Annotated in this window: 44 protein-coding genes, 4 tRNA genes, 3 rRNA genes and 5 pseudogenes; 34 read left to right on the forward strand and 22 right to left on the reverse strand. The window is 58.6% G+C overall.

Translation table 11 applies throughout. The features are described from left to right. The first annotated feature begins 26 nt into the window (after positions 1 to 26). Positions 27 to 350 carry a 2Fe-2S iron-sulfur cluster-binding protein gene (locus tag MK6180000_RS18235; protein ID WP_138936042.1) on the forward strand — a complete coding sequence of 108 codons (324 nt, stop codon included), beginning with the start codon at positions 27 to 29 and terminating at the stop codon, positions 348 to 350. A 26-nt stretch (positions 351 to 376) separates the two neighbouring features. Then, entirely contained in the window at positions 377 to 1150 is a 774-nt protein-coding gene (locus MK6180000_RS18240) for an FG-GAP repeat domain-containing protein (protein WP_246040571.1), read from the forward strand. Between the two features lie 7 nt (positions 1151 to 1157). Here the strand turns inward: MK6180000_RS18240 and MK6180000_RS18245 are convergent, their stop codons facing one another. Next, complete coding sequence (locus MK6180000_RS18245) at positions 1158 to 2039, reverse strand: bestrophin family protein (RefSeq protein WP_138936043.1); 882 nt, start codon at positions 2037 to 2039, stop codon at positions 1158 to 1160. Next, entirely contained in the window at positions 2036 to 3298 is a 1263-nt protein-coding gene (gene purD, locus MK6180000_RS18250) for a phosphoribosylamine--glycine ligase (protein WP_138936044.1), read from the reverse strand. Before purD ends, MK6180000_RS18245 begins: the two co-directional genes overlap by 4 nt. Positions 3299 to 3433: 135 nt before the next feature. On the opposite strand from purD, the gene MK6180000_RS18255 reads away from it, so the two are divergent. The 4 genes from MK6180000_RS18255 (at position 3434) to MK6180000_RS18270 (ending at position 7382) form a co-directional block, all read left to right on the forward strand. Next, positions 3434 to 3994 (forward strand): type 1 glutamine amidotransferase domain-containing protein, encoded by a 561-nt coding sequence (locus MK6180000_RS18255; RefSeq protein WP_138936045.1) that lies wholly within the window; start codon positions 3434 to 3436, stop codon positions 3992 to 3994. 51 nt (positions 3995 to 4045) lie between these two features. Next, positions 4046 to 5599, forward strand: coding sequence for an exodeoxyribonuclease VII large subunit (gene xseA / locus MK6180000_RS18260; RefSeq protein WP_138936046.1), 1554 nt, complete (start codon positions 4046 to 4048; stop codon positions 5597 to 5599). A gap of 157 nt (positions 5600 to 5756) precedes the next feature. Next, positions 5757 to 6662 (forward strand): LysR family transcriptional regulator, encoded by a 906-nt coding sequence (locus MK6180000_RS18265; RefSeq protein WP_138936047.1) that lies wholly within the window; start codon positions 5757 to 5759, stop codon positions 6660 to 6662. Between the two features lie 183 nt (positions 6663 to 6845). Continuing rightward, entirely contained in the window at positions 6846 to 7382 is a 537-nt protein-coding gene (locus MK6180000_RS18270; RefSeq protein WP_138936048.1) for an NADPH-dependent FMN reductase, read from the forward strand. 34 nt (positions 7383 to 7416) lie between these two features. Here the strand turns inward: MK6180000_RS18270 and MK6180000_RS18275 are convergent, their stop codons facing one another. The 3 genes from MK6180000_RS18275 to MK6180000_RS18285 all read right to left on the reverse strand — a co-directional run bounded on the left by MK6180000_RS18275 (position 7417) and on the right by MK6180000_RS18285 (position 9074). Then, positions 7417 to 8655, reverse strand: coding sequence for an NAD(P)/FAD-dependent oxidoreductase (locus tag MK6180000_RS18275; RefSeq protein ID WP_138936049.1), 1239 nt, complete (start codon positions 8653 to 8655; stop codon positions 7417 to 7419). A 142-nt stretch (positions 8656 to 8797) separates the two neighbouring features. After that, positions 8798 to 8923, reverse strand: coding sequence for a type B 50S ribosomal protein L36 (ykgO, locus tag MK6180000_RS18280; protein WP_005850168.1), 126 nt, complete (start codon positions 8921 to 8923; stop codon positions 8798 to 8800). A gap of 76 nt (positions 8924 to 8999) precedes the next feature. Next, positions 9000 to 9074 (reverse strand) — tRNA-Val (locus MK6180000_RS18285). 153 nt (positions 9075 to 9227) lie between these two features. On the opposite strand from MK6180000_RS18285, the gene MK6180000_RS18290 reads away from it, so the two are divergent. After that, entirely contained in the window at positions 9228 to 10091 is an 864-nt protein-coding gene (locus tag MK6180000_RS18290) for an N-formylglutamate amidohydrolase (RefSeq protein WP_138936050.1), read from the forward strand. Between the two features lie 4 nt (positions 10092 to 10095). Here the strand turns inward: MK6180000_RS18290 and MK6180000_RS18295 are convergent, their stop codons facing one another. The 3 genes from MK6180000_RS18295 to MK6180000_RS18305 all read right to left on the reverse strand — a co-directional run bounded on the left by MK6180000_RS18295 (position 10096) and on the right by MK6180000_RS18305 (position 12535). Beyond that, entirely contained in the window at positions 10096 to 11352 is a 1257-nt protein-coding gene (locus MK6180000_RS18295; RefSeq protein ID WP_138936051.1) for a DNA polymerase IV, read from the reverse strand. Between the two features lie 106 nt (positions 11353 to 11458). Continuing rightward, positions 11459 to 12157: an orotidine-5'-phosphate decarboxylase gene (pyrF, locus tag MK6180000_RS18300; RefSeq protein ID WP_138936052.1), complete on the reverse strand. Its 699-nt coding sequence runs from the start codon at positions 12155 to 12157 to the stop codon at positions 11459 to 11461. Between the two features lie 78 nt (positions 12158 to 12235). After that, entirely contained in the window at positions 12236 to 12535 is a 300-nt protein-coding gene (locus MK6180000_RS18305) for a hypothetical protein (RefSeq protein WP_138936053.1), read from the reverse strand. A gap of 256 nt (positions 12536 to 12791) precedes the next feature. Between MK6180000_RS18305 and clpB the strand changes: the two genes are divergently transcribed. Continuing rightward, positions 12792 to 15410 carry an ATP-dependent chaperone ClpB gene (clpB, locus tag MK6180000_RS18310; RefSeq protein ID WP_138936054.1) on the forward strand — a complete coding sequence of 873 codons (2619 nt, stop codon included), beginning with the start codon at positions 12792 to 12794 and terminating at the stop codon, positions 15408 to 15410. Between the two features lie 58 nt (positions 15411 to 15468). Here clpB and MK6180000_RS18315 read toward each other — a convergent pair whose 3' ends face one another. Then, a complete protein-coding gene (locus tag MK6180000_RS18315) occupies positions 15469 to 16140 on the reverse strand; it encodes a DUF1028 domain-containing protein (RefSeq protein WP_138936055.1) in 672 nt (223 codons plus the stop codon). Next, positions 16137 to 17072: an N-carbamoyl-D-amino-acid hydrolase gene (locus MK6180000_RS18320; RefSeq protein ID WP_212751925.1), complete on the reverse strand. Its 936-nt coding sequence runs from the start codon at positions 17070 to 17072 to the stop codon at positions 16137 to 16139. Before MK6180000_RS18320 ends, MK6180000_RS18315 begins: the two co-directional genes overlap by 4 nt. Positions 17073 to 17174: 102 nt before the next feature. Between MK6180000_RS18320 and MK6180000_RS18325 the strand changes: the two genes are divergently transcribed. The 10 genes from MK6180000_RS18325 to MK6180000_RS18370 all read left to right on the forward strand — a co-directional run bounded on the left by MK6180000_RS18325 (position 17175) and on the right by MK6180000_RS18370 (position 27772). After that, entirely contained in the window at positions 17175 to 18092 is a 918-nt protein-coding gene (locus MK6180000_RS18325; protein ID WP_138936056.1) for a LysR family transcriptional regulator, read from the forward strand. 123 nt (positions 18093 to 18215) lie between these two features. Further along, positions 18216 to 19289 carry an ABC transporter ATP-binding protein gene (locus MK6180000_RS18330; RefSeq protein WP_138936057.1) on the forward strand — a complete coding sequence of 358 codons (1074 nt, stop codon included), beginning with the start codon at positions 18216 to 18218 and terminating at the stop codon, positions 19287 to 19289. 70 nt (positions 19290 to 19359) lie between these two features. Continuing rightward, entirely contained in the window at positions 19360 to 20502 is a 1143-nt protein-coding gene (locus MK6180000_RS18335) for an extracellular solute-binding protein (protein WP_138936058.1), read from the forward strand. Positions 20503 to 20575: 73 nt separating this feature from the next. Beyond that, positions 20576 to 21421: an ABC transporter permease gene (locus MK6180000_RS18340; RefSeq protein WP_138936059.1), complete on the forward strand. Its 846-nt coding sequence runs from the start codon at positions 20576 to 20578 to the stop codon at positions 21419 to 21421. Further along, a complete protein-coding gene (locus MK6180000_RS18345) occupies positions 21418 to 22200 on the forward strand; it encodes an ABC transporter permease (RefSeq protein WP_138936060.1) in 783 nt (260 codons plus the stop codon). The genes MK6180000_RS18340 and MK6180000_RS18345 overlap by 4 nt, the downstream gene beginning before the upstream one ends. Before the next feature lies 1 nt (position 22201). Beyond that, the gene (locus tag MK6180000_RS18350) at positions 22202 to 23572 is read left to right on the forward strand and encodes an amidohydrolase family protein (RefSeq protein WP_246040627.1); all 1371 of its coding nucleotides are present in this window, start codon (positions 22202 to 22204) and stop codon (positions 23570 to 23572) included. A gap of 19 nt (positions 23573 to 23591) precedes the next feature. Beyond that, positions 23592 to 24350, forward strand: coding sequence for a DUF1028 domain-containing protein (locus tag MK6180000_RS18355; protein ID WP_171054687.1), 759 nt, complete (start codon positions 23592 to 23594; stop codon positions 24348 to 24350). A gap of 23 nt (positions 24351 to 24373) precedes the next feature. Further along, positions 24374 to 25669 (forward strand): NAD(P)/FAD-dependent oxidoreductase, encoded by a 1296-nt coding sequence (locus tag MK6180000_RS18360; protein WP_138936063.1) that lies wholly within the window; start codon positions 24374 to 24376, stop codon positions 25667 to 25669. Positions 25670 to 25673: 4 nt separating this feature from the next. Then, entirely contained in the window at positions 25674 to 27125 is a 1452-nt protein-coding gene (gene hydA / locus MK6180000_RS18365) for a dihydropyrimidinase (protein ID WP_138936064.1), read from the forward strand. Further along, complete coding sequence (locus MK6180000_RS18370; protein WP_138936065.1) at positions 27122 to 27772, forward strand: aspartate/glutamate racemase family protein; 651 nt, start codon at positions 27122 to 27124, stop codon at positions 27770 to 27772. Before hydA ends, MK6180000_RS18370 begins: the two co-directional genes overlap by 4 nt. 46 nt (positions 27773 to 27818) lie before the next feature. Here MK6180000_RS18370 and MK6180000_RS18375 read toward each other — a convergent pair whose 3' ends face one another. Beyond that, on the reverse strand, positions 27819 to 29468 hold the full coding sequence (locus MK6180000_RS18375) for an FMN-binding glutamate synthase family protein (RefSeq protein WP_138936066.1): 1650 nt from the start codon (positions 29466 to 29468) through the stop codon (positions 27819 to 27821). A 1275-nt stretch (positions 29469 to 30743) separates the two neighbouring features. Between MK6180000_RS18375 and MK6180000_RS18380 the strand changes: the two genes are divergently transcribed. From MK6180000_RS18380 to MK6180000_RS18405, 6 genes are all read left to right on the forward strand, one after another. Beyond that, positions 30744 to 32211, forward strand: a 16S ribosomal RNA gene (locus tag MK6180000_RS18380). Positions 32212 to 32371: 160 nt separating this feature from the next. Continuing rightward, positions 32372 to 32448 (forward strand) — tRNA-Ile (locus MK6180000_RS18385). 30 nt (positions 32449 to 32478) lie between these two features. After that, positions 32479 to 32554, forward strand: a tRNA-Ala gene (locus MK6180000_RS18390). Between the two features lie 432 nt (positions 32555 to 32986). Further along, positions 32987 to 36426: ribosomal RNA gene (locus MK6180000_RS18395) — 23S ribosomal RNA — on the forward strand. A gap of 88 nt (positions 36427 to 36514) precedes the next feature. Continuing rightward, positions 36515 to 36629 (forward strand): 5S ribosomal RNA (rrf, locus tag MK6180000_RS18400). The 16S, 23S and 5S rRNA genes sit together here with 3 tRNA genes alongside, the layout of an rRNA operon. An 82-nt stretch (positions 36630 to 36711) precedes the next feature. After that, positions 36712 to 36788: transfer RNA gene (locus tag MK6180000_RS18405), tRNA-Met, on the forward strand. Here the strand turns inward: MK6180000_RS18405 and MK6180000_RS21050 are convergent. From MK6180000_RS21050 to MK6180000_RS18430, 5 genes are all read right to left on the reverse strand, one after another. Next, entirely contained in the window at positions 36745 to 37545 is an 801-nt protein-coding gene (locus tag MK6180000_RS21050; protein WP_138936580.1) for a recombinase zinc ribbon domain-containing protein, read from the reverse strand. The genes MK6180000_RS18405 and MK6180000_RS21050 overlap by 44 nt on opposite strands. Before the next feature lie 479 nt (positions 37546 to 38024). Next, positions 38025 to 39521, reverse strand: coding sequence for a tripartite tricarboxylate transporter permease (locus MK6180000_RS18415; RefSeq protein ID WP_138936067.1), 1497 nt, complete (start codon positions 39519 to 39521; stop codon positions 38025 to 38027). Positions 39522 to 39530: 9 nt separating this feature from the next. Continuing rightward, on the reverse strand, positions 39531 to 39965 hold the full coding sequence (locus tag MK6180000_RS18420; protein WP_171054688.1) for a tripartite tricarboxylate transporter TctB family protein: 435 nt from the start codon (positions 39963 to 39965) through the stop codon (positions 39531 to 39533). After that, complete coding sequence (locus tag MK6180000_RS18425; protein WP_138936069.1) at positions 39965 to 40915, reverse strand: tripartite tricarboxylate transporter substrate binding protein; 951 nt, start codon at positions 40913 to 40915, stop codon at positions 39965 to 39967. The genes MK6180000_RS18420 and MK6180000_RS18425 overlap by 1 nt, the downstream gene beginning before the upstream one ends. A 25-nt stretch (positions 40916 to 40940) precedes the next feature. Then, positions 40941 to 41669 (reverse strand): GntR family transcriptional regulator, encoded by a 729-nt coding sequence (locus tag MK6180000_RS18430; protein ID WP_138936070.1) that lies wholly within the window; start codon positions 41667 to 41669, stop codon positions 40941 to 40943. A gap of 91 nt (positions 41670 to 41760) precedes the next feature. On the opposite strand from MK6180000_RS18430, the gene MK6180000_RS18435 reads away from it, so the two are divergent. Continuing rightward, positions 41761 to 42534, forward strand: coding sequence for an amidohydrolase family protein (locus tag MK6180000_RS18435; protein ID WP_138936071.1), 774 nt, complete (start codon positions 41761 to 41763; stop codon positions 42532 to 42534). An 82-nt stretch (positions 42535 to 42616) separates the two neighbouring features. Here the strand turns inward: MK6180000_RS18435 and MK6180000_RS18440 are convergent. Continuing rightward, positions 42617 to 42838 (reverse strand): annotated as a pseudogene (locus MK6180000_RS18440) (IS5/IS1182 family transposase); the annotation flags it as partial. Positions 42839 to 43159: 321 nt separating this feature from the next. Here MK6180000_RS18440 and MK6180000_RS20765 point away from each other — a divergent pair. Further along, positions 43160 to 43435: pseudogene (locus MK6180000_RS20765) on the forward strand (IS6 family transposase); the annotation flags it as partial. Here the strand turns inward: MK6180000_RS20765 and MK6180000_RS18450 are convergent. From MK6180000_RS18450 to MK6180000_RS20430, 4 genes and pseudogenes are all read right to left on the reverse strand, one after another. Then, positions 43433 to 44050 (reverse strand): annotated as a pseudogene (locus MK6180000_RS18450) (IS110 family transposase); the annotation flags it as partial. The pseudogenes MK6180000_RS20765 and MK6180000_RS18450 sit on opposite strands and share 3 nt — an antisense overlap. A 102-nt stretch (positions 44051 to 44152) precedes the next feature. Next, positions 44153 to 44903: pseudogene (locus MK6180000_RS18455) on the reverse strand (IS5 family transposase). Positions 44904 to 44976: 73 nt separating this feature from the next. Continuing rightward, entirely contained in the window at positions 44977 to 46116 is a 1140-nt protein-coding gene (locus MK6180000_RS18460; protein ID WP_246040572.1) for a M23 family metallopeptidase, read from the reverse strand. Positions 46117 to 46620: 504 nt separating this feature from the next. After that, positions 46621 to 46758 carry a hypothetical protein gene (locus MK6180000_RS20430; protein ID WP_171054689.1) on the reverse strand — a complete coding sequence of 46 codons (138 nt, stop codon included), beginning with the start codon at positions 46756 to 46758 and terminating at the stop codon, positions 46621 to 46623. 233 nt (positions 46759 to 46991) lie between these two features. Here MK6180000_RS20430 and MK6180000_RS18465 point away from each other — a divergent pair. Beyond that, positions 46992 to 47078 (forward strand): annotated as a pseudogene (locus tag MK6180000_RS18465) (transposase); the annotation flags it as partial. Positions 47079 to 47159: 81 nt separating this feature from the next. Here MK6180000_RS18465 and MK6180000_RS18470 read toward each other — a convergent pair. Further along, on the reverse strand, positions 47160 to 48047 hold the full coding sequence (locus tag MK6180000_RS18470; RefSeq protein ID WP_138936073.1) for a LysR family transcriptional regulator: 888 nt from the start codon (positions 48045 to 48047) through the stop codon (positions 47160 to 47162). Positions 48048 to 48374: 327 nt separating this feature from the next. Between MK6180000_RS18470 and MK6180000_RS18475 the strand changes: the two genes are divergently transcribed. The 7 genes from MK6180000_RS18475 (at position 48375) to MK6180000_RS18505 (ending at position 57170) form a co-directional block, all read left to right on the forward strand. Continuing rightward, positions 48375 to 49904 (forward strand): ABC transporter substrate-binding protein, encoded by a 1530-nt coding sequence (locus tag MK6180000_RS18475; protein ID WP_212751926.1) that lies wholly within the window; start codon positions 48375 to 48377, stop codon positions 49902 to 49904. 79 nt (positions 49905 to 49983) lie between these two features. Then, positions 49984 to 50901: an ABC transporter permease gene (locus MK6180000_RS18480; protein ID WP_138936074.1), complete on the forward strand. Its 918-nt coding sequence runs from the start codon at positions 49984 to 49986 to the stop codon at positions 50899 to 50901. A gap of 79 nt (positions 50902 to 50980) precedes the next feature. Further along, positions 50981 to 51826: an ABC transporter permease gene (locus MK6180000_RS18485; RefSeq protein WP_246040629.1), complete on the forward strand. Its 846-nt coding sequence runs from the start codon at positions 50981 to 50983 to the stop codon at positions 51824 to 51826. Positions 51827 to 51875: 49 nt separating this feature from the next. Continuing rightward, entirely contained in the window at positions 51876 to 53552 is a 1677-nt protein-coding gene (locus tag MK6180000_RS18490) for an ABC transporter ATP-binding protein (RefSeq protein WP_212751953.1), read from the forward strand. Next, positions 53549 to 55153 carry a GMC family oxidoreductase gene (locus tag MK6180000_RS18495; protein ID WP_138936077.1) on the forward strand — a complete coding sequence of 535 codons (1605 nt, stop codon included), beginning with the start codon at positions 53549 to 53551 and terminating at the stop codon, positions 55151 to 55153. Before MK6180000_RS18490 ends, MK6180000_RS18495 begins: the two co-directional genes overlap by 4 nt. A gap of 15 nt (positions 55154 to 55168) precedes the next feature. Continuing rightward, positions 55169 to 56359: a mandelate racemase/muconate lactonizing enzyme family protein gene (locus MK6180000_RS18500; RefSeq protein WP_138936078.1), complete on the forward strand. Its 1191-nt coding sequence runs from the start codon at positions 55169 to 55171 to the stop codon at positions 56357 to 56359. A gap of 40 nt (positions 56360 to 56399) precedes the next feature. Further along, positions 56400 to 57170: an SDR family NAD(P)-dependent oxidoreductase gene (locus MK6180000_RS18505; protein WP_138936079.1), complete on the forward strand. Its 771-nt coding sequence runs from the start codon at positions 56400 to 56402 to the stop codon at positions 57168 to 57170. The last annotated feature ends 93 nt before the right edge of the window (positions 57171 to 57263 follow it).

Consider the following 57263-nt stretch of genomic DNA (forward strand, 5'->3'; position numbering starts at 1 on the left):
AACACTAGATACGGGAGACTGCACGCATGGCCAAGATTACCTATGTCGAGCATAACGGGACCAAGCATGAGATCGAGGTGGCCAATGGCCTGACGGTCATGGAGGGCGCGCGCGATAACAACGTGCCGGGCATTGAGGCCGATTGCGGCGGCGCCTGCGCCTGCTCGACCTGCCACGTCTATATTGATGCGGCGTGGGTCGAAAAGGTGCCCGCCAAGGACGATATGGAAGAGGACATGCTGGATTTCGCGTATGAGCCCGATCCAGTCCGGTCGCGTCTGACGTGCCAGATCAAGGTGACGGACGAGCTGGATGGTCTCATCGTTCAAATGCCCGAAAAGCAGATCTGAAAGTGAACGGGGCGCGGCGTCATCTATTGCGCCTCCTGAGACCTTATGTGCGCCGCGCGCGGTTGGCGCTGTGCCTGTGGCTGGTGTCGCTGGCGCCCGCGTCAGCCGATAATGCTGCCCGGTCCTGCGTCGCTGATTGGAATAGCATCGGTGAGGTTTGTCTGATCCACAGCCCCGATGGGGCGCAATATGGCCATGATGTGTTGGGCGCGACGCCCGAATGGCATATTCTAAGCGTCATGTCCTCTGATCCGCTGCACACGGTTACCGCCATACGCCAGCCCGGCCACATATTCGAGGATATCGCGCCGCGCCTTGCCGATGTCACAGGCGACGGAATTCCCGAAATTATCGTTGTGCAATCCAGCATGGATCGCGGCGCGCGTCTGGCTGTGTTCAGATCGGCGGGCGGCACACTGTCGCTGCTGGCCGCGACGCCATATATTGGACAGCGCAACCGCTGGCTTGCCCCCGTCGCCGTCGGTGATCTGGACGGTGATGGCGCGGTTGAGCTGGCGTATATCGACCGTCCACATCTGACCAAGCGGCTGCGCGTGTGGCGCTATGCAAATGGCGCTCTGGGGCATGTGGCTGATCTGGGCAACCTTACGAATCACCGCATCGGGTGGAATTTCATCGCTGGCGGCTGGCGGCCTTGCGCGTCCGAGATGATCTTGGCCAGTGGCGACTGGAGCCGCGTCATGGCGGTACGGCTGGAGGGCGGCAGTCTGACCGCCCGCGACGTGGGCACATACAGGGCGCCCGGTAGCCTGACCGCGGCAATGGCTTGCCCGCCCTAAGCCGCGCTCAACTTAGATAAAATCGGTCCGCCTTTAGCGGCTTGGGCACAGGAATATCCAGATGCGGGGCCAGGCTGATTTCAACTGTGCGGCACATCGCATCCAGTGGCAGGCCATTTACCGTCTCGCCGAACGGGTGCGCGAGCTCCTCCGTCACCTCTGCCAGACCGATAAAGATGTAGGCCATGATCGCCACGAACATCGGCGACATCCATCCTGCCGTCTCGATCAGGCCAAAGGGGATGAGGCCGCAATAAAGATAGGTCGTGCGAAAAATCAGGAGCGAATAAACGTAGGGCAGAGGCGTCGTCGCGATCCGTTCACAGCCACTTTGCGACTGCACGATTGACTCGAGCCTGTCGGCAAACGCGCGTTTAGCATGGCCATCGGGTGCGGCGGCGGCGATCACTTGGGTCATCTGGTTTAGCTTGGTGCAGGGTGGATGGGGCGTGGCCATATCCGCGGCGCTCAGCCATTTCAGGGGCGCTGAAGCGGGTGGCAGCTGCCTTAGGTTCAGCCGGTGCGCGTGGATGAACCCCAACGCCAATATCAGGATGCGGTGGCGATCTGCGCGCTCGGGTACAAAAATCTCGACCTCGCGCGAGAGGGAGCGCATGTCGGCGATCAAGCGGCCCCACAGTTTGCGCCCCTCCCACCAGCGGTCATGCGCGGCGTTGTTGCGAAAGCCCAAAAACAGCGACAGCGCGATGCCAAAGACGGCGAAAGGCGCGGCATTGGTGTGAGGCAGGGTGACATAATTCTGGTCCAGCCAGACCAGCCCGGTGGCAAAGGCCGTGGCGATCAGAACGCGCGGCAGGATCTTGGGCAGGACCGACCCGCGCACCGAGAAAAGCAGCTGAAGCAGCCCCGGCTTGTCACGGATGATCACAGTGCGCGCCAGCCTATGTCGCGCCGGCAGAAGCCCTCTGGCCAGTCGATATCGTCCACCATCCCATAGGCGCGGTCTGCCGCCTCGCGCAGTGTTGCGCCGCGCGCGGTGATGTTCAGGACGCGCCCGCCTGCAGCGGTGATATGGCCGTCCGTGAATGCGGTTCCGGCGTGGAATACCATATGAAAGCTGTCTGCGGGGCAAGTATCCAAACCGCCAATGACGCTGCCTTTGGCGTAGTCGCCGGGGTATCCGTCTGCGGCCATGACCACGCATAGCGCGTGATCCTCGGCCCAGGTGACGTCACACTCCGCCAGCCGCCCCTCGGCGGCGGCGTGCATTAAGTCGAACGCCTGCGCGCCAAGGCGCATCATCAGCACTTGGCATTCCGGATCGCCAAAGCGGACGTTATATTCGACAAGGCGCGGCTGGCCGTCCTCGATCATCAGACCAACATATAGAACGCCCTGAAAGGGCATGCCCCGCCGGGCCATTTCGTCAATGGTGGGACGCACGATCTGGTCCATCGCGCGCGCCTCGATTTCGGGCGTCAGAACGGGGGCGGGCGAATAGGCGCCCATGCCGCCGGTATTGGGGCCAGTGTCGCCCTCGCCCACGCGTTTGTGATCCTGCGCACTACCGATGGACAGCACGCTGGTGCCATCGCACAGCACAAACAGGGATGCCTCCTCGCCGGTCATGAATTCTTCGATCACCACCTCGGCACCCGCGCCGCCGAAGGCACCACCAAACATGTCGTCGATGGCGGCGTGCGCCTCCTCGACCGTCTCGGCGATGATGACGCCCTTACCGGCGGCCAGCCCGTCGGCCTTGACCACGATGGGCGCGCCTTGGGCGGCGGCGTAGTCGCGGGCGGCGGTGGCATCCGTAAAGTGGCCATAGGCGGCGGTGGGCGCGTTTGAGGCGTCGCAGATTTCCTTGGTAAAGCTTTTGGATGCCTCTAGCTGGGCTGCTGCCGCCGACGGGCCAAAGGTAAGCACACCCGCCTCGCGCAGGCGGTCGGCTACTCCAGCAGCCAATGGCGCTTCTGGCCCGATGATGACGAAATCAATCGCCTCTTCTTCGGCGAAGCGCACCACTGCGCCGGGGTCCATGATGTCGAGCGACGCACATTCAGCTATGGCGCGAATACCCGCATTACCGGGCGCCACGATTAGACGGTCGCATTTGGGGTTTTGCAGCACTGCCCAAGCCAGCGAATGTTCGCGCCCGCCGCTGCCGAGGATCAAGATGTTCATGCTGCTCTCCCATGTCTGCGCCTGAGCGCACTGAATAGGCGCAAGGTGCCGCGCAGGCAAGCGGGCGGCGATGGAACGCTGGGTGCAACTGCGCGTTGTTAGGGCAGAATGCAACAACGCATGAAAGGAAACACTATGGCTGATATTTCAAACCGCAAAGTCGCAATTCTATCCACCCATGGTTTTGAGCAGTCGGAGCTTGAGAAGCCGTTGGAGGAGCTGAAAAAAGCGGGCGCTACCGTCCACGTCATCGCACCCGATAGCGGCGAGATCCGCGGTTGGGACGGCGGAGATTGGGGACAGTCGGTGAAGGTAGACAAAACGCTAGAGTCGGTAGATGCCGCCGATTATGACGCGCTGATGCTACCCGGTGGTCAGATGAACCCCGACACGCTGCGCGCGAACAAGGACGCTGTCGCATTCGTTCGCGCCTTCTGGGATGCCAAAAAGCCAATTGGCGCGATTTGCCATGCACCATGGCTGCTGATTGAAGCGGATATCATTGAGGGCCGCGCTGTCACCTCATACAGTTCGATCCGCAAAGACGTCGAAAATGCAGGCGGCAAGTGGCAGGACAGCGAAGTTGTCTGCGACAAAGCGCTAGTGAACAGCCGCAATCCTGACGATTTGCCCGCGTTTTGCGCTAAGCTGATCGAAGAGATCGCCGAGGGCAAGCATACGTCACGCGCGGCTTAATCGCTGTTGAGCGATCTTTTCAACTGCGCCGGGATCGGGCATTGATGGATCATGTCAGATCTTATTGATGATCCCGATCCCGGCGAAAATGCGCCAGAATTCTCAGTCTCGGACCTTTCGGGCGCGATCAAGCGCCTGATTGAGGGCGAGTTTTCGCATGTGCGGGTCAAGGGCGAAATCGGGCGCGTGTCCCGACCTAAATCGGGACACATCTATCTGGACCTCAAGGATGATCGCGCTGTCATCAACGGCATAATCTGGAAAGGGGTTGCAGGCCGCTTGCCCGTCCAGCCCGAAGAGGGGATGGAGGTGGTCGCAACCGGGCGCCTGACCACGTTCCCCGGACAATCGCGCTATCAAATCGTCATTGAGGATATAAAGCCAGCAGGCGCCGGCGCGCTGATGGCGATGCTGGAGAAGCGCAAGACGGCGCTGGCTTCCGAAGGTCTGTTTGATGCAGACCGCAAGCGACCATTACCCTATCTGCCCGAAATTATCGGCGTCGTCACTTCGCCTTCGGGCGCCGTGATCCGCGATATCCTGCACCGCCTGCGCGACCGCTTCCCGCGCAAGGTGCTGATTTGGCCCGTTGCCGTTCAGGGCGAGCGGTGCGCAGGCGAGGTCACCCGCGCGATTGAGGGGTTCAACGCCATGACGCCCGGCGGCTCGCTGCCCCGGCCTGACCTGATTATCGTCGCGCGTGGTGGCGGCTCGATTGAGGATCTCTGGGGCTTTAACGAGGAATCGGTCGTGCGTGCGGCGGCGGCAAGTGAGATTCCCCTTATCTCTGCCGTTGGACACGAGACGGACACCACCCTCATCGACTTTGCGTCCGACAAGCGCGCACCGACGCCAACCGCTGCTGCCGAGCTGGCCGTGCCTGTGCGGCTAGAGTTGCTGGCGTGGCTGGATGGGCAAGAGGGGCGGCTGATCCAAGCGCTCAGTGGCGGTGTGGCGCAGCGTGGCCAGCGCCTGCGGGATCTGTCCCGTGCGCTGCCGCGAATTGAGGTGCTGCTGGATAGCCCCCGCCAACGGCTGGACGTCTGGGGTGACCGTCTGCCTGCGGCGCTGATCCGCGGCGTTCAGATGCGGCGCGTTGCGCTGTCCGAGGCGGGCGGCGCGCTGCGGCTCGGCGTCCTGCGCCGCATGATCGAGGGCGACAAACGGCGGCTGGCAGCTGCGTCCGAGCGGATGGGCGGCGCATTGCAGCGCCGCACCCGCGATGATCGTCGCCGTTTGGATACCATCGCCGCGCGATTCGCGGCCCGCGTGCCCAGCGACAGCATTGCAGCCAAGCGTGCCGAGCTGGACCGCGTGTCGCAGCGCCTGCCTGTAGCCGGGCAGCGCCAGATCGACGGCTGGAGGACGCGCATCGCTGCGCTGGACCGCCTGCGCGAGACATTGGGGTACAAGGCAACGCTGGAGCGTGGATATGCCGTGATTCGCAGCGCTGGCGACTTAATCACAACGCGCAAGGCGGCTAAGAAGGCTGGCCCGCTGGAAATCGAGTTTGCCGATGGCAGGCTGGCGCTGGACGAAGCGGCACCAAAGGCAAAGCCGAAGCAGACTAAATCGCAGGCGCCCGATCAGGGTAACCTGTTTTAGAAAACTCTACGTATTACCCTGAAAAACAACTGTTTCCATGTTGCCACGCCGCGAACGATCCGCGACAAAACCCCGATATTGTCCGTTAGCCGCCGCTATTGCGCCTGAATTGGCCAGCATACCGACCGTCGAAGTAATAGACGGAAGGATGCGCGAAATGGATCGCCTGACAGAGATGGAAGCCTTCGCCACCGTGGTGGATCAGGGCGGATTCACCGACGCGGCGCGCAAGATGGGCATTTCCAAATCAGCCGTGTCCAAACATGTCTCGTCCCTTGAGGCGCGGCTGGGCGCACGGCTGCTGAATCGCACGACGCGTCGCGTCAGCCCGACCGAAATCGGCCTTGCCTATTACGACCGCGCGCTGCGCGTCCTGAACGATGCAGGAGAGGCAGATGCGCTGGTCAGCTCGATGCAATCCGACCCGTCGGGCTTGCTGCGAATTTCTGTCGCGACGGATTTTGGGGTAAATCACCTCAGTCCCGTGCTGGGCACATTCCTAGATGAATTTCCGGAAATCACCGTCAATATGGTCCTCAACAATCGCTATGTTGAGCTGATTTCCGAAGGCTTTGATATGGCCATCCGTATTGGCGAGTTGGAGGACAGCACCCTTCGGGCCCGCAAGCTGACCGAGACGACCAAGCGCATGATCGCATCACCAGGCTATATTGAAAAATACGGCCGCCCGACCAAGATTGACGATCTGAATGAGCACAAGCTGCTACATTATTCTAGCCAAGCTGGCGGATCGGTATGGAAGCTGACAGCGCCTTCGGGGGAGAAGCGCCAGGTGCGTACAGCCGGGGGCCTGTCGGTCAATGATGGCCAATCGCTGCTGAACGCTGCCATTTCTGGCCTTGGAATCGCGTATTTGCCCAGCTTTCTCTATGCCGGGGCGATGGACAAGGGGCTGGTCGAGGATGTCATTCCTGATCTGCCGGTCGAGACGCAAGGCATCTACGCAGTCTACCCGCCGGGCAGGTTTACCCAGCCTAAGGTGCGCGCGTTCATCGACTTTCTTGTCCACGCCTTTGCGGACAAGGGCCCTGCCGAATGGTAGATCGCCCGAGATATTAAGTTCCTTCCCCGCCAGAAATGGCCGCCTGCCCCGGACGCCTTTCCCCGCGACCGGGGCTTTTTCTTGCGTGCCGCACTGCACAGCTGCTGTGCGCGGCCGTCGCTTGCCTTTGAGCGTTGCGGATGCAGATAAGGGGTCAGATCAAACGTCAAAAGGAAGCCTCACATGAGCAAACCTACCCTTCTAACCCTTTGCGGGTCGCTGCGCGCCGGATCCTACAACCGTATGCTGATCGGCGCGGCGGTGCGTGCCTTTGGTGATGCCGAAATCGTTGAAGGTGATTTGCACCTGCCGCTCTACGATGGTGATGTTGAGGCTAAGGGAATACCCGCAGCCGTCCAAACGCTAATGGATCAGACAGGGCGTGCGGACGCGCTGATCATTGGCGCGCCAGAGTATAACAAAGGCATTTCGGGCGTTTTGAAAAACGCGATCGATTGGCTCAGCCGCGCCAAGCCGAACGTGCTGGCAGACAAGACCGCAGTGATTTTATCCGCCGCCGGCGGGCGCACAGGGGGCGAGACGGCGCATTTTATGACCAATTCCATCCTGACGCAGTTGCAGGTGAACGTGGTCCATGGCCCGTTGATCTTGGTCGCGGCGGCGAACGAAGCATTCGATGAGGATGGCCGTTTGAAGAGCGATTTTCTTCGTGAGCAGATCGATAAACGCATGAAGCGTTTGCGCGGGCTAATCGGCTAAGTGTTCATCTTTCTGCGCCAGCTCGGATCGCTCCTCATTCAAACCGATTGGCGCTAAACGCCTCCAGTTCGGCATTGCCACGCCCACCTATCATATCGGCCACCCAGCGCCCAGTCTTTGGCCCGCCGGTCAGGCCGATATGCTGGTGGCCGAACGCCGCGAATACGCCGCTGGCTCCCATCGGGCCGATCATTGGCAGGCTATCGGGGGTTGAGGGACGGTAGCCCATCCATTCCTCAACGCTCGTGTATTCCAGATCTGGAAACATCTGCGACACGTTGCGGCGCAACAGGTCTAGCGGGCGGCGCGATACCTTGGGGGACGTGCCGCCCAACTCGACCATGCCAGCGCAGCGCAACCCTTGGGCCATCGGATTTATTGCAAATTTGCACGCTGTCATCATCATCGGCATGCGTGGTACCTGCGTGGGGTCTTTGAACTCCAGATGAAAACCGCGCTCGGCGACCAGCGGCACCCGCACCCCCAGCTTGCGCGCCAATTGCTCTGACCAGATACCGGCGGCCAGCACGGCCGCGTCGCAAGGCAGGGTCCCGCCGTCAGTTATAATCTCGGCAATACGTCCGTCCCGCATGGTCACGTCCCGCATTTCAGCGCAGCGATAGATGCCGCCCTCATCGGTCAGCACTGTTGCCAGATCGGCCATGTAGGCACCCGGATTGGTGATATGCCCGCTACCCTTCAGTTGCACCAAGCAGCGCGTGGCGGGGCCTAGCATCGGCTCGGCCTCCTGCACGGCTGGGCCTTCAATGACCTCCGGTACCAATCCAGCCTCGCGCCGCAGCGCCCATGTGTAGGCATCTTTGTCGAACGCGGCGCGGTCTGCATAAGCCCAGCCAAAATCGCTGGAGGCAATCCATTTCGCGGCCCGCGTGCCACGCGTCAATGCGCGGTGCTGGTCAGTGCTGTCATGCAGGAGCTGCGACAGAGCCGTAGATATCTCTCGCGTGCGCGTGTCGGTCGAATTGCGCAAAAATTGCACTAGCCAAGGAGCGAGGCGGGGCAGCTCGCCCCATTGGATCGACAAAGGCGCGTCTCGCGACATGAGGTATTTCAGGCCCGTCCACCCGATGCCCGGCCCACTGATGGGCACGATCCCCCAATCGGCCAGTAGTCCCGCATTGCCGTAGGAGGCGCCTGCGCCCGGCCCATCCTTGTCGATCAGGGTCACGTCATGGCCCGCCCGGCGTAGCCAGATCGCGGCGGACAGCCCACAGATACCTGCGCCGACAACGACGATCTTTTGCGTGCTCATGGACAGCTCCTTGGATGACTTGCGCCAGCTAAACGGCTTTGCGCTGTGCAGGCAAGAGCGGTGCGCGCATCATGAAAAAACCCCGCCTCGGGGTCCGAGACGGGGTTTCAATTTTCAACCACATACGTGGCCAATGCTCGGCTTAGCCCTGGCGGGCCTTAAAGCGGCGCTGGGTCTTGTTGATCACGTAAACGCGGCCTTTGCGGCGCACGACGCGGCAATCCCGGTGCCGGTTCTTCAGCGAGCGGAGCGAGTTGCGAACTTTCATCGTTCATCTCCTGTCTGTCGTGGCGCGGGCCAGCGCCTGAGGTTGCGGGCGGCCCGCCTGAGGGCCAGTGAATTCATGGTGGGCGATACAAGGTTCGAACTTGTGACCCCTTCGATGTCAACGAAGTGCTCTACCACTGAGCTAATCACCCATGAATACCGCCACTTACACAGCACCTTGAATAACATCAAGGCGCGAGTGCACGCGTCGGTCTGGAGGTCTATAAAAGGAGTCGGTCAAAGGATCAAGGGCTTTTGATCGCCGGAAACTTTGCGCTATCATAGGGTTCCTGTCCGGAGCAACCATGCCCAAAGCTGCCTATCACCTGCACACCCCGATTCAACGCGACACCAGCGTCGTGTTTGCGTCGCCGCACAGTTCGCGCGACTACCCGGCGTGGTTTCTGGATCGCGTGCTTCCGGATGCGTTGGCGATGCGCAGCTCCGAGGATGCATTCGTCGATCAGCTCTTTGGCACGGCGCCGCACCATGGCGCATCTTTTCTGCTGGGCGGGGCGCCGCGCGCCTTCGTCGATTTGAACCGCAGCGCGGATGAACTGGACCCGGCCCTGATCGAGGGCGTGCGCCATGCGGGGCATAACCCGCGTGTCGCCTCTGGCCTTGGGGTCATTCCGCGCGTCGTGTCTGGCGGACGAGCAATCTACGGCGGCAAAATTGGGATGCCGGAGGCGCGCCAACGTATTGATCTGTATTGGCGCCCTTATCATGCGGCGCTGACGGCCGAGCTGAACCGCGCGTTTGAGGCGTTCGGCACCGCGATCTTGATCGACTGTCACTCGATGCCGCACGAGGCGCTAGACGGATGCTTGCGCAGCGGTGCTCGCAGGCCCGATGTGGTGCTGGGCGACCGGTTCGGCGCGTCTGCCAGCCGCGAGATTACCGAGAGGATTGAGGCCGCATTTACCCGCGCGGGTCTATGCGTTCTGCGCAACACGCCCTTTGCGGGCGCGTATGTAACGCAGGCCTATGGCCGCCCTCCGCAGGGCCGACACGCAGTTCAAATTGAGATCGACCGCGCGCTATACATGGACGAAAAAACGATCACGCCCAGTGCCAATTTCGAAGCGTTCAGCGCCCTTATGGCCGGTATCGTCGCTGACTTGGCCGATATTGGGCGCCCCATTAGTATGCCGCTGGCCGCCGAATAGCGCGCTAGCGTAGGGCACGGCCCTTGCGAATCGCATCATCGCCAAACTTGGCGCGGATCTGATCGCGCGCCCGCTCGGCCCCACTACGCTGGACTGCGCCGGGATCCAGCAGATCCCCCGACAGGTCCGCGGCGCCTTCATTCACCAGATCTGACAGTCCCACGCCAATCAGGCGAAAGGGCGCCTGATCCGCCGCGCCATCCATCAGCGTGCGCGCGGTTCGATAAATCGTATCGGCCATCTGGCTAGCATCGCGCAAGGATTGGCGGCGCGTCAAGCTGCTGTGATTAGCGCGCTTTAGCTTGAGCGTTACAACACGTCCCGCCAACTGTCGCGCCTTGGCCCGGTCTGACACCTTCTCGGCAAGCCGCCAGATGTGACCGTCGAGGATGTCCAGATCGCCGGTATCGTCGTTAAATGTCGTCTCGTTCGAGATCGACTTGACCGGCGTGCGCGCGTCCACCCGGCGATGATCCTGACCGCGCGCGAGGTGCCACAGACGGTCGCCCATAGCGCCGAACCGGGCATGCAAATCTGTCCGCTCCCATCGCAGGAGATCCGAGAACGTGCGGATTCCTGCCGCCTCCAGGGACGCCTGCGCGGCTTGTCCGACGCCCCAGATCAGTCGCACAGGCTTGCCATGCAGAAACTCTGCCGTCTCAGCCTCGCCGATCACCGAAAATCCGCGCGGTTTGTCCAGATCAGATGCGATTTTCGCCAGAAACTTGTTATGGCTAAGGCCGATTGAGCCTGTCACGCCGATCTCGTCGCGCATCCGGCTTACCAGCCTCGCCAGCATTATGGCGGGCGGTGCACCGTGCAGGCGAGCGGTGCCGCGCAGATCCATAAATGCCTCATCCAGCGACAGTGGCTCAATAGCTGGCGTCAGATCCTCCATCATGGCGCGAATCTGGCGGGAGACGGCGGCATAAACTTCCATTCGCGGTTTAATGACTACAGCGTCGGGGCACAATTTCAGCGCTTGGAACATCGGCATGGCAGACCGCACGCCGCGTATGCGCGCGACATAGCAAGCGGTCGATACCACCCCTCGGCGGCCTCCGCCGATCACGACAGGTTTGCCTTCTAGGGAAGGATCATCGCGCTTCTCAACACTCGCATAAAATGCATCGCAATCCATGTGCGCGATACCCAGATCATATAGCTCGGGATGCGACACGACACGCGGGCGACCGCAGGCCATGCAGCGACGCTGCGCGGGATCATTTTCGGTCAGACAATCGCGGCAAAATGCGGGCATTGGCTATACTAGCATGTCATCTGGCGGGTGCTAATCCCGCCCATTCTTCTTGCGGAAAATATCCTCGCCGAAGGCATAAAACCTCTTTTGACGCCACATTTGTAGGTCAGGGCAGGCTCGCCAAGATATCCGCCGCGGCTGCTGCAGGATCATCCGCCGCCCAAATTGGCCGACCGACGACGATGTGATCAGCGCCGTCTGTGATAGCTTGCGCCGGTGTTGCCACACGTTTTTGATCGCCAAGCGCGCTGCCCGTCGGCCGTACTCCTGGCGTCACGATCAGACGGCCGTTTGCTTCGGGCAGGGCGCGGATCATTGCGGCCTCCTGCGGTGAGGCGATGACACCGTCAGCCCCTGCATCAAACGCGCGTCCCGCGCGTGTCGCAACCAGATCGGGGATGTCGCCGGGCGCTATCAATCCAGCATCCAGATCGGCGCGGTCCAGCGAGGTCAGGATTGTTACTGCGAGGATTTTCATTGTGCTGCCAGCTGCACCCTCAGCGGCAGCGCGCACGACATGCGGATCACCATGAACGGTTAGAAAATCCAAATTGAACTGAGCGAGCCCGCGAACTGCCGCCTCAATGGTGGCACCTATGTCAAATAGCTTAAGGTCAAGGAATATGCGTTTACCATGCTCGTCCTTCAACTCATTGGCGAGGGCAAGGCCTCCGCCCGTCAGCATGCCGAGACCGATCTTGTAAAAGCCCACTTGTGGACCCAGTCGCTCGGCCAGCGCCAGCCCCGATAGGGCGTTTGGTACGTCAAGCGCGACGATAAGGCGGGTGTCGGGGGCGGGATCCATCGGCGCAGCTCCGGTTAAATAGCTCGCCCCCTTCATACGGCGCGGCGGCACCGCGTCAACAGTGCCGCTCGCTGGAAGTTACGCAGCGGCGTTGCCCAAGAGGCGCGTCAGCAGGCTTTGCTGGCTTGCATCAACGGTCGCTGCCCTGAGAGGCGCGGCGTGATGCAACCGCGTGTTGCCGGTCGCTTTCTTGTGAGTGTTCCGCGCGGCCTGCATCAGACCTCGGACAATTATACCGTACTCGGCGTGCAGAGGTGCGGCCACTTGTGCGGGATATGAAAATGTCTCGCCATGATCGTGGATTTTTACCAAGCTCTCGAATGCGCCGAATTCGGGGTTGTAACGCACGTTTTCGAACTGAATTTTGTCGATCTTCATCGGACTGCTCCTACGTTGCACCGGCCTCTCCGGTTGGTGAAGGGCCTGTGGATAACTACGCCCTTCTTAATGTTAACTTAGGAACACCTGTTACGGTTTCATCACAGGTTACGAAAAGTTTACCAAATCGCAGTTTTGGCGGTTGGAGGCCTTGAAGCAATCTCTCCTGTTGCCCAAATACAACTCAAGGTTTCCATCGGCTCATGCCTCCATGAGGGTGCGCCACCGGAATTTCGCTTTAGCAAGGAGACAACACATGGACTTGAACAAGTTCACCGAACGCTCGCGCGGCTTTATTCAGGCTGCCCAGACCATCGCAATGCGCGAAAGCCATCAGCGCCTCACCCCCGAGCATCTGTTAAAAGCGCTAATGGACGACGGCGAGGGCCTTGCCGCCAATCTTATCCGGCGTTCGGGCGGTGATCCTGCACAGGTCGTGCAGGCTAATGAGGCTGCCGTCGCCAAGATCCCCCGCGTCGAGGGCGATGCTGGCCAGACCTATATGGACCAGCAGACCGGCAAGGTTTTGGCCGAGGCCGAGAAGCTGGCAACAAAGGCTAAGGACAGCTTTGTTCCCGTCGAGCGGCTGCTTCAGGCGCTGGCGCTGACGAAGTCTGCGGCGAAGGATGCGCTGGAGGCGGGCGGCGTATCTGCCCAGACGCTGAATGAGGCAATCAACGACATTCGCAAGGGGCGCACAGCCGATAGTGCGAGTGCCGAGGATTCCTACGAGGCGCTGGAAAAATACGCGACCGACCTGACCGCCGCCGCCGAGGAGGGCAAGATTGACCCCATTATCGGCCGCGATGACGAAATTCGCCGCGCGATGCAGGTGCTGTCCCGCCGGACCAAGAATAACCCCGTTCTGATCGGGGAGCCGGGCGTGGGCAAAACCGCGATTGCCGAGGGTTTAGCCCTGCGCATCGTCAACGGTGACGTGCCGGAAAGCCTTGCGCACAAGCGGCTGCTGAGCCTCGACATGGGCGCGCTGATCGCTGGTGCGAAATATCGCGGAGAGTTTGAAGAGCGTTTGAAAGCCGTCCTGAACGAGGTGACGTCCGCTGCGGGCGAGATCATCCTCTTTATCGACGAAATGCACACGCTGATCGGCGCGGGCAAGGGCGATGGTGCAATGGACGCCGCCAACCTGATCAAGCCTGCGCTGGCGCGGGGCGAATTGCACTGCATCGGCGCCACCACGCTGGACGAGTATCGCAAGCATGTGGAAAAAGATGCGGCGCTTGCGCGGCGGTTCCAACCAATCGTGATTGCCGAGCCAACCGTTGAGGACACAATCAGTATCCTGCGCGGGATCAAGGAGAAGTATGAACTTCACCATGGTGTGCGTATCAGCGACGCGGCCCTAGTGGCGGCTGCGACGCTTAGCAATCGCTATATCACCGACCGTTTCCTGCCCGACAAGGCGATTGACCTGATGGACGAGGCCGCCAGCCGTCTACGGATGGAAGTGGACAGCAAGCCCGAAGAGCTGGACGCGCTGGACCGCGAAATCCTGCAAAAGCAGATTGAGGCAGAGGCGCTAAAGAAAGAGGACGATACTGCGTCCAAGGATCGGTTGGATAAGTTGGAGAAAGAGCTGGCCGAGCTTCAGGAACGCAGCGCCGAGATGACCGCAAAGTGGCAGGCTGAGCGTGACAAGCTCGCAGGCGCGCGCGACATCAAGGAGCAGCTGGACCGTGCGCGGATTGATCTGGATCACGCCAAGCGGACGGGCGATCTGGCCAAAGCGGGCGAGCTTTCCTACGGCGTTATTCCTGAACTGGAGAAACAGCTGGCCGCAGCCGAGCAATCCGAATCTGACGGCGTCATGGTCGAAGAGGCCGTGCGCCCTGAGCAGATTGCGCAGGTCGTCGAGCGTTGGACCGGGATACCCGTCGCCAAAATGCTGGAAGGCGAGCGCGAGAAGCTGCTGGGCATGGAGGCCGGGCTGCATAAGCGTGTGATCGGTCAGGATACTGCCGTGCAGGCCGTCGCAAATGCCGTGCGCCGTGCACGTGCGGGGTTAAACGATGAGAATCGCCCGCTTGGTAGTTTCCTATTTCTCGGGCCGACAGGTGTGGGCAAGACCGAGCTGACCAAGGCGGTGGCGGAGTTCCTCTTTGACGACGACAACGCAATGGTGCGTATCGACATGTCTGAGTTCATGGAGAAGCATTCGGTCTCGCGTTTGATCGGCGCCCCTCCGGGTTATGTCGGCTATGACGAGGGCGGCGTTCTGACCGAGGCTGTGCGCCGCCGCCCCTATCAGGTTGTCTTGTTCGACGAGGTCGAAAAGGCGCATCCCGATGTGTTCAACGTGTTGCTGCAAGTGCTGGATGACGGCGTTCTGACTGATGGTCAGGGGCACCGCGTCGACTTTAAGCAGACGTTGATTATTCTGACGTCGAACCTTGGATCGCAGGCGCTGAGCCAGCTTCCCGAAGGGGCGGATGCCGCCGAGGCCAAGCGCAGCGTCAATGAGGCGGTGCGCGCCCACTTCCGGCCCGAGTTCCTGAACCGGCTGGACGAGATCGTTATTTTTGACCGGCTCAGCCGCGATAATATGACGGGCATCGTAGATGTTCAGCTGGAGCGCCTGAAAAAGCGTCTGGCAAGCCGCAAGATCACTCTGGATCTGGACGCGGAGGCCAAGAAATGGCTGGCAGACGAGGGTTACGATCCGGTGTTTGGTGCGCGCCCGCTCAAGAGGGTACTGCAACGGGCTATTCAGGATCCGCTGGCCGAGATGCTGCTATCTGGCGATGTGATGGACGGCGCGGTTGTGACGGTAAGCGTCGGCCCTGACGGCCTGATCATCGGCGACCGCCTCAGTAGCACCAAGCGGCAGCCGCCCGAAGATGCAGTGGTCCACTAATGTAGCTAGGCCGCGCATGGCAACATGCGCGGCCTTATTTATGGCCTTCCCGCAGGTGTTAGCGGCTTTCGACAGACGCCGATGACGGTGCATTGTCTGGGTCAATCGCACGTGTGCGATAGGCTGCTGCCTTGGGCAGCCAGTCGTCCAATAGGTGGCCCATCCTGGCAAGCGGATCGGTGTCGTAATCCACGCGCAGATCCACCTCTCTCAAATCGTCCGCGCCCATGACGACAAGCGATGCTGACTGCAATGGCTCGCGCTCGCTGCCTGCTGTCTCGCCTGCGCGGATTGCGGTCAGCAGGCGTAGGGCCAACGGGCCCTTGCTGCCCTCAAAGGTGTCAACCATGGCAGGCATAACGCGGTCCGTGCCGAGGAAATTACCCAGCGCCATCGAATGTGCGCCAACCAACCCCCCGTAGTGTTCGAGGCACGATGCGCCGGTGTGATGCGCCGCACTCCCGTGCATCGGAAAGACGCCGAGTTGGCGCCAATGGAGAGCGACGGCATGTGCCTTCATTGCGTCCAACGCGCCGGCCGCATCACCGGGCATCTTTCGCCATGCCTCAAGGCCGACCGCATGAAGACGCGGATCGGTGCGGGCCTGCGAGAAGACCACGACGCCGGCCGCGACCGCGCCGACCCGCGCGCCCACGCAGACCGAGGATGTCGCGACGACATAGCCGATCTGCCCGGTTTCGACGCAGCGACCTGCTAGGGAAAACGTCATTCGGGTATCTCCACACCGGTTTGCTGGGTAATCGGGCCGTAATGCTCGATACGGCGATGCCGGGCAAAGTCAAAGACCGAACGGCGGATATATGCGCCCATGTCCAGATCACAGCTATGCGTGATGACCTCGTCATCCTCGCTGGCGGCGCGCGCGACCACCTCGCCGGTAGGTGCGACGATCATTGAGCCACCGATCATCGCGAAGCCGTCCTCTGACCCGCATTTGGCGGCCGCCATAACCCATGCGCCGTTCTGGTAGGCCGCCGATTCCATGCTGAGGCGGTGGTGGAATTCACGCAAATACGCAGGCTCGTGATGGTGAATGTTGCGGGTGGGGGTGTTGTAGCCCAGCATGAACACTTCGGCCCCGCGCAGGGCCATCACGCGAAACGTCTCGGGCCAGCGGCGGTCATTGCAGATGCACATGCCGAACCGGCCAGAGGGCGTGGCGAAGGTGGGAAAACCCATGTCGCCCACCTCGAAATAGCGTTTTTCCAAGTGCTCAAATTCCAAATCGCCAATTGGGTCGACCGTGCCGGGCAGGTGGATTTTGCGGTACTTTCCCAAGATATCACCGTTGGGGCCGACAAGAATGGAGGTGTTGAAACGGCGGGTGCGCCCGCCTTCGTGCACCTTTTCAGCATAGCCGAGGTAAAACCCAACGCCCAGATCCTTGGCCGCATCGAACAGCGGAATCATTGCGGGGGAGGGCAGCCCTTCTTCGTAGAATACGTCGTATTCTTCGGGTGTTTCATAGACATAGCGCGGGAAGAACGTAGTTAGCGCCAGTTCGGGAAAGGTTACCCAAGTCGCGCCGCGCCCATGCGCCTCGCGCAGCATATCGATGAGCCGGGTAACGACCGCAGCCTTGGTGTCGGCCAGATGAACTGGCCCCATCTGGGCGACGGCAAAGACCTCGCTGCGCGACATACGGCTCTCCTGAAAACTGTGGCAGTTGCAAGTTTGCTAGACATGGAGGACATCAGTGTGAAATAAAAATTTAGCTAGGGACCATAAGTTGAGGTTATCGCCGTGATCAATGCCCGCCAGTTGGAGGTGCTCTGCGCCGTGATCGAGTTGGGGACCACAGCCAAAGCGGCCGAGGTGCTGGCCGTCAGTCAGCCGGCTGTTAGCAACATGATCCGACATGTCGAAACACTCGCCGGTTTCGCCCTGTTCGAGCGCGAGAGGGGCCGCCTGACCCCGACGCCCGAGGCGCGCCATATCGCGCAGGAGGCGCAGCACCTTTTTATGCAGCAGCGCCGGGTCTCATCGATTATCGAAGAGTTGCGCGGCGGTATGACTGGGCGGTTGAGCATCGTTGCGACCCCATCAATCGGGCAGCGTATCCTGCCGCAGGTGCTAGCCAAATTTCTCGAATCGCGGCCCAAGCTGAATGTAACGCTGGATCTGGGCCATACCGACCAGATCGCCAATCGACTGGTTAGCGGGCAGGCCGAACTGGGGCTGTCGATTAGCCAGCCACGTCATTCCGCGTTGACGGTGCGGCCGATTGCCGACGCGCAACTGCTATGCGTCTGCCTCGAGGGGCATGAGTTGGCGCTATCGCGGGTGGTACGGATTGAGGCGCTGAACCATGCGCGTCACATTTCGTATTCGTCCGAAACACCTCTCGGCCAGATGATCGACGCCGCGTTTTCCCAGCGCGGACTGGAGCGGCGCTATTTCTTTGAGGTGCGCCATACGATGGCCGCGCTTGAGTTGGTTGCGAACGGTGTGGGCGTGGCTCTGGTCGACAGCTTTGCTCTGGCGGGGCGCGATCTGGCGGGTATGGCACTGCGCCCAATCAATCCGGTGATGGACTTAAAGGCATATTCGGCAACGTCAAAGCTCTTTCCAACCTCAAATGTCGCGCTCCAATTTCAGAGCTTTTTCAGTCAGTATGTGGCCGAGCATCTCCAGATGATCCCGTCACCATCTGATGAGTAAATATAATTTGGTATTATAGATGCGCCCATTTTTTTAATTTCAAAGTTGTTGATGGCTGTGCTTTGCATGAGTTAACTTAGGTTGGCAGCTGCCGGCGGACAAAGTGGGAAGTGCATTCAGACCATGCCAGACACGATCCTCACCATCGCGGACGCAACCAAGCGGTATGGCCCAGTGAATGCCCTCGATAATGTTAACTTAAAAGTTGAAGAGGGCGAATTTCTCACCCTTCTGGGGCCGTCGGGATCGGGTAAAACGACGCTGCTATCAGCTATCGCAGGCTTTGCCCCGCTGACCGAGGGGCGCATAGATCTGCGCGGCCGCGACATTACCGGCGAGCCGCCCGAGCACCGCGATTTCGGCATGGTGTTTCAGGGCTACGCCTTGTTTCCGACGATGACCGTGCGCGATAATATCGCCTTTCCGCTCAAGGTGCGTAAGCGCCCCGCTGCCGAGATCAAGAAGCGTGTCGAATACTGCCTGGGTCTGGTGCAAATGGAAGAGTTTGCCGATCGAATGCCGACGCAGATGTCGGGCGGGCAGCAGCAACGCATTGCACTGGCGCGCGCGCTGTCTTTCGAGCCGCAGGTTTTGCTGCTGGACGAGCCATTGTCGGCGCTAGACAAGAAGCTGCGGGCAGACCTGCAATGGGAGTTGAAGTCCCTGCATGACAAGCTTGGCGTTACATTTATTTACGTCACCCACGATCAGGATGAGGCATTATCGATGTCCGACCGTGTCGTGATTCTCAAGGATGGTCGCATCCAGCAAGAGGGTGTGCCGGATACGCTGTATAATCATCCGCGCAACAGCTTTGTGGCTGATTTTCTGGGCAAGTCCAACTTTCTAGAATTACCAGTCAGCGCACGCGAGGGCGATGCGCTGACATGCACCATTGGTGACACAGAATTCCCGGTGATGGCACCGGGGGCCGCTGCCACTGACGATGTATTGAACGTAGCGCTGCGCCCTGAGCGGATTCGTCTGGATCAACCGGGCCAAGAGATGCTGGACGGCACCATTCGGCAGGTTAGCTATCTGGGCGAGCGGTGCCTCGTGATGGTTGACCATGAGGCGACCGGCACGCTGATGATATCGCAACCTACATGGAAGGCAGGTGTGACGCCGCGCGCTGGCCTGCCCGTCAGCTTTGGCTGGGACGCGGACGCCTGCGTCGTGCTGGAGCCGGGTGGCTGAAAGACCATGATTTCCAACGCGGGGCGGCGCACGGTCGCCCTGGCCACTAAAAACAACGGGGAGTTAAGATATGACCGATTTCAATGATACCACTGACCACGAGGCGAAGGCCGACCTGATCGAGATCGCCGCCTACAGGTACAAAGAAGGCCTGCTGACGCGCCGTGGCTTTGTCGCGGCAATGATGGCGCTGGGCGCGCTGCCCGCGCTCAGCGGCAAGGCGATGGCGCAAGCCAAGGAGATCGTGGTCGTCAACTGGGGCGGAGAAGCCTCGGAGGTGCTGCAGAAGGTGATGGCTGATACCTACACCGCCGAGACCGGCATCCCGGTGATTGTCGACGGCTCCGGCCCCTCGGGCGGCAAGATCCGCGCCATGGTAGAAAGCGGCGCAGTAGTCTGGGATCTGTGCGACAGCGGCATGGGCACCGCGATCATTCTTGAGCAGCAGGGCGTGATCCAGCCAATCAACTACGACATCGTCAAACGCTCCGACGTGCTGGAGCAGGCCGCTTACAAAAGCGCGGTGGGCAATTACGTCTATTCCTATGTGCTGGCTACCAACCCCAAGATGCTGGGTGGCAACGTGCCACAGACATGGGAAGACGTGTGGAACGTCAAGGATTTCCCAGGGATGCGTACCTTCCGCAAGTCGGTCCGCGGGATGCTGGAATCGGCCACCATGGCGCAGGGTGTGCCCATGGAAGAAGTTTACCAAGTGTTGGATACCGAAGACGGCATTGATGCCGCGATCGACAAGTTCCGCCAGATCCGCGACCACATCATCGTCTGGGGATCCGGCAGCGATAGCCAGAACCTGTTTCTTCAGGAGGAGGTCTCGATCGGCAATATCTGGTCGACCCGCGCGCATCTTCTCAAGGACCAAATGGACGAGGAGAGTTTCTCCGCCAGCTTCGATGGAGGCGTTTTGGCCCCAGGTATGTGGGTTGTGCCGAATAACAATCCCGCCGGTAGCGACGAGGTAATGAAATTCATTGCCCACACCCAGAAGCCTGAATTGCAGGTGCAATGGCTGGAATTGATCGGATCGGGCCCGGCTAACCCCGCAGCAGCGCCATTGGTGCCCGAGCATCTGCAAAAGTGGAACCCGACCAGCCCGGAAAACATGGCCAAGCAGATATTCTATAACGATGAATGGTACGGCAAAAACCAAGTCGCAGCCGAAGAGAAATACATCGACGCGCTGATCAACTGATCGCGCTTTGACGCCAGGGTGGGCGCGAACATGCGCCCACCCTGAACCTGCCCTGAATAGCCCCGAGGATGTCATGCCGCGTCTGCCCGACCGCTTAAGATACTGGTTTCTGGTGCTCCCGGCGCTGGCGATCATGATCGTGTTCTACATCTGGCCGCTTTTGGGGATCTGGCAGATCTCATTTACCGAGCCGGAGGCCGGCGTTGCGAATTATACCCGCATGTTCGACTCTAGCGCGGTCACGACCAGCTTTATCATCACATTCCGCATTGCCATCCAGACCACAATAGGATGCCTGATTCTGGGCTATATCGTGGCCTATGTGATCAGCAATTTCGCCCGCCGGGCAAAGCCGCTGATGATCGCGCTGGTATTGCTGCCCTTCTGGGTGTCAGTGCTGATCCGCTCGTTTTCGTGGATTGTCCTCTTGGGCAGGTCGGGCATCGTTAACGACAGTTTGATCGGCGCGGGGCTGATTGATAGCCCCCTGCGCCTGATGCACAATGAATTCGGCGTCGTTCTGGCGATGATCCACGTGATGCTGCCTTTTGCCGTGCTGCCAATGATGGCTAACATGCGCGGCATATCGGGCGCCTATGTCGATGCTGCGCGCGGCCTCGGCGCCAGCGAATTCACCGCCTTTCGCAAAGTCTATTTCCCGCAAACGATGCCGGGCGTTATGTCAGGCGCGCTGTTGGTTTTCGTGCTGTCGCTGGGTTTTTACATCACGCCGGCGCTGCTGGGTGGCGGGCGCGTCCTAATGATCTCGGAATATATCACCTACCAGATTCAGGAATTCCTGAACTGGGGCCTCGGCTCGGCACTGTCGGTGGCGCTGCTGGTGGCAACGGCAATCGTAATCCTCATCGCCGCGCGCTTTGTCAATCTTCGTAGTGCGTTGTTGGAGCGTGGCTCATGAAGACGTCGGGTTTCCGCATCTTCTTTATGACTGGCGCGTGGATGGTTCTGGCGTTCCTTTTGCTGCCGATCCTCGTGGTGATACCGGTATCATTGACCGACACCAGCTATATTGGCCTGCCAAAAGAGGGTCTGTCGCTACAGCATTATGCCGCCTATTTCCAAGATCCCCGCTGGATGGCCGCAACTTGGACAAGTATCTGGATCGGCGTTGTTGTCGCCGTCTGCGCTACGGTGCTGGGCACAGCCTTTGCCATCGGGTGCTGGTTCTTGTCAGACCGCGCGTCGACTGTCGCGCGGTGGATTCTGATCACACCCATTTTGGTGCCGCCAGTGGTCCAGTCGCTAGGCTTCTACCGCTTTTGGGTGACGCTGGGGCTGATCGATACGAATACTGGCGTGATACTGGCGCATACTTTGCTGGCGCTGCCGTATGTGTCGATCTCGGTTTTTGCGGCGCTGGCCAATCTTGATCGCCGTATCCCGCAGGCGGCGCGTAGCCTTGGCGCGTCGGTTTGGCAGACGGTGCGCGCTGTGGTCCTGCCCGCTGCTATGCCGGGTATGGTGACGGGCGGTATATTTGCCTTCATCGTCAGCTTTGACGAGATTGTCGGCGTGCTGTTCATCACCGTGCGCAACGTCTCGACCCTGCCCAAGAAGATATGGGAGGGTATTCAAGAGGACATTGATCCCACCATCGCGTCAGTGGCGACCATGCTGGTGATACTGACGCTGATTGTCACCGCGATTACGATCTGGCGGGGCCGGGCCAGTGCCTGAAATGGCAGGGCGATACCTGCTGAAAAACGCGCTTCATGTCGCGCATGAGGGGCGTGTGCCTGTTCTGCGCACCGGCGCGATCGCGATTGAGGGCGGCCGTATCGCCGCCATCACGGACGATCTGAGCGGGACAAATTTCGACGCATTCGAGCCGATTGATATGACCGGGCGGCTGATCAGCCCCGGCTTTATCAACAGCCACACCCATGCGGTGCTGCTGGCCCTGCGCGGCACGGTCGAGGATATCGAGGGCAACCTCGTCTACCAGTATATGGTGCCCGCATCCTACCTGTTGCAGCCGGACGAACGCGCGGCTATCGCGCGGCTTGCTTGCGCCGAGGCGATCCGCTGCGGCACCACCACAATGGTCGATCCGCTGCGACATGTTGCCGATTATGCGCCTGCGATGATCGCAACGGGGATGCGCCTGTGGCTGGCCGAAAGCTGCGCAGACGCGGTCACCACCGAGGTGGGCAGTGGCACGTACCGATTTGACCGCGAATTCGGCGAGACATTTTTGACGCGCACCCAGCAGCTGATCGAGCGGTTTCACGGGTCCGAGGATGACCGCGTGCGCGTCATCATGGCCGCCCATGCACCCGACAATTGCAGCCCTTGGATGCTGGGGCAGGTGACGGAGCTGGCGCGCAAACATGGCCTGCGCCGTACCATCCATCTGAGCCAGATCATCAGCGAAAAGAGCCAAGTCGAGAAGCTGCACGGCTGCACATCTACAGAGTACCTCGCGCAGAACAATTTTCTGGGCGAGGACTTGCTGGCCGTCCACTGGACATTTTGCAACGACAGCGACGTGAGGACGCTAGCAGATAGCGGCACGCGCCTGATCCATTCACCTGCGTCGATGTCAGCCAAAGGGCCGCATCCGCTTCCGATGAAGGCGATACTGGATGCGGGCGTGCGGATCGCACTGAGTACTGACAACATGACCGAGGATATGTTTCAGTCGATGAAGGCGGCGTTGATGCTGCACAGGGGCGCCTATCAGCGGTCGGTGACGCCCGGCCCCGGTGATGTTTTTAACTATGCGACGCTGAACGGCGCCGAGGCGTTGGACCATGACGGGATTGGCAGCATCGCTGTTGGGAAATGCGCAGATCTGGCGGTGATTGATTTGCAGACACCGGTGATGGCGCCGCGCCTGTCTGCAATCTCGAATCTGGTGCATTACGGACATCCGGGTATTGTGACGGATACGATGGTTGCGGGCCGGTTCTTGATGCGGGATCGGGTCCTGACCACGATGAACGAGGCTGATGCCGTCACCGAGGGGCAGGCGGCGACCGATGCGATGTGGACGCGATTTGCTGCCAGCGGTGCAAGCGTGCCGATGCCATCGCGTGATCCGGTCTGATACCGAAAGGGGTGTATCCATGACATTTTCCATCATCGGCAGGTGCGAGCGGACGGGCGCCTTTGGCGCGGCCATTACCACCTCTGACCTCGCGGTCGGATCGCGCTGTGTGCGCTTGGCTCATGGCAAGGGTGCGGTCCTGTCGCAGCACCGCACAGATAGCCGTCTTGGTGATCTTGGCATCGCACTTTTGAAAGACGGACTTGAGGCTAACGATGCATTGGCCCGCGTCTGCGCCTCTAGCGAACATATCGACTGGCGGCAGGTCGGCGTGCTGGATGCCAGCGGGAGGGCGGCGGTCTATCACGGACGGCGCATGTACTCGATCTATTCGCATACCGCGCGGCCGAACTGCCTCGCGCTGGGAAATATTTTGGATAATGACGGCGTGACTGCGGCGATGGCAGATGCCTTTGGCGCCAATGACGCCAGCCCGCTTGCGGACAAGCTGATGCGCGCGCTGGAGGCGGGCCGCGATGCGGGCGGTGAGGTCATGGGCCAGCTGAAATCTGCCGCGTTGCGCGTGTCGGGCGAGCATGGGATCGACACCTATGATTTGCGCATAGATATATCAGAGGGCGATGCCGTGGCGGATCTGCGCGGGCTCTATACCGCCTATCGCGACCGCGAAGATCGGCTGCGCTGCGTTGCACTTACACCCGATCAGGTGCCAGTCTCGCGCAGCTTGTTTGAGGCGAGCGTGGCGCGCATCTCCAGTTTGGGTCTAGAGGCGCGTTTTCCTGTGGCGCGCAATGCGGATGACTGGACGTTGCAGTAAGGTTTAACAGATTAGAGGCACGCATGACCTTTCGCGGTGAGCAGATTTACTGGATGGAAACGGCGGGCAGCGTTCCAGAGGGGGCGCGTGCCCTGCCCGCGAAGGTCGATGTGGCCATCGTGGGCGCGGGCTATACTGGATTGACCGCAGCGCTGCATCTGGCGCGCGCCGGGCGCAGTGTGGCGGTATTCGATGCCAAAGTGCCGGGCTTTGGCGCGTCGTCGCGCAATGGCGGAATGGTCGGGCCGGGTCTGCACAAGCTGGGGATTACCGGCCTCACCCGCACCTATGGCGAGGACCAAGCGATTGCTATTCTGGGCGAGGGTCTAAAGGCACTAAGCTATCTTGAGGCATTCGTCGCAGATGAGGGCATTGATTGCGATCTGCAAATGACAGGGCGTTTTCGCGGCGCACGCACGGCCGCTCAGTACGAGGCGTCGGGGCGTGAGTGCGACTGGCTTCAGGCTAAGATCGGCCTGCCGTCGCATCACGTCAGCCGCGCAGACCAGCGATCTGAAATTGGCAGCGATTTTTATCGCGGCGGTGTGGTTTATGCGCGTGACGGCGGAGTAAATCCGCGCAAGCTTCTCTTGGGCATTGCTGCACGCGCGGTTGAGGCGGGCGCGCAGATATTTGCGCCCTGCGCGGTTATGGGTCTGCGCCGAGATGGAGCAGGATGCGCCGTGCAGACGGCGCGCGGGACCATCAATGCGCGTGAAGTCGTGCTTGCTACCAATGGCTATTCGGACAGGCGCAGCGCGGCGCTAAACCGGCGGGTCGTCCCTTTGGAAACGGGTGCCTGCGCGGTCGGCCCGCTCAGCCCGGAGCTGATGGCCGAGCTAACGCCCAAGGGCCGGATGCACGCCGAGGCCGCTCGCGTTTTCATGTGGTACCGACCTACGCCCGATGGGCGCTCATTCATCTTTGGCGGCAGGTTCGGTGCGGGCGGCATGGCAGTAGATGCGCGCGCGGCAGCGTTCCGTAAGGCATTTTGCCGTGTTTTCCCTCAGCTGGAGAATGCGCCCATCTCGCATATCTGGTCCGGCCAAATCGCCTATACCACCGATCACTCACCCCACTTGGGATACTACGAGGGCGTTTGGATGGCGGGTGGGTATTGCGGATCGGGCGTAACGCGCAGCATCTATTTCGCCACCAAACTGGCGCGCCGGATGTTGGGGCAGCCCGGCAGCGAGACAGCGTTCGACGATCTGCCATTCAAGCCGGTGCCATTTCGCCCGTTCGCACCATGGGGGGCGGGCATGCTGATGCGAAAGTATCAGATGCAGGACGACCGCGAATTGAAGGCACGGGAGTAGCGCCATGGAGTTTGACACCGTCATTCACGGCGGGACCATCGTCACCGCGTCCGAGCAGTATCGCGGCGATATCGGCATCACAGAAGGCCGCATTGTGGCCGTGGCCGAGCGACTGGACGGCGGGTCGCGCCGCATAGATGCAGGTGGCAGGCTCGTCATGCCGGGCGGTATAGAGGCGCATGCACATATCGCGCAGGAAAGCGCGTCGGGCATCATGACGGCGGATGATTATCTGTCAGGCTCGATCTCGGCGGCGTTTGGCGGCAATTCGTCTTTCATTCCATTCGCCGCGCAACATCGCGGGCAGTCGATTGATGATGTGATCGCCACCTATGATCGACGTGCGGCGCCATCGGTGATCGACTATTCCTACCATCTGATCGTTTCGGACCCGACCGAGGCGGTGCTGACCGATCAACTGCCGCGTGCCTTTGCGCGGGGCATCACGTCGCTCAAGGTGTTCACAACCTACGATTTGCTAAATATTGGCGACGCTGGGATGCTCGATATTCTGAGCGTTGCGCGGGATTACGGCGCTCTGACCATGGTTCACGCGGAAAACCACGCGATGGTTGCGTGGATGAACCGTGAGTTGGCATCGCGCGGTATGATTGCCCCGAAATATCACGCCATATCCCGGCCAGAACAGGCCGAGGAGGAAGCAATCAATCGTGCGATCATGCTGGCGCAGCTAGCGAATGCCCCGCTCTTTGTTGTACATGTGTCCACTGCTGGCGGCGCTGCGCGGGTACAGCGGGCCCGCGCCGAGGGCGCGATGGTGTTTGCCGAGACATGCCCGCAATACATGGCCCTGACGCGCGATGATTTGGACCGGCCCGGAATGGAGGGTGCAAAATACATATGCTCGCCTCCGGTGCGGGATACGGCCACGCAGGATGCGCTATGGCGGCACGTGCAGACGGGCACATTCGACAGCGTCAGCTCGGATCATGCGCCCTATCGCTACGATGAGACTGGCAAGCTGATGCACGGACCGAACGCGCCATACCCCAAGATCGCAAACGGCATGCCGGGGATCGCCGCGCGCCTGCCATGGCTGTTTAGCGAAGGGGTCGTGGCTGGTCGGTTGCGGCCTGAGGATTTTGTCGCGCTGACGTCGACCAATGCGGCACGGATATTTGGCGTAGCCAAAAAGGGCCGGATTGCGCCCAGCATGGATGCCGACATTGCGATCTGGAATCCTGAGACCGTCCGCACCGTCACGCTAAAGGACCAACATGACAATATGGACTATACACCCCTTGAGGGGATGGAACTGACCGGCGTGCCCGAGATCGTGATGAGCCGCGGCGCTGTGATCGTCGAGAATGGACAGTTGCACGCCAAGGAGGGGCAGGGCAGGTTCGTCGCCCGCTCGCGCGTTGATTTGACCGGACGGCCCGGCGCACCAGTCAAAGAGACGGCGCTGATGCGCGCCGCCGAAGGGTCACAATGAACGGGACGATATTGTTCATCAACCCAAACTCGTCGCAGCAGGTGACGGACGGTATCACCCGCGCGTTGGCGCCTATGCAGCTAGCCGATGGCCCCCCGTTCGAGGCGGTCGGCATCCCGCACGGACCGCTCACCATTTCCAGCGCCGAGGATGCTGCGCGCGCCGCCGTCAATGTGGCGGATATGGTGCGGGCGCGGCCAGACTGTAGCGCTTACGTCATCGCCTGCTTTTCTGATCCGGGGCTAGAGGTGGCACGCAGCCTGACATCGCGTCCGGTTCTGGGCTTGCAGGAGGCGGGTATACTGGCCGCGCTGGGCCGCGCCGACCTCTTTGGCATTGTCGCACTGGGACCGGCATCGGTGGCGCGGCACCGCTTGCGAATTCGCCAGATGGGCGTTCTGGGCCGTATAGTAGATGAGCTGCCACTGGATAGCGCCTCGGCCGAAGATGTCGGCCACTCGGACGCTATATTTGAGCAGACGGTGCATTTGGGTCAACAGCTAAAGGATCGTGGCGCGGGCGCGCTGGTACTGGGCTGTGCAGGTTTCGCCCCGCGCCGGGCTGCGCTGGAGGCGCGGCTGGGCATGGCAGTGATCGATCCGGTGCAGGCGGCGGGCGCATTGGCGATCGGCGCCGTGCAGAGCTAGCGCCGGGAGACGGGATCTCACGGCGCCAGCGTTTCGCGAGAAGAGCCTAGATAACCGCGGTTGCCTCAGTAGATTTGGCCCGGCGGCGCACCAGATCTGTCGCAGGTTTGAAGCTGCTTGATTGGGCCGCGGCCCACCAATCTGCATATAACGTGTCTTCAGGCGCGTCGATCAAGATGCCCTTGGGTAGGAACGCGTGGATCAGGTCCATCGGCAGTGCCGCCTCAGGCCCGGTACGGTGCATCATATGATGCGGCTCCAACTCACTGGGATGTTTGAGCCCGGCGGCAGCGACCATATCCACCAGCGCCTCAACCGTTTTTTGATGAAAACGGGCCGAGCGCGGGCCTTGCACCTCGGGGATCAAGCCGCGCTGGCGGGCCGCGTTCTGGGTGGCGACGCCGGTAGGGCAGGTATCCATATGGCAGCGCTGCGACTGGAGGCATCCCACCGACAGCATAAAGGCGCGCGCGGCGTTGCACCAATCAGCCCCCAGCGCAATGTTCTGAGCAAGCCCCATGCCGGAATAAACCTTGCCCCCTGCGACCAGTTTGATGTCATCTTTGAGGCCGCAGCCGACCAGTGCGTTGCGCATGAGGATCAGCCCTTCGGTAAGGGGCATACCGACCCAGTCAGACAGCTCTAGTGGCGCGGCACCCGTGCCACCCTCGCCGCCGTCAACGACGATGAATTCGGGCTTCATGCCTGTTTCTAGAATCGCCTTCATCATGGCGAACACCTCATAGGGCTGCCCGATGCACAGTTTGAGCCCCACAGGCTTGCCGCCCGACAGATCACGCATCTTGGCGGCGAATTCCAGCATTTCGATCGGCGTGGAAAACGCCCTGTGACCGCGCGGAGACAGACAGTCCTTGCCCTGCTCAACCCCGCGCACGCGTGCGATTTCGGCAGTTACTTTGCTGCCCGGCAACATGCCGCCATGGCCGGGCTTGGCGCCCTGACTCAGCTTGATCTCGGTCATCTTTATTTGGTCGCGGATGGCGGTATCGCGGAACATCTCTGGGTCGAAATTGCCGTCCTTCGTGCGCGCACCGAAATACCCCGACCCAATTTCCCATACCAGGTCACCGCCATGTTTGGCGTGGTGATCGCTAACGCCGCCCTCGCCGGTATCGTGATAATAGCCGCCCTTGGCGGCGCCAAGGTTCAGCGCCTGAATAGCATTCGCCGAGAGCGAACCGAAGCTCATGGCCGATACGTTCAAGATCGAAGCGCTATAGGGTTTGCTGGTCTGGTCATTGCCAACATGCACGCGCGGTGCAGGATCGGGATCATTTTCGGGCGTAATAGAATGCATGAGCCAATGGTAGGTGTGGGCGCTGGTGTCCCGCTCGGTTCCAAATGGATGCGTATCCGTCTCGCCCCGGGCGCGTGCATGGACGAGGTTGCGCGCATCAAACGAATAGGGCGTGCCGGACAGGTCATCCTCAACGATATAGGCGCGCAAGTACGGGCGGAGCTTATAGAACACCCAACGCACGCGGCCTGCGACGGGATAGTTGCGGGTGATAGTCCATGTTTTTTGGTTGCGGTCGTAGATACCCAAGGCGACCACTGGCAGAGTGGCGATAAGTACCAGCAGCCAGCGCGCGTCGATGAATGCAAGGCCGATGGCTAGGATCGACAGGGCAAATGCCGTGACGGGAATGATCGCGCGTTTGATGGTGTCCAGCATGAATGCCCCTATGAATGATGTCTGGCAGATAGCGCTCAGTGGTATCCGCGTCGACAGCTGCGGGCAAATATGATGTCGGTGTGGCCAGTATGGTGATCTCTGGAGTGTCGCGCGAGGAAGCATGACCATAAACCATAGATACATTGGCGCTCTGATCCGGTGGCCGCGATCCACTCGCCGCAATGCCCAAAATCGTGCTCAATTTCACTCTCTATATAGGGGCAGGAATTTGACGTGGAATTGCAGGTGTGTTTTCGCCCTTTTTCTAAGACTCTAAACCGTGCGCGGCGCCTCTTTATGACGGTGGACCCCGTTTGAAGGCGAGCGGTGTCAGCGAAACAGCTGAATCAGGAGTGGCTTGGAGACGCATTTGACCCAAGAGCACGTTTTCACGAGACGCGTAGGCGCAGCTGATGGCGCGCCCGTGCGAATCCCTCGGCGATCTTGTGGCAAGAGGATGGCGCGAGTCGGCTTCTGGGGTAGCGATTCCCAGGCACAGGTCGAAAAACACCGAGTCGGCGACGTATTTTTCCACAATTTCATGACCTCTTCCGACACCTGAACTGATTTCTGACCAAGAATCGGACCCCGCAGGGAAGAATCGTGACATTCGATGCCGAGTCGCGGCCGTGATTCACCCGCTTAGTGCTCCGAATCCGGGAATCTTCACGTGGTTAGGCCGATGAGAGCTCCGATTTGCCGCTTTGACCTAGAGGAACCGAAGCAATATAATTGCGCATGAGCGATAATCGCCGAAACAAACGGTACCTAACCCTCTAATTTTATACGAAAATCAGGAAAACGTACAAAAAGTGGGTCTTTGCTGAAAAAAGGGGTTGCGGGTCTGAGCATCAAACCGTAAACCCCACCTCACCGGCGGCGCTGAGGCGCACAACGGGACGCCAGACGGGACAACGGAGCGACGCTCCAGCGGCCTTGACGGCAACGGAATACAGAGTTAGATGAAGCGGACCGCGCAAACGATTTAGCGCAGTCGGTTGATTTTGTCTCTGGGGTCTTGGCCCCAACGTTCTTTGAAACTGATAGTATCTGAAGAGATATGTGGGCGGTTTGGTTCATTCGATGAACAGACAACTGCACATATATCGCGCTAGTAGGGGCAACCCGATGATCTAGTGTCAGCTTCACTGTTTGGACGGCTTTCGGTTTCTGATGAAACCAAAAGCACAACAGACAGTAACGTCCCGGCCTTTGCCGGTTGGGACACATATGTGCAGAGGTTCGAACGTCAAGGATAAGCTAGCAATAGCTTTTCAACTTGAGAGTTTGATCCTGGCTCAGAACGAACGCTGGCGGCAGGCTTAACACATGCAAGTCGAGCGAGACCTTCGGGTCTAGCGGCGGACGGGTTAGTAACGCGTGGGAACGTACCCTTCTCTAAGGAATAGCCACTGGAAACGGTGAGTAATACCTTATACGCCCTTCGGGGGAAAGATTTATCGGAGAAGGATCGGCCCGCGTTAGATTAGATAGTTGGTGGGGTAATGGCCTACCAAGTCTACGATCTATAGCTGGTTTTAGAGGATGATCAGCAACACTGGGACTGAGACACGGCCCAGACTCCTACGGGAGGCAGCAGTGGGGAATCTTAGACAATGGGCGCAAGCCTGATCTAGCCATGCCGCGTGAGTGATGAAGGTCTTAGGATCGTAAAGCTCTTTCGCCAGGGATGATAATGACAGTACCTGGTAAAGAAACCCCGGCTAACTCCGTGCCAGCAGCCGCGGTAATACGGAGGGGGTTAGCGTTGTTCGGAATTACTGGGCGTAAAGCGTACGTAGGCGGATTAGCAAGTATGGGGTGAAATCCCGGGGCTCAACCCCGGAACTGCCTCATAAACTGCTAGTCTAGAGTTCGAGAGAGGTGAGTGGAATTCCGAGTGTAGAGGTGAAATTCGTAGATATTCGGAGGAACACCAGTGGCGAAGGCGGCTCACTGGCTCGATACTGACGCTGAGGTACGAAAGTGTGGGGAGCAAACAGGATTAGATACCCTGGTAGTCCACACCGTAAACGATGAATGCCAGTCGTCGGGCAGTATACTGTTCGGTGACACACCTAACGGATTAAGCATTCCGCCTGGGGAGTACGGTCGCAAGATTAAAACTCAAAGGAATTGACGGGGGCCCGCACAAGCGGTGGAGCATGTGGTTTAATTCGAAGCAACGCGCAGAACCTTACCAACCCTTGACATAGATATCATACTTTCCAGAGATGGATCGGTCAGTTCGGCTGGATATCATACAGGTGCTGCATGGCTGTCGTCAGCTCGTGTCGTGAGATGTTCGGTTAAGTCCGGCAACGAGCGCAACCCACATCCCTAGTTGCCAGCAGGTTAAGCTGGGCACTCTATGGAAACTGCCCGTGATAAGCGGGAGGAAGGTGTGGATGACGTCAAGTCCTCATGGCCCTTACGGGTTGGGCTACACACGTGCTACAATGGTAGTGACAATGGGTTAATCCCCAAAAGCTATCTCAGTTCGGATTGGGGTCTGCAACTCGACCCCATGAAGTCGGAATCGCTAGTAATCGCGTAACAGCATGACGCGGTGAATACGTTCCCGGGCCTTGTACACACCGCCCGTCACACCATGGGAGTTGGTTCTACCCGACGACGCTGCGCTAACCCTTCGGGGAGGCAGGCGGCCACGGTAGGATCAGCGACTGGGGTGAAGTCGTAACAAGGTAGCCGTAGGGGAACCTGCGGCTGGATCACCTCCTTTCTAAGGATGTTTCTAGCAGACTGGCTTGCCAGTTTCGTGAAACACTTAGCACGATCAGCAAACAAAGCTGATCACATCAATCAGGTTCATTCGTGGATCTGATTTGGGCCAATCCGTCCTCATATCTCTTCAGACAGTTTTCAGGCCTACCGGCCTGTATGGGTCGGTAGCTCAGGTGGTTAGAGCGCACGCCTGATAAGCGTGAGGTCGGAGGTTCAAGTCCTCCTCGACCCACCACGTCATTTTGCATTGCAAAATTGACTAACTGGGGCCTTAGCTCAGCTGGGAGAGCGCCTGATTTGCATTCAGGAGGTCAGGAGTTCGATCCTCCTAGGCTCCACCAAGTCATTTCAGCCAAATGACGTACTCGATTGTACCGTTAAGCACTGTGCGCAGTTCTTAACCGTCCAATCGGACGAATTGACATCGTAAAGAGAGATACAAATAACGACATTGTTGATGTCCGCGAGTAAGCGGTACATCTCAGTTCGGTGCTGGAGGATTTCGATCCAAAAGTGAGCGTATGACATGGTTGTTTCCTCGACCATCCATGCGTTTGCCAACTGAAAGAGACAATGTCGTCCAAGTCAAGTATACTAACCCGGATACAGTTCTGCACGGTTCTGTATCCTGTGTAATCCGTAAGGATTGCACATTGTCTGGTCGCATGTCGGCCAGGCGGGAAACAAAGTATGACTTTTGTTCCAGATAAAAGGCCCCTTTAGTTACCAGCTGGGGAGCCGCGTCAGACGCAAGTCTGTCTTTTTCTGGATCAAATCAAGCGCGAAAAGGGCGTTTGGTGAATGCCTTGGCAGTAAGAGGCGATGAAGGACGTGATACTCTGCGATAAGTCATGGGGAGCTGAGAATAAGCTTTGATCCATGAATTTCCGAATGGGGCAACCCACCTGATACTGTGTTATTATTGCTCTTAGGAGCAGCTAATAATGCGGTAAAACAGGTACTTATAGACTGAATACATAGGTTTATAAGAGCAAACCCGGAGAACTGAAACATCTAAGTACCCGGAGGAAAGGACATCAATATGATACTCCCCTAGTAGCGGCGAGCGAACGGGGACCAGCCGAGCCTTGAGTGTGAATAGAACGTGTTGGGAAGCACGGCCATAGAGGGTGATAGCCCCGTATATGAAGCATGATAGGACGTATTAAGTAGGGCGGAACACGTGAAATTCTGTCTGAAGATCGGAGGACCACCTTCGAAGGCTAAGTACTCCTTACTGACCGATAGTGAACCAGTACCGTGAGGGAAAGGTGAAAAGCACCCCGACGAGGGGAGTGAAACAGTACCTGAAACCGAACGCCTACAATCAGTCGGAGCTTGACTGGACTCTAATGACAATCTGCATCACTAAGGTGCAAATTATGACAAGGAAATGAATATGTCGGATCTAGCCGTTGTTACGGATGGTACCTTCGCCGTTGTCGGCCTCGTTTTGGGGCTAATCAACATGGGCATCAATCATTGCCCAAACGAAGGCTGCTTGGCCAAGAATGAGCGCACGCCATATCTTGGACTATCCGTCGGCGACCTGGTGTTTCAAGAGAAACATGTCGGTGAAGAAATCTTCATCAGAAAACAAACAGGGATCGCTCGCGGACCTTTCCAATACACCTACGGTGTTTCTGTCACCGATGAGGGTGGACTTTGGTTGGGAATGGGTAACACGACGACATACTCGACACCGAATGATCGGTGGTACGCACAATTTCACGCGATGCCTGGGCTATATGCTCGTGGTGGCGATGTTGATCTGGGTGGTCCCATCGAATTTCGTTCCGGTATCGAGCTAGGCTATCAAAACCGCGAAGGTGTTCGCATAGGTCTTGGCGCCGACCATAGGTCGAACGCGGGCATCTATTCGAACAACCCCGGGGTTGAGACGGTTCATTTCCGTGTCTCAATACCAATGAAGTGATTGTCATTAGTGTCCAGTCTTGTGACGGCGTACCTTTTGTATAATGGGTCATCGACTTGGTCTATCTAGCAAGCTTAAGCCGTTAGGTGTAGGCGCAGCGAAAGCGAGTCTTAATAGGGCGAATGAGTTAGATGGATCAGACCCGAAACCGAGTGATCTAGGCATGACCAGGATGAAGGTTAGGTAACACTAACTGGAGGTCCGAACCCACACCTGTTGAAAAAGGTCGGGATGAGTTGTGCCTAGGGGTGAAAGGCCAATCAAACTCGGAGATAGCTGGTTCTCTGCGAAATCTATTTAGGTAGAGCGTCATCCGAATACCCTCGGGGGTAGAGCACTGGATGGGTAATGGGGCCTCACCGGCTTACTGATCCTAACCAAACTCCGAATACCGAGGAGTAATAGATGGCAGACAGACTGCGAATGCTAACGTCCGTAGTCGAGAGGGAAACAACCCTGACCTACAGCTAAGGCCCCTAATTCATGGCTAAGTGGGAAAGCAGGTGGGACGACCAAAACAACCAGGAGGTTGGCTTAGAAGCAGCCATCCTTTAAAGATAGCGTAACAGCTCACTGGTCTAAATAAGTTGTCCTGCGGCGAAGATGTAACGGGGCTCAAGCCATGAGCCGAAGCTTAGGATGCCGTAAGGCATGGTAGCAGAGCGTAGTGTGAAACAGTTCCATGTCTCCTTAGCGGGTTCGCCCGCATTGGAGACGCGGAGCTTTCGATGAAGCCGGGGCGTGAGCCATCCGGTGGAGAGATCACTAGTGAGAATGATGACATGAGTAGCGACAAACAGTGTGAGAGACACTGTCGCCGAAAGTCCAAGGGTTCCTGCTTAAAGCTAATCTGAGCAGGGTAAGCCGACCCCTAAGGCGAGGCCGAAAGGCGTAGTCGATGGGAACCAGGTTAATATTCCTGGGCCAGATGGAAGTGACGGATCTCGAGGGTAGTTCATCCTTATCGGATTGAATGGGCTGCTTAGAGGTTCCTGGAAATAGCTCCATCGCTAGATCGTACCCTAAACCAACACAGGTGGACTGGTAGAGAATACCAAGGCGCTTGAGAGAACCACATTTAAGGAACTCGGCAAAATACCTCCGTAAGTTCGCGAGAAGGAGGCCCGGTTTTTACGCAAGTAGAGGCCGGGGGCACAAACCAGGGGGTGGCGACTGTTTACTAAAAACACAGGGCTCTGCGAAGTCGCAAGACGACGTATAGGGTCTGACGCCTGCCCGGTGCCTGAAGGTTAAAAGGAGGGGTGAGAGCTCTGAATTGAAGCCCAGGTAAACGGCGGCCGTAACTATAACGGTCCTAAGGTAGCGAAATTCCTTGTCGGGTAAGTTCCGACCTGCACGAATGGCGTAACGACTTCCCCGCTGTCTCAAATGTGGACTCAGCGAAATTGAATTGCCTGTCAAGATGCAGGCTTCCCGCGGTTAGACGGAAAGACCCCGTGCACCTTTACTACAACTTCGCACTGGCATCAGGATTGTGATGTGCAGGATAGGTGGTAGACTTTGAAGCAGGATCGCCAGATTCTGTGGAGTCATCCTTGAGATACCACTCTTCGCACTCTTGATGTCTAACCGCGGTCCGTTATCCGGATCCGGGACCCTGCGTGGTGGGTAGTTTGACTGGGGCGGTCGCCTCCTAAATCGTAACGGAGGCGCGCGAAGGTTGGCTCAGACCGGTCGGAAATCGGTCGTTGAGTGCAATGGCAGAAGCCAGCCTGACTGCGAGACTGACAAGTCGAGCAGAGACGAAAGTCGGTCATAGTGATCCGGTGGTCCCAAGTGGGAGGGCCATCGCTCAACGGATAAAAGGTACGCCGGGGATAACAGGCTGATACTGCCCAAGAGTCCATATCGACGGCAGTGTTTGGCACCTCGATGTCGGCTCATCTCATCCTGGGGCTGGAGCAGGTCCCAAGGGTACGGCTGTTCGCCGTTTAAAGAGGTACGTGAGCTGGGTTTAGAACGTCGTGAGACAGTTCGGTCCCTATCTGCCGTGGGTGTAGGATACTTGAGAGGAGTTGCCCCTAGTACGAGAGGACCGGGGTGAACGTTCCACTGGTGGACCTGTTGTTGCGCCAGCAGCAGTGCAGGGTAGCTATGAACGGACAGGATAACCGCTGAAGGCATCTAAGCGGGAAGCCCCCCTCAAAACAAGGTATCCCTGAGAGCCGTGGTAGACCACCACGTCGATAGGCTGGAGATGTAAGCGCTGTAAGGCGTTCAGTTGACCAGTACTAATTGCTCGATAGGCTTGATTTGATCCAGTAGAAGTCAGACTTCTGCGGATTTAAGTCATACACACCATCTACACAGTAACTTGACTTGGAATACTGAGGATCTTTCTCGGTTTGGTGATCATAGCGCGAGCAAAACACCCGGTCCCATCCCGAACCCGGCCGTTAAGTGCCGTTGCGCCCATGGTACTGCGTCTTAAGGCGTGGGAGAGTAGGTCGTCGCCAAACCTAGTAAGATCCTTAGTTGATGTATCTCTCTTTCGATGCTGTCTCACTTGACCTGACGTAGGCCTGTGATGCACCATATTGGCGCGGGATGGAGCAGCCCGGTAGCTCGTCAGGCTCATAACCTGAAGGTCGTAGGTTCAAATCCTACTCCCGCAACCAACGCTAATTCTTCAATATCTTCAAAGGCTTGAGTTTTTCCACTCAGGCCTTTTTGGCGTTTGGCCCCCGAGCTGAGGGTAAGCAACGCCGCGAGGGCGCCTTCCAAATGAATGCCCAGCTTGCCGCCCGTCGGTGAGGGCTGAAACACGATCCGGTCAATCAGGCCGCGCAACGCTTCCTTTGCCTCCAGCATCCCGTCGGGGTTTTGAAGCTGTGCGATCAGGATGGTGATCTTATCACGATAGCTATCCGCCATTCTTGGGTGGATCCGGATGGGGGAGGGAGTTACCTCGCGCGCTACCTTGCCTTCCAATTCGATGCGTCGCGCATCAAGCGCCAGCATCCGGTCTTTGACTTGCTCAGCCGGAATCCCAGCTATGATCGCATCGACCAGCTTGGCGTGGTCCTTCTTGGTCTTCGCCAACTCCTTTTCTAAGGCGTTGCGATTGAACGAAGCGTCCGCCTGAAGGCGATTTCGTTCCTTGGCGTATTCCTGACAAAAGATGGTGAGCGCATCCTGATCCATCAGGTTGTTCTGCAACGCATCCAAGACCAAGCGCTCAAGCTCTGCCTGAGCAATTGTAGCCATGTTGTCGCAGACGGCTTTGCCTTGGTTGCGCGCGGTGGAGCAACCGAAACTGGTCTGCGAGACTTTGGAGATTCCGCCGCCGCACTTGCCGCAGGTCATGAGCCCCGAGAACAATGTCCTCGGGCGGCGGCGGTCCCAGATTGCGGTAGTAGTGTTTTTGGTCTTCATCGCACCTTGGCGTGTGCGGGCTGAATCCCAAAGGTCTTGGTCGATGATTCTGAGGTCGGGGATGTCGGTGATCACCACCTGAGATGCAGAGCGATGAAGAATGAACTGAGCTACATGGTAGCACTACCGGGTTCACAGATAGAGTAACGTGCTCTGTCAGAGGAAACCTTGATGACATGCCAGGCGGACCCGGCTGTACAACTCCACAAAATACACCTTCCCACCCTTAGCTCATGCATCAGGTGTCAGACTGCGGAAATTTGCTCTGCGACGGTTAGATTGTCAAACCGCTGCCATGGCCGTTTTGTGTCGGGGATTCACATTGATCCTCTGTACATTGAGATACCAGGTTATTGGTCATAGCGACCCAACAGCTAGAATTGATCGCCGTTGATGGCGGCAGATGACACTGCTTCTTAACGCGTCGACGTGAGTTCTCCGGCGATCTGCAGTCCTTTGCGTGCAATGAATTGCCTTCGTTAGGAGAGTCTAGTGTTCTTTCGCCGTATTATACCCCTCACGAGCGGCCAAACGATGAGCGATACCGTCGCCACGGCGATAACCGCTGAAAGGGGGCGCGTCACCAGTTCAGTCACATCCCCGCGGCTGATCAGCAGCGCGCGGCGCACGCTTTGCTCAGCCATAGGGCCGAGGATCAAGCCGAGGACGATAGGCGCCAGAGGCACTTCGACCTTTTCCAGGAAATAGCCCGCAACACCTGCCGCGAACATCACCCACAAATCGATCGGACGTCCGTTGATAACATAGACGCCGACGACCATCAGCACGAGAATCGTGGGAACCAGCAGAACGCCAGGTAAGCGCTGCACTTGTGCAAAGATTCGCGTCGCCGCCGCGCCGCCAACGGCGAGGATCAGGAGCGAGGTCAGCAGCATTTGCAGCATGAAACCACCGACGAGGCCGGGATTTTGGTGAAAGAGCTGCGGCCCTGGTTGAAGGCCGTGGATCAGGAGCGCGCCCAGCACGAGGGCGGCCACGACATTGCCGGGAATGCCCAAGGTCAGGGCCGGGATCATCGAGGCCGCGTTATCCGCGTTGTTGCCACATTCGGCGGCGGCCACGCCCAGCGGGTTGCCTTTGCCAAAGCTTTCGGGATCGTCGCTGGCGCTTTTGGCGGCATTGTAGCTGAGGAACGCCGCGATATTGCCGCCGGCCCCCGGCAGGATGCCGACACCGATGCCGATCAGGGACGAGCGCAACCATGTGGGCACCATGCCCCGGACCTCGGACCACGGCACCTTGACCGACTCGAGTTTCAGATCGGCGGCGGAGAGGCCCTTGAGATCGGCACTCTCGGCCAGCGCGATTACTGGGGGCAGGGCGTATAGGCCGACGAGGATGACGATCAGATCCACACCGCCTAATAGCCACGGCTCGCCGAAGGTATAGCGCGGCACACCTGAAAGCTGGTCGAGTCCGACAGTCCCGAGCAAAAGGCCCAATACGGCGGCCATAAGGCCTTTGGCGGCGTCCTTGCCGACCAGCACACTAATCGAGGCCATGCCGAACATGGCGATCCAGAAGTACTCGGCCGGGCCGAAGGCGAGTGTGGCGCGGGCCAGAATCGGCCCGATTGTCATAAGTGCAATTGCCGAGGCCGTGCCGCCCAAGGCCGAGGACCAGCAGGCAATCTTGAGCGCGCGCGCGGCTTGGCCCTGCTGCGCCATCGGATAGCCGTCGAATGTGGTGGCAATGGCGGCGGGGGTGCCGGGGATGCGCAAGAGAATTGCAGGTATCGCGCCGCCATACATCGATCCGTTATAGATGCCGGCGACCATGCCGAGCGCAATCAGAGGCTCCATCGAATAGGTCAGTGGTAGGAGCAGTGCGATGGCCATCACCGGGTTGAGCCCCGGCAATGCCCCGATGAAGACGCCAAGGATCGACGCGCCGATCATCGCGGCGATTGGGCCGAGGGCAAACACGTTTCCCAGAATTTCAGTCACGATTTGCATGCCAGGCCCCTATTGTGCCAGCCAGAATTCATCGGGCAGTGGTTTTTCGAGAAGGACCGAAAACACGGCCCAGACGACGAGGGTAAAGATCAGCGCCGCAAGGGCTAGGTAGAACGGTTGGCGAAAACCGAGGACGGCCGGCAGAACGATGACCACCAGCGCGGACGCCGTATAGAAGCCAAGCAGCGGAACGAGCGCGATATAGACCGCAGCCAGCGCCACAGTCAGCGCCGCGCGGCCTTTATGCTCGGTCAGCGGGCGCGCGGTGCTGCGTCCACGGAGCCATGCCTTGCCCGCGACGATGACACCGAGCGCGGTCATGACCAGCCCCAAGATCATCGGATAGGTGCCTGTCGCGCCGGAGTACTCCGCGGCCTTCAAGGCCGCGGAGATGCCGAGCACGGCGAACAAAGCACCCAGAACAAGGTCCTGCCGCCGTTCCATCAGTTGCCAAGGCCGAGGTTTTTGGCGACCTTGGCCAGACCGTCATATTCCGCATTGAGGCGCTGCGTCAGGGCATCGCCTGTCACGACATTCGGGATCTCGCCCTTGGTCGCCAGAAACTCGACATAGCTGGGATCGTTCACCGTCTTTTCCAGCGCGGCGATGAGACGGTCAGCAATGGCCGGGTCCAGACCTGCGGGTGCCAGAACCATCCTCCACAAGAGCGTTTCTTCCGCGCCAAGACCCAGCTCTTCCAGGCCAGCCGCCTTGGGCAGCGCCTCGACGGGGGCCGCAGAGGTGACGATCAGGCATTTGGCCTCGCCGGTATCGGTATAGGGCAGGGCGGGCGAAATGGAGCCGCCATAGATATCGACATGCCCACCGAGGAAGTTCTGCAGAGTCTCGCCCGCACCGCCGAAGGGGATGGCCACGGCTTCGATGCCCTTCACTTGAAAGATGCGCTCAGCCGCCAACTGCATCGTGCCTCCAATGCCGTCGTTGCCGTAGGTATATTTGCCGGGGTTCGCAGCAAGCTCGGCCAGGAACTCCTCGCCCGTCTCGGCAGGGAAATCCGCGCTGACGCACATGGTATAGGCCGTCTCGGAGGTTGAGGCGAGGGGGGTGAAGCTGTCGATGCTGTAGGCAGTGCTCTGCACTTGCGGAACGGTCGTGATCGGGCTGTTCCAAGTTGCCAGCAGTGAATAGCCATTGGGTTTTTCTTGCATGAATTGCGTCACACCAACCGATCCCCCGCCACCGGCGGCGTTCAGGATGGCGATGGACGTGCCCAGCTCTTCCTCCAGCAGGATTGCCAGCTTGCGCGCGCTGGTGTCGGTGCCGCCCCCGGCCGGTGCGGGAATCGTAACCTCGATGGGGCGCTCGGGATATTCGGCAAAGGCCGCGGTGGTGGACAGGGCCACGGCAACGGCTGTTGTAGCTAGATATTTCATGATTTTCCTCCCTAGGTTTTTATAATCAGCCGATGCGGCTGCGGTAACGAAAGTTATCGGCGCGCCCGGCTGCGAGCCGCCATTCGATGGCGTCCCCGGCGATGTCGAAGGCCGTGCGTTCGATCATCGCGACGGGGCCGTCCTGCACCATGCCGAGACGCGCGGCGGTCTGCGCATCGGCAGCGCCGAAATGCACCTCGTCCTCGGCGCGCGCGACGAAGACGCCGAAGCGCTCGAAATAGACGGGGTAGAGGAGCGGGCCTATCTCCGTCTCTGGGATGGCCTCGAACCCTTCAAAGCGGGCTGCCGGAATGTAGATCTCTTCGGAAAGAAGCGGCTGTTCGGACAGGCAGCGCAGGCGCTGGATCTGGATGACATCGCTGGTGCCCAGCGTTTCGGCCACGTGGTCCGGGGCGTTCATGCGCGTGCGCGAAATCAGCCGACTGGTCGGAATGCTGGTGGCCGAGCCATGCTCGCGGATCTGGAAGAAGCGAAAGAGCGTAACATCGAAGGCAGGCTTGCGCAGATAGGTGCCCGATCCTTGGCGCCGCTCAAGCAGCCCCTCATCGACAAGCTGCTGGATCGCCTTACGCACTGTGCCGACGGACAACATATGTTCGGAGGCCAGCCGATTCTCCGAGGGCAGCGCGGCGTCCGGTCCCCATTCGCCCTCGGCGATGCGGTGCGCCAGCGCGTCGCGCAGCCGCTGATAGGCGGGCAGCCGACGATCACTCGTCATACTCGTTTGTGCCATTGGTCCTCCAACCCTTGAAGGATAGGATAAGGCAATTGACCCTGTCAGTCAACTAGTTCTATATAGAACTACATATATAATGGAGGGCAGCGTGATCCAATTCGATTGTCACGCACATGTTTACGAGCGCATTCAATCGGTTGCCGGTGCGCGCTATGTCCCGGACCGGCCCGCCCCCCTGGCGGCATGGCGCGCGCTCCAGGCTGAGCATGGCATCAGGGGCGGCGTAATCGTCCAGGTCAGCTTCCTTGGCACGGACAATTCCCAACTTCTGGCCGCACTTGCCGGATTGGACCGTCGCCACTTTGCCGGGGTGGCAGTGGTCGATTTGGCAACCCCGGAACACAAGTTAGCGGTGCTTGCGGAAAATGGCGTCAAGGCCGTGCGCTGGAACCTTATCTCCGGAGCGCCCCTACCCCATGTGGATGACCCAGCCACACGGCGCTTCGTCGATACGCTGGCCGCCCTCGGGATGCATGTCGAGGTCCAGCTGGAAAGTGGGCGTCTGGCAGACTACTTGGAACCGCTCTCGACCTTACCGGTCCCTGTCGTCATTGACCATCTGGGTCTCCCTGCCTCGCCTGATCCCGCGCGCGAACCTTGGCTGGAGGCACTGAGCATTTGCAGAAACCGCGATCGCTTCTTCGCCAAAATGAGCGCGCCCTATCGCGGCAGAGCGGATCCGCGTCCGCATCTGGAGCGCTTGCTGGAGCTGGTGAGTGCGGACCGCTGCGTCTGGGGAAGTGACTGGCCCCACACCAGGCACGACGACGTCGCGACCTATGCTGGATATCTCGCGGACATCTCGGATCACGTTGACGATGCGACGGCTGCCAAAGTGCTCTATGGTCTTGAGGTCCAGTGAGGGAGTAGGGCTATTATAGGCGGTGTGGTCCCAGCTTTTCCTAGTCCGAGCTTTAACTTCGATTGTAAATATGTCGTTAACCATCGCAGTCTTCCTGCAGAGCAGAATGCTGCCAGTTCGCATCCGCCTTAATCAGACTTGCGTCGACGGCCATGTGCTGACCGCTCACCAAGCCTTCGGAGATGCACGATGCAACAGTGATCTCGAAGAGGTGACGCAGCAACGCACTCTCTCGGAAACGCCTATGTCGGTTCTTCGAAAACATTGAATGATCCGGGATACGGTCGCTCAAATCGGGGCGGCAGAGATGGGGGAGGTGGGCGGTCCGACATGGTCGATCATAGTTCCATCTAAATGCCGATTGGGGGAACAACATGGCACATTAGGTTGCGATCGACCGTTCCCTTGAAACCGTCAACGTTTGCATTCTGGAAGATGAAGGAACTGTCTGCCTGAAAGCAAAATCGAAGCGGAACCAGAGGCGATTGTTGAGCTATTGAAGGATTTCGGGCAGCCGATAGCCTGGCTCGGCTTGGAAGCTGGGCCGACGTCGTCTTGCCTCTCCAGCGGCTTTGTCAGACGAAACCTACTGGAAGCGGGCAGGGCGGTTTCGTAGCCTTTCTGGATGACAAACCACTCCCCATTTCGGAAACCCAAAACCAGTCCTGACATCATCCGCCTCGCGGTGATGACGTATGTCCGCTTTCCGCTTTCGCTTAGAAGTGTTGAGGACCTTCTCGACGAACGCGGCATCGATATCAGCCACGAAACGGTGCGGTTTTGGTGGAACAGATTTGGCCCGATGTTTGCTGCCGAAATCCGGCGGAAACTGGTAGAGCAGTTGCGGTCGTACTCGAACTGGCAGTGGCACCCGGGCGAGGTTTTCGTGAAGATAAACGGCCATCTGCAGAACCAGTTTTTCCGGGCCCGCAAGCTCTTGGCGCAACGACGCCCTTGCACGTAACATCGGGGCTGTCGCCGTCTCAAGCATAGCATTGCCCTCAGCGAGTTCTCGAATGCGATGCTCGAACCTTCCTCGGGAGATCGCCCCGACCTTCAAACCAAAGTTACGCAGGAGCCCGCGCAGTGACATCTCCAGCGCGATCATGTTCTGCTGGATCGCCTTCCGAGCACTCAGAATGGCGCGCACCTCCTGCGCCGAAACTGACTTGCAGCGGACAGGGCGGAACCAACCGAGGTGGAGCAGACGCCCAATGCCTTCGGCATCCCTGCGATCAGTCTTGATGGGCATGGCCTTCAGGGCACCCTTCACCTGCCGCCTCTCCATCAGAACGGCATCCAGCCCGGCATCTGTCAGCCCGCGATACAGCCACTGTGACAAGGGGCCAGCCTCAAGACCCAAAGCGGCAATGTTGCCGTCCAGTGCCTGAAGCCATGCAAGCAGAGGCTCCGGTTCGCTGGCAACCTCAGCTTCCCGAACGATCTTTCCATGCGCGCTGACCACGCAGATCGCGGTCTTGGCCAGTGACACATCCAATCCGATAAACAGTCTCATTCCCTATTACTCCAATCAGGTTTGATACGGGAATGGCGACAGCGCAGCGGTGATCTGGCAAGCGGTAATGATGGTGCGCGACGCAGGACCCGTTACGGCATCTCATAACCAAAATATGACGGTTGCAGCGAGGGCGATCGCTGACAGGAATACTTTTGGACATTGGTCATAGCGGGTTGCGACGCGTCGCCAGTCTTTGAGCCTGCCAAACATTCTCTCAATGAGGTTGCGGCGCTTGTAACGGCGCTTGTCGTATCTAACGACCTTCTTGCGTGACTTGCGACCAGGGATGCAGGGCCTTGTGCCCCTTTCCTGACAAGGCTTCGCGAAACCAATCGGCATCATGACGCCGATCCGCGAGCAACCATTCCGCATCTGGCAAACTGCTCAGCAAAGCCGCTGCACCGGTGTAATCGCTGACCTGAACGGCGGTTATGAAAAAGCGGATTGGGCGACCGCTTTTTATCGGTCACCGCATGCAATTTAGTGTTCATGCCGCCCTTTGTCTGTCCAATCAGACGTCCACGCCCCCCTTTTTGAGCTCTAGGCTTGAGGCCGTGCGGTGCGCTTTGAGTTAGGTCGCATCAATCCAAATTGTTTTGTTATCAGGCGCCTCTGCAGCCAGCCCTGTCATAGTACGAGCGAAAACGCCCATATCGCTCCAGCGATTGTACAACGTCTTCGGAGGGCCATATGCAGCAGGCGCATCACGCCAGCGTAAGCCACTGCGATTGATGAAGAAAATACCACTCAAAACACGTCTATCGTCGACGCGTGGCTTACCTCGACTCCTTAGAAAGTAGTGCCGCAGTCGCAACGTCTGTTCGTTGGTTAGCCCGTAAAGGTTGCTCATCGTACCCCCAAATCATCGGGGGCGGTGAATCATGACGGCAAACCAGCATCAAGGCTTTCTATGGGTCCTGACCCTAGCCTCTTGATGCGAGCAGTCGGTCAAGTTCGCTTTGCATACCGCCCCTAAGAAGTGGCTCCCCCGCGCCTTGTGTGTCGTTGCCCGGACCGCGCAACCGTGTGTCGGCAAGAGGGGATACAGGTCGGCCTTTGACCTGAATTTCGTAGTGAAGATGCGGCGCCGTTGACGTACCTGTCGATCCGACACGGCCGATCTCTGTTCCGGCGCCGACATGCCGACCAACTTGCAACGCCTCGTTTACTGCGCTCAGGTGAGCGTAAAGGGTGCGGGTGCTGCTTTCATGCTCGATCTCGACCAAAAGCCCGTAACCACGTCGCTTGCCCATGAAAGCGATTTTGCCAGATTGTGTCGCCGCGACCACCGCGCCCTGTTTGGCCGCGAAATCCACGCCGTTGTGCATCCGCATATTATCATGAATGGGGTGCATCCGTAGTCCAAAGGCTGAGCTGAGGCGTGCGCCACGGATCGGTTGGACGAACGTCTGCACGAGCTGCCCATTCCTGAAAATCCTAGTCCGCCGGGACTTGTCGTCTGGCCACAGGATTTCATAACGCCCGTCGGCCACATCGAGTTGCGCGAAATCGATGGTCGGTTCACCGACCTCTCGGCCGTTAGAAACGTACTCGCGCCACAGCAGGCGGATGTGCTCACCGCCAGCGAGAGCTGTCCGCAGATCAAATGCCCCGGCAAGGATCAGCTCGAGGTCGGTCGCGAACCTGGTAGGAATGCCTGCATCATCCAGTGCGGCATAGATCGAACTTCCGATTCTTGCCTCTCCCGCTCGGCGGACGCTGTCAAGGTCGGGCGCCACCTTCTGAACCGACGGTGCGGCACCGAAAGTGGCCAAAATGCGCGTGCCATCTTCGATTTCGAGCGTAGCGGTTCGGGGCAAACCATCGGAGGATATCGTCACGGCGATGCTGTGTCCCGGCTTCAGATGCCGCAGATCGTATTCGGACCCGATCGCACCGGTCACTTCGATGCTTGCATCGGTGTCGAGGCCGGCCTCGGCGAGGAGCCCCGAAAGACTGTCGCCAGCGTCCACAACTCGCGTCCAGGTCACGGCGTCATCGGCCTGCGTCGGCATGTCGGCTCCCTCCGCAGCTTGACCAGTCATCGAATCATCGTTTCCCATCGGGGCGCCTGTCGACCCGGTCCGACTCTCCAGTTGGGCCGATGTGATGTCAGGAAGAGCGGCTTGGTCTCGGGGTTGCCTTTCCCATTGCGTCGATAGGCCAAGCACGGTGCCACCGAGGACAATAAGGACGGTCCAGTATCGCAACCTCATCTATTCTCCACCGTCCGTCAGTTTTATGTCTCTTCAGTGCTTACTGGTTCGCGAAGCCGGACTTTGCAATCCCGGCCGATCAATGTCGGCGTTGCCCCGCCGCCATTCTGAAAGCTGACATCTGAGAGGGGCATGTCCTGCACTTCCGATACGGCAGCACCGGGATACTGACTGTCCGGACCGTTGTTACCGATCCAGTGATTAGGTTGCGGTTGCGTCTGTGCCCATCGAACGCGGTCATGTTCATGGTAGGCACCCATGGGTCGCAGGCGGCATCCGTGCCATGAGGCAGCTCTTCGGTTTTGCGGGTTGATTTGCAGGACGAAAAAGGAATACGCGGGCTCTCGCTGATCAATTCAACAGTTTCTGCAATCGCTCTGTTTCGTAAGTTGCGCCGCAGAGAAGGATTGCGGAGGTCTGCCCAGCGTATTTCTTCTTGTCCGCCAGATACCCGGCAAGAGCCAACGTAGCGGCGCCCTCGACCAGCATGTTTTAAGTTCATGTGGGCACCTTGAGCGCGTCTTCGATCTGCGCCTCGCTGCAATGAACAATCTTGTCGATCACTTCGCTCGCCAGTCGATGGGCAGATATTTGAGGATATCAAAGCCGGATTAAATGCGGATCATCCCAAATTCCTAAATGATTTCAATCAGGAATTCTTTGGCCAAGGGCCGTCACTCGTGAGACATTTCCTTTAGCCTCCCAGATTTGGGACGAAGGCGATGTTTATGACGCATCGAAACTTTGCCTATCGCTGGGTCTGTCGCATCGATCTTGCTGATCGTGTGCCAGACCATTCCAGCTGTTCGTAGAACCGACATGGACAGTTCCGGGATAGCAACGTGTTGCAAACGCCCTTTTTACACAAATCGCATTTTCGAACGGACGGCTTAACTTACCTGGTCTTGAAGAATTTCGATGAAAACCTTTGCCGGCTTGGACAATGCCTGCGTTGCTGGGAGAACCAGCTTTAGCTCGCACGGGATGCTTGGGCTAAAGGGCCTGATTTCGATATTTTGGCCGGCATAGGCATCCGCAGTCATTGTATCTATTATCGACACTCCCATGCCGCTGGCCACAAGGCTACAGATGGGGCCGGTGTAGGTGGAATCAACGATGACATTGGGCGTGACACCGGCGTCATTGAAGGCTTGAAGCAAGCGCTTCCTCATCAGGCTGCTTTCCGAAATCAGGAGTAGGGGTATCTGTTCCAGCTCTCGGGGCGTGATCTCTGGCAGCGCAGCGAGAGCGTGACCTTTGGGCATGATGCACACCAGACTGGTTTCCGGCATTTCCTGAATGATGACGCCATGCACATCCAAAGGAAGCAGTGCGAGACCAATGTCGCTTTGGCCTTTTTCAATCAGCTCGACAACCTCCGGCGACAGGCCGCTGCGCAGGGAGATGGTGACTCCCGGGCATCGTTCATGGAAGGCTTTGATGACCTTCGGCAGAAAGAAATATGAATGACCTACCGTCGACGCTACGCGCAGTCTTTGTCTGCGAAATGTCCCGAGATCGGTGGCGAATTTGACCATCTGCTCCATTCCGCCGTAGCAACGTTCGACCTCGACATGCAGTGCAATGGCATCCTTGGTTGGCTCGATTCGACCGGCGTGGCGGGAGAAGAGCTGTAAGCCGTATTGGTCCTCTAGATCCCGGATCAACCTGCTGATCGCTGGCTGGGTAACGCCCAGCATTACACCTGCCTCGGTCATGCTGCCGGTTTCAATTACAGTTCGGAAGGCTTCGATCTGCCGCAGGTTAAAACGCAACATAGTTCAGCTACCCCATCACATTATCTTATGAAGTGATGAAAAATTAGAATTTGCTTTATGCCGCGTCAAGCTCCTAACTGAACGTTAATATCGGCGTGCCAGTCCAAATTGGCCCGCAGATAGGACGTTTTGCATCTGTGACCACGAGGAGGTGGTCAAGGTGGAGCCAAAGCTTTGCTAAGAAAATCCTGATGTCAGGGTATCGAAAGTGCAAGCCCGGCGGCGTTGATAATTTGGTGCGGGAAAATCACAGGTCACAGTCAGATAGAGCCGACAAAATGTGGTGTGGACTTCGCGTTCATTGAAATTTCTGGGAGGAAATACACTATGGTATTGAAGAAATTCGCCCTTGCGGCGGTCCTATTGGCGACGACTGCCATGCCAGGGCTAGCCGGGAAGGCTGATGATACGTTGAACTGGGCCACGGACCGCGAAGTATCGGTCGTTGATCCGTATTATAACACAGCTCGTGAGCTGCTGATTATGGGGCACATGGGTTGGGATGGTCTGATTCTGCTGAACCCCGACAGCGGAGATTATGAGCCGCTACTGGCGACAAGCTGGGAGTGGAAAGGCAACACCGCAGTCGAGTTCGATTTGCGCGAGGGTGTCAAATTTCACGACGGCAGCGACTTTGATGCTGACGATGTGGTCTACACAGTCAATTTCATCTCAAATGAAGACAACGGCGTTTTGACCTTCTCTCAGGCCAGTTGGATGAAGGAGGCAATCAAACTGGATAAGTACAAAGTTCGGATTGAGCTGCACGAACCCTACCCAAATTCCATGGCGTATTTGTCAAACGAAATTTCGATTGTGCCAGAAGGTCACTATGACGACGCGCCCAAAGGACCGGACGGCAAGCCAGATTACGGTGCGGTGGCACCAGTCGGCGCCGGCCCCTACAAAATGACCGAACTGAAGTCGGGTGAATATGTTCTGTGGGAACGGTTTGAAGATTACTACGAAGGCGGTGCCAAGGGCACGCCCCAAATCGGTAAAATCAAGTTCCGCGCGATCAAGGAAAACAACACGCAAATCGCCGAATTGCTGACCGGCGGGCTTGACTGGATTTGGGATGTTCCCAAAGAGCAAGCGCTCCGGATGGCGGACAGCGGCCAGGTTCAGGTCGTCAATGCAAAGACATTGCGCATATCCTACCTGAGCTTTGATGTTGATGGCAGCTCCGGGCAGGACTTCTTCACCAACAAATTGGTGCGCCAAGCGGTCGCTCATGCGATCAATCGTGAGGCCATCGCCGAAAACCTTGTTGGGCCAGCTTCGGTTGTCATCAATTCAGCGTGCCACCCGGAACAGTTCGGCTGTACTGATGATGTGCCAAAATGGGACTATGACCCCGAAAAATCCAAGGCACTGCTTGCCGAGGCGGGATATCCGGACGGGTTCACATTCGACCTCTATGCGTATCGCGAACGTGAATTCACCGAGGCTGTTATCGGCGATCTGGCGAATGTCGGCATCCGGGCTAACCTGAACTACCTGCAGTACAGCAAGTTGGTTGAGCTGGTTTGGGAGGGCGTTCCGCCGCTTCACCACATGACATGGGGGTCAAGCTCGATCCCGGATGTTGCCGCGATCACCAGCCACTTCTTCTCGGGTGGACAGGATGATCCCGCTATGGATCCGCGCACGGCAGAGGCACTGAAACGCGGTGATACCACGATAGATCCCAAAGAGCGCGAGGCAGCCTATGCCGAAGCTCTGAGCATCATTTCCGGAGAGCTCTACTGGTTACCGATGTTCACCTACACGAAGTACTACGCTTTCTCGAATGACCTCGACTTCGTCCCCACGTCGGACGAAATCCCGCGGTTCTATTCGGCAAAGTGGAAGTAACTGACGCGTAGGCAAAGAAGGCTCTCTCCCGGCGCAAGCCGGGAGCTCAGCCAATCTTTACAACGGAGCGATCAAACAGATGTTGAGATTTCTGATAAGGCGTCTTGGGTTGGCAATCTTGGTTGCGCTTTCAGTGTCGGCCATCACCTTCTCGATGACCTATCTTGCAGGCGACCCGGCGATTGCAATGACCAGCGAAAACGCGTCCGAGGCCGAAGTGCAACGTATCCGCGAATTCTATGGCTTTGACCGGCCGGTGCTGGTGCAATACGTTTCTTGGTTGACCAAGGCGGCGACCGGCGATTTCGGCCAGTCACTCTACCTCAAGCAACCGGTTGGCGACGTCATCTTTGATCGGTTGCCCACGACGATGATGCTGGGTGCCTTTGCGTTGATGTTCGCCTTGGCTCTTTCTATCCCGCTAGGTGTCGTTGCCGCGGTCCGGCCTAACAGTTTGATCGACCGGCTGGCGCTGTTGCTGGCGGTAGTTGGACAGGCGATGCCCAGTTTCTGGTTCGCACTGACCATGATCCTCTGGTTCGGAATAAATTGGCGGCTGCTACCTATCTCTGGCACCGACAGCTGGGCCAATTTCATCATGCCGGCGGTTGCGCTGGGATATTACATCACACCCGGCGTAATGCGCCTGACAAGGGCAGGCATGCTGGAAGTGCTGCGCTCGGATTACATCAGGACCGCACGGGCCAAGGGTGTCAGCAGTAGTTCGGTTCTGTTCAAACATGCCTTGCGCAACGCTATAATCCCGGTCGTGTCACTCGCTGCAGTTCAGTTCGGCTTCATGCTCGGCGGGTCCATCGTCATCGAAACAATTTTTGCCATCAACGGCTTGGGCTATCTGGCATGGGAATCCATTCAGCGCGCCGATTTGCCGATGATGCAGGCCATCGTGTTGGTCCTTAGCATTTTTTATATCCTCCTGACTTTCTTGGCGGATGTGATCAACGCTTGGCTCGACCCACGGATCAGGAGCGCTTGAGATGCAGGATACTGAGCTGAAAGTCACAGACACCGCAGGACTTGTCCGCGCGGAAGACGTGAAATCACCCGTGAAACTGATGCTATCGCTTGCTTTGGGCCACCGGGGCTTCTTGATCGGGGCGGTTGTCATTGTCGTAATCATCGTGATTGCCCTGCTGGCACCGATGATTGCCCCGCATGATCCCTACGAACAAATTCTGTCACGCAGCTTGATCCCGCCGGTTTGGTTCGACAGCCCCAAGGTGACATGGGACCACATTCTGGGGACCGACAATTTGGGGCGGGACTACCTCTCGCGTCTGATTTACGGCGCGCGGATCTCTCTGCTGATCGGCTTCTCGGCCATGCTGATTTCAGGTGTGATCGGTACCGCGCTGGGTGTCTGCGCCGGATACTTCGGCGGCCGCGTTGACATGGTGATCAACTTCATCATCACCACGCGCCTGTCGATGCCGGTGGTTTTGGTGGCGCTGGCCGTTGTCAGTCTGGTTGGATCGTCGCTGACGGTTGTGGTCTGGGTCATCGGCTTGCTGATCTGGGATCGCTTTGCCGTGGTCATGCGCAGCGCCACGCAACAGGTGCGCGCCCTTGATTTTGTGGCGTCGGCCCAGGCGCTGGGCAGCTCTACTTTGCGCATCATAATGACCGAGGTACTGCCCAACATCTCGAACCATATTATCGTTATCGCAACTCTGGAGATGGCTCACGCCATTCTGCTCGAGGCCGCACTGTCCTTCCTCGGACTGGGCGTGCAACCGCCCGAGCCAAGCTGGGGGCTGATGATCTCTGACGCCAAGGGTCTGATGTTTTTTGATGGCTGGCTGATTGCCGTGCCCGGGACGGCACTATTCCTGCTGGTCTTGGCGATCAACCTGGTCGGTGACGGTTTACGCGACATCACAGCGCCAGAAGACAACAACTGATGCCGTCCCCGAACATGCAACTCAACATGGCAAGATTGGTAGATCAATGATGGACACGACAAAGCCAATTCTATCGATACGGAATCTGACGGTCGCTCTGCCGGTCAAGATCGAGCGCGCAAACGCTGTAGAGAACCTGACATTCGACGTCCGGCCCAAGGAAATCCTCTGCGTCGTGGGCGAATCCGGATCGGGCAAGTCGATCACCTCGCTCGCCACAATGGGGCTGCTCTCCTCGAACCTCAAGATCACCAGCGGCACCATTGAATTTGACGGTCGAGATGTTCTTTCGCTGTCCCCAAATGAGCACAACCGCTTGCGCGGCGACCGTATGGCGATGATCTTTCAGGAACCGATGACCGCGCTGAACCCTGCCTACACAGTCGGTCAGCAGATCGAAGAGGTCATTCGCGTCCACCGCTCTTTTGGTGCAGCAGAGCGCCGACAGCGGGTGATGAAACTGCTCGAAGAAGTGCGGCTTCCGGACCCGGAGCGGTTGTTCGGATCGTTTCCCCACCAGTTGTCCGGCGGGCAGCGGCAGCGGATCATGATTGCCATGGCACTGGCGCTGGACCCCAAGCTGCTGATCGCGGACGAGCCCACGACCGCACTGGATGTGACGACGCAGGCGCAAATCCTGCATCTGCTCAAACAGTTGAATGCCGAACACGACGCTGGGATCATGTTCATCACACATGACTTTAGTGTGGTCGCGGAAATCGCCGACCGTGTGGTGGTTATGCGTCATGGCCAGATCGTGGAACAGGGCACCGCAGACGAAATTCTGAATAACCCGCAGCACCCTTATACGCGTGCCCTGATCGATGCGGTGCCGCGCCGCGCCGAAGATCGCGAAGAGATCGAATCCACCAGCCCTCCGGTCATTGAAGTCAAGTCACTGAACAAGACGTTTCATTCCTCCGGCGGTATGTTCAAGCAAAGCCGCACCGTCGCAGCCGTTCGTGACGTATCCTTTCAGGTGCGGCGCGGCGAAACGCTGGGCATTGTGGGGGAATCCGGTTCGGGCAAGACCACGCTGGTGCGCTGCCTGATGCGGCTGATTGATCCCGATAGTGGCTCAATCAACATCTCTGGTGTCGATTTTGCGGCGAAAAGCGCGGCAGAACTGCGCCAGCACCGCAAGGACATCCAAATCGTCTTTCAGGACCCTTACGGGTCGCTAAACCCGCGCCGTACCATTGGCAGCCAGCTAATTCAGGGCGCAGTGAACTTCGGTGTATCCCGCAAGGAAGCGTGGGAGCGGGTCTACGAGCTGCTGGATATCGTGCGGATGCCGCGATATTCCATCCACCGATATCCAAGCCAGTTTTCCGGCGGTCAACGTCAGCGGCTTTGCATCGCACGTGCGCTGGTGGTCAAACCAAAGGTTCTGATCGCCGATGAGGCGGTATCGGCGCTGGACGTGTCGATCCAGCGCGAAGTTCTTAAATTAATCAACGATATCCGCGACCAGATGGGGCTGACGGTGATTTTCATCACCCACGATCTGAGGGTCGCAGCGCAGATCTGTGACGATGTCATCGTCATGAAGCACGGTGAGGTTGTCGAGCGCGGCAATGTGAGCCAGATCTTTAACGCGCCGCAGCATGAATACACGAAGGCCCTTATTGCGGCTCAGCCGGGGCAGGGATGGGAAATTCCATCGTTCCCCGAATTCGCCCCGCAGGTCGATGGCAGCGCCGTTCAGGGAGTGCTTGGGCGATGAGCGATGCGGCATACGACTTTATCATTGTGGGGGCAGGTTCGGCCGGCTGTGTGTTGGCTAACCGGCTGTCTGCAATGCCGAATTTGCGTGTGCTGTTGCTTGAGGCAGGGCCAAAAGATTCCAACCCGTGGATTCACATTCCCATCGGCTACTACCGCACGATGGATAATCCCCGGATCAACTGGCGATATGAAACCCAAGCCGTGCCAGAATCCGGGAATCGCAGTTTCGACTGGCCGCGCGGAAAGGTTCTGGGCGGATGCAGTTCGATCAATGGTCTGGTCTATGCTCGCGGTCAGGCCGAGGATTTCGATCATTGGCGCCAGCTAGGTAATGTCGGGTGGAGCTATGACGACGTGTTGCCGTATTTCCGCCGGGCCGAAGGGGCATCTATCGAGGGACTGGATGAGGCCTATCATGGGCGCGAAGGCCCGTTGGGCGTCTCTAGCGCCAGCCAGAATCCCCTATGCGATGCCTATATCAAGGCGGCTGCAGAAGCGGGCATTCCCACTAATCCAGACTATAACGGTCGCGACCAAGAGGGCGCTGGGTATTTTCAGGTCACAACCCGCAATGGCTGGCGCAGCAGCGCGGCAACTGCCTATCTGAATCCGGCCCGCAAACGCGCTAACCTGCGCATCCAGACGGATACGATGGTGCGCCGGTTGATTATCGAAAACCGCCGGGTTGTCGGCGTCGAGACCGAGCGCAACGGCCAGATCGAAACGATCCGCGCCGGTCGTGAGGTGCTGTTGGCGGCTGGCGCAATCAACTCGCCCCAGATCTTGCAAATTTCCGGCATCGGCGCGGCAAAGCATCTGCGCAACCATGGGGTCGAGGTTCTGCACGATCTGCCCGAAGTTGGCGAAAACCTGCAAGACCACTACACCTGCAGCAGCAAATATCGCTGTTCCCAGCCGATCACTGTCAACGACGAGGTGCGCACATTGCCCGGCAAGGTAGCCGTCGCACTGCGCTGGCTAAAAGACCGCAGCGGGCCGATGTCTTTAAGCGCGGGGCAGGTTGGTGTCTTTGCCAAGACTCGGCCAGATTGCGCAACGCCGGATGTACAGTTCCACTTTCTGCGGTTCAGTGCCCAAAAGCGGGGGCGCAGGCTGGATCCGTTTCCCGGATTTACCGTGACAATGTGCCAATTGCGTCCCGAAAGCCGTGGCCATGTGCGGATCAAGTCCCCCGATTACCGCGACAAACCGGTCATTCAGCCCAATTATTTGGACAGCCAAGTGGACCGCGACACGATGGTCGCAGGTATGCGTCTGGTGCGCACCGTCGCCGCTCAGTCGGCATTGACCGACTATATCAGCGAAGAGATGTTGCCGGGTGCCGGCGTGGTCGATGATGAGGCGCTGCTAACTTACGTGCGCAACAATGGCGCGTCCATTTTTCATCCCAGTTCCACCTGCCGGATGGGCACGGATCAGACTGCAGTCGTCGATGCCAGGCTAAAGGTGCACGGGCTCGATGGACTACGCATCGCGGATGCATCGATCATGCCGACGATTGTTTCAGCAAACACCAACGCTTCCTGCATCATGATCGGCGAAAAGGCTGCCGACATGATCCTTGAAGACATCGCTTAAGGGGCCAGACAGAACATGAAAATCAAAGACATCAAAACGTTCGTCGTCGCAAACAAGTCGATCCATCGGGGCGGGCCTTATTGGGTATTTGTTAAGGTCACGACCGATTGTGGCACCGTAGGTTACGGCGAAGTCTATGGCGTGGCGTTTCACCCAAGAGTGCTGACGGCGATGATCGACGATCTGTTCGAACGCCATTTTGTGGGTGCCGATCCGTTCAAGATCGAACGCCATTTCCGACTGGTCTATTCCAGCGGTTTTTCGCAGCGACCCGACCCGACAGTGATGGGTATCTTTAGCGGGATCGAGATTGCCCTGTGGGACATCATCGGCAAGTCGCTGGACAAACCGGTCTATGAACTTCTTGGCGGTCAGGTGCATGAGCGTCTGCGCAGCTACACCTATCTGAACGCCCCGCCCGAGGCCGCATCGAATAACAAGGTCTATGACGATCCGGACGCGGCGGCGGAACGAGCGCTGGAATATGTCGAACAGGGGTTCACAGCGCTCAAGTTTGACCCTGCCCGCCCTTACACAGCCTTTGATCCGCGGCAGTTGTCGATGGAAACGCTGGATCTGGCGGATCGCTATACGGCCCGAGTGCGCGAAGCGGTGGGCACGCGCTGCGACATCTTGATTGGCACGCACGGTGAGATGACCCCGGCGGGCGCAATCCGGCTGGCCAAACGGCTCGAGCGACACGATCCTTTGTGGTTTGAAGAGCCGACCCCGCCGGACAATATTGCCGGCATGGCCCGGGTGGCGCGAGGCACATCAATCCCGGTAGCGACAGGCGAGCGTCTTACCACAAAATACGAATTTGCCGACCTTCTGCGCCAAGACGCTGCCTCAATTCTGCAAATGAACCTTGGCCGTGTCGGTGGCATTCTTGAGGCCAAGAAAATTGCATCAATGGCCGAAGCGTTCCACGGGCAGATCGCGCCGCACCTGTTTTGCGGCCCCATCGTGGGTGCCGCCAACATACAAGTGTCTGCCTGTAGCCCAAATTTCTTGATCATGGAGGGGATCGAACAATGGGGCGGTTTCCACGCCGAGATTCTGAAAACGCCGATCCGTTGGGAAGACGGTTATCTCATTCCGCCAAAAGCGCCGGGGATTGGCGTCGAGTTGAATGAAGAGGTCGCCGAGGCCAACCCCTACGATGGCGATCGATTGCAATTGCGGATGCAGGACACCCCGGCGTGAGCGCGCGGACCTGCCAAAGGACAGTTAGGGAGATGATCCAATGAACAATCCATTTTCGCTGGAAGGCAAGGTTGCCATTGTGACCGGCGGCAGCAAGGGGATCGGCCTTTCCATCGCGCACCACCTTGCCGCGATGGGTGCCAAGGTCGCTATTGCCAGCCGCAAACTTGATGCTTGCGAGGATGCGGTTGCAGAAATCCGCGAGGCTGGAGGAGAGGCGATGGCGGTCGCCTGCAATATCTCGCGGCGTGAAGACTGCGAAAATCTGGTAAAGCAAACCCATGACGCCTGGGGGCAGATCGACATCTTTGTCGCCAACGCGGCGGTCAACCCAGTCTATGGCCCGTTGACGGAGCTTTCGGACGAGGCATTCAACAAGGTGATGACCTCGAACGTGCACAGCGCAATCTGGTTCGCCAACGCCGCTATGCCGCATATGGCCGAGGGCGGAGGCGGCAGTTTCATCATCGTGTCATCGATCGGAGGATTGCGTGGCTCACCGACATTGGGCGCCTACGGCATCTCAAAGACCGCCGATATCGGCGTTGTCCGGTCGCTGGCGGTGGAATGGGGGCCCCGCAACATCACCGTCAACTGCATCATGCCCGGCTTGGTAAAGACCGATTTTGCCCGCGCATTGTGGGAAAACGAGGCAACACGGGATGACCGAATTTCCCGAACCCCGGTCCGCCGCCTTGGCGAACCTGACGACATCGGCGGTGTTGCGGCGTTCCTTGCCGGCCCATCTGCCCGCTTCATAACCGGGGAAGTGATTGTCGTGGACGGGGGCACAACCATCGTGGGCCCGTAAACCAACCACAAAGCGAGAAACCTGAAACGCGCCGAGGCGAGCGGCGTCACGACCGACAGGTCGCGGCTGCTTGCATCCAAACTCTGGCCCAAG

It is taken from the genome of Roseovarius arcticus, from assembly GCF_006125015.1.
Classification (GTDB): Bacteria; Pseudomonadota; Alphaproteobacteria; order Rhodobacterales; family Rhodobacteraceae; genus Roseovarius; species Roseovarius arcticus.

What these genes read in the sequence shown, in the direction of transcription:
- MK6180000_RS18270 (WP_138936048.1), top strand. Translation starts at nt 6,846, where the DNA reads ATGAGCAAACCTACCCTTCTAACCCTTTGCGGGTCGCTGCGCGCCGGA.
- MK6180000_RS18425 (WP_138936069.1), bottom strand. Translation starts at nt 40,915, where the DNA reads ATGAAATATCTAGCTACAACAGCCGTTGCCGTGGCCCTGTCCACCACC.
- MK6180000_RS18490 (WP_212751953.1), top strand. Translation starts at nt 51,876, where the DNA reads ATGGACACGACAAAGCCAATTCTATCGATACGGAATCTGACGGTCGCT.
- MK6180000_RS18350 (WP_246040627.1), top strand. Translation starts at nt 22,202, where the DNA reads ATGGCAGGGCGATACCTGCTGAAAAACGCGCTTCATGTCGCGCATGAG.
- MK6180000_RS18505 (WP_138936079.1), top strand. Translation starts at nt 56,400, where the DNA reads ATGAACAATCCATTTTCGCTGGAAGGCAAGGTTGCCATTGTGACCGGC.
- MK6180000_RS18290 (WP_138936050.1), top strand. Translation starts at nt 9,228, where the DNA reads ATGCCCAAAGCTGCCTATCACCTGCACACCCCGATTCAACGCGACACC.
- MK6180000_RS18415 (WP_138936067.1), bottom strand. Translation starts at nt 39,521, where the DNA reads ATGCAAATCGTGACTGAAATTCTGGGAAACGTGTTTGCCCTCGGCCCA.
- MK6180000_RS18470 (WP_138936073.1), bottom strand. Translation starts at nt 48,047, where the DNA reads ATGTTGCGTTTTAACCTGCGGCAGATCGAAGCCTTCCGAACTGTAATT.
- hydA (WP_138936064.1), top strand. Translation starts at nt 25,674, where the DNA reads ATGGAGTTTGACACCGTCATTCACGGCGGGACCATCGTCACCGCGTCC.
- purD (WP_138936044.1), bottom strand. Translation starts at nt 3,298, where the DNA reads ATGAACATCTTGATCCTCGGCAGCGGCGGGCGCGAACATTCGCTGGCT.
- MK6180000_RS18330 (WP_138936057.1), top strand. Translation starts at nt 18,216, where the DNA reads ATGCCAGACACGATCCTCACCATCGCGGACGCAACCAAGCGGTATGGC.
- MK6180000_RS18375 (WP_138936066.1), bottom strand. Translation starts at nt 29,468, where the DNA reads ATGCTGGACACCATCAAACGCGCGATCATTCCCGTCACGGCATTTGCC.
- MK6180000_RS18460 (WP_246040572.1), bottom strand. Translation starts at nt 46,116, where the DNA reads ATGGGAAACGATGATTCGATGACTGGTCAAGCTGCGGAGGGAGCCGAC.
- pyrF (WP_138936052.1), bottom strand. Translation starts at nt 12,157, where the DNA reads ATGGATCCCGCCCCCGACACCCGCCTTATCGTCGCGCTTGACGTACCA.
- MK6180000_RS18275 (WP_138936049.1), bottom strand. Translation starts at nt 8,655, where the DNA reads ATGAGCACGCAAAAGATCGTCGTTGTCGGCGCAGGTATCTGTGGGCTG.
- clpB (WP_138936054.1), top strand. Translation starts at nt 12,792, where the DNA reads ATGGACTTGAACAAGTTCACCGAACGCTCGCGCGGCTTTATTCAGGCT.
- MK6180000_RS18500 (WP_138936078.1), top strand. Translation starts at nt 55,169, where the DNA reads ATGAAAATCAAAGACATCAAAACGTTCGTCGTCGCAAACAAGTCGATC.
- MK6180000_RS18235 (WP_138936042.1), top strand. Translation starts at nt 27, where the DNA reads ATGGCCAAGATTACCTATGTCGAGCATAACGGGACCAAGCATGAGATC.
- MK6180000_RS18355 (WP_171054687.1), top strand. Translation starts at nt 23,592, where the DNA reads ATGACATTTTCCATCATCGGCAGGTGCGAGCGGACGGGCGCCTTTGGC.
- MK6180000_RS18475 (WP_212751926.1), top strand. Translation starts at nt 48,375, where the DNA reads ATGGTATTGAAGAAATTCGCCCTTGCGGCGGTCCTATTGGCGACGACT.
- MK6180000_RS18485 (WP_246040629.1), top strand. Translation starts at nt 50,981, where the DNA reads ATGCTATCGCTTGCTTTGGGCCACCGGGGCTTCTTGATCGGGGCGGTT.
- MK6180000_RS18335 (WP_138936058.1), top strand. Translation starts at nt 19,360, where the DNA reads ATGACCGATTTCAATGATACCACTGACCACGAGGCGAAGGCCGACCTG.
- MK6180000_RS18480 (WP_138936074.1), top strand. Translation starts at nt 49,984, where the DNA reads ATGTTGAGATTTCTGATAAGGCGTCTTGGGTTGGCAATCTTGGTTGCG.
- MK6180000_RS18340 (WP_138936059.1), top strand. Translation starts at nt 20,576, where the DNA reads ATGCCGCGTCTGCCCGACCGCTTAAGATACTGGTTTCTGGTGCTCCCG.
- xseA (WP_138936046.1), top strand. Translation starts at nt 4,046, where the DNA reads ATGTCAGATCTTATTGATGATCCCGATCCCGGCGAAAATGCGCCAGAA.
- MK6180000_RS18420 (WP_171054688.1), bottom strand. Translation starts at nt 39,965, where the DNA reads ATGGAACGGCGGCAGGACCTTGTTCTGGGTGCTTTGTTCGCCGTGCTC.
- MK6180000_RS18430 (WP_138936070.1), bottom strand. Translation starts at nt 41,669, where the DNA reads ATGGCACAAACGAGTATGACGAGTGATCGTCGGCTGCCCGCCTATCAG.
- MK6180000_RS18315 (WP_138936055.1), bottom strand. Translation starts at nt 16,140, where the DNA reads ATGACGTTTTCCCTAGCAGGTCGCTGCGTCGAAACCGGGCAGATCGGC.
- MK6180000_RS20430 (WP_171054689.1), bottom strand. Translation starts at nt 46,758, where the DNA reads ATGCTGGTCGAGGGCGCCGCTACGTTGGCTCTTGCCGGGTATCTGGCG.
- MK6180000_RS18345 (WP_138936060.1), top strand. Translation starts at nt 21,418, where the DNA reads ATGAAGACGTCGGGTTTCCGCATCTTCTTTATGACTGGCGCGTGGATG.
- MK6180000_RS18255 (WP_138936045.1), top strand. Translation starts at nt 3,434, where the DNA reads ATGGCTGATATTTCAAACCGCAAAGTCGCAATTCTATCCACCCATGGT.
- MK6180000_RS18495 (WP_138936077.1), top strand. Translation starts at nt 53,549, where the DNA reads ATGAGCGATGCGGCATACGACTTTATCATTGTGGGGGCAGGTTCGGCC.
- MK6180000_RS18305 (WP_138936053.1), bottom strand. Translation starts at nt 12,535, where the DNA reads ATGAAGATCGACAAAATTCAGTTCGAAAACGTGCGTTACAACCCCGAA.
- MK6180000_RS18295 (WP_138936051.1), bottom strand. Translation starts at nt 11,352, where the DNA reads ATGCCCGCATTTTGCCGCGATTGTCTGACCGAAAATGATCCCGCGCAG.
- MK6180000_RS18320 (WP_212751925.1), bottom strand. Translation starts at nt 17,072, where the DNA reads ATGTCGCGCAGCGAGGTCTTTGCCGTCGCCCAGATGGGGCCAGTTCAT.
- MK6180000_RS18370 (WP_138936065.1), top strand. Translation starts at nt 27,122, where the DNA reads ATGAACGGGACGATATTGTTCATCAACCCAAACTCGTCGCAGCAGGTG.
- MK6180000_RS21050 (WP_138936580.1), bottom strand. Translation starts at nt 37,545, where the DNA reads ATGAAGACCAAAAACACTACTACCGCAATCTGGGACCGCCGCCGCCCG.
- MK6180000_RS18360 (WP_138936063.1), top strand. Translation starts at nt 24,374, where the DNA reads ATGACCTTTCGCGGTGAGCAGATTTACTGGATGGAAACGGCGGGCAGC.
- ykgO (WP_005850168.1), bottom strand. Translation starts at nt 8,923, where the DNA reads ATGAAAGTTCGCAACTCGCTCCGCTCGCTGAAGAACCGGCACCGGGAT.
- MK6180000_RS18265 (WP_138936047.1), top strand. Translation starts at nt 5,757, where the DNA reads ATGGATCGCCTGACAGAGATGGAAGCCTTCGCCACCGTGGTGGATCAG.